Source organism: Pseudomonas brassicacearum (assembly GCF_003732225.1).
Lineage (GTDB): Bacteria > Pseudomonadota > Gammaproteobacteria > Pseudomonadales > Pseudomonadaceae > Aquipseudomonas > Aquipseudomonas brassicacearum_E.
In genome coordinates this window covers 267,408-325,078 of sequence record NZ_MOBJ01000007.1, presented here as the reverse complement: position 1 = coordinate 325,078, position 57,671 = coordinate 267,408, and the positions used below count along the sequence as shown (strand labels likewise).

The following is a 57,671-nucleotide window of genomic DNA, read 5'->3' as shown; positions in this document are numbered from 1 at the left end:
CCACCTCGTCACGCAGGGCCAGCGCCAACTGTTGCGCCTGCACTTTACGCGACACATCTTCACGCGGGAACGACCACATCAACATCGTCACCGGACCGGTCAGCATGCCCTTCATGACCTTGTCGGTCAGGCTCTGGGCGTAAGTGATCCAGTCGACGGTCATGGCCTTCGGACGGCTCAGGTCGCCGTAAATGATCGCCGGTTTCACACAACGCGAACCGTAGCTCTGAACCCAGCCGAAACGGGTGAACAGGTAGCCGTCGAGTTGCTCGGCAAAGTATTCGACCATGTCATTGCGCTCGGCTTCACCGTGCACCAGCACATCGAGACCCAGGCGCTCCTGAATTTGCACCGCGTGGCGGATTTCGCTGTGCATCGCGTCGGTGTAATCGTTGACCGAAAGCTTGCCCTGCTTGAACGACTGGCGCGCCAGACGGATCGATGCGGTCTGCGGGAATGAGCCGATGGTAGTGCTCGGGAAGGCCGGCAGTCGCAGACGTGCACGTTGCAGTTCGATACGTTTGGCAAACTCTGAGTGACGCTGGCTGTCGGTGTCGCGAATGGCCAGGATGCGCGCCTGCACCTCGGCTTTATGGATACGTGGCGATTGCACACGGCTGGCCTGCACGGCGCGGCTGTGTGCCAATGCGGCTTTAACCTTCAGCGACTGAGGATCGTTCAGCGCGTCACGCAGCACGGCGATTTCACCGCACTTTTGCACGGCGAACGCCAGCCAGCTCTTCAGCTCGGCGTCGAGTTTATCTTCGCGATCCAGGTCCACCGGGCTGTGCAACAACGAGCACGAGCTGCTGACCCACAGGTTGTCGCCGTAGCGCTCTTGCGCCGGTTTCAGCTGTGCCAGCGCCTGTTCCAGCTCGCAACGCCAGACGTTGCGACCGTTGACCAGGCCCACCGACAGCACTTTATAGGTTGGCAGACGATCGAGTACCTGGCCCAGTTGCTCCGGCGCTCGTACCGCGTCGATGTGCAAGCCGTCCACCGGCAGGCTCACGGCCAGCCCGAGATTGTCTTCCAGACCACTGAAGTAGGTGGCCACGAGCTTTTTCAATGGTGAATATTGAAGGATGTGGTAGGCGCGCTCGAAGGCGTTTTTCCAGGCTTGCGGCAGGTCGAGGGTCAGGATCGGTTCATCGATCTGCACCCATTCCACACCTTGAGCCTTGAGGCGATTGAGGATTTCGCCGTAGAGCGGCAGCAGGCGCTCGAGCAGGTCGAGTTTGTCGAAGTCGTTACCTTTTGCCTTGCCCAGCCACAAGTAAGTCAAAGGGCCGATGATCACCGGTTTGACGGTGTACCCGAGGGCGTGGGCTTCGTCGACTTCGTCGAACAGTTGCTCCCAGCTCAATTTGAACGGTTGGTCAGCGGTGAATTCCGGGACCAGGTAGTGGTAGTTGGTGTCGAACCACTTGGTCAGTTCCTGCGCATATTGCGCCTTGGCAGGCTCATCGCCGCAACACCCCGCGCTGGCGCCACGGGCCATGGCGAACAAGGTGTCGAGGGTCGGCAGGCCTCGGGCATCCCTGGCACTGTCGAAGCGCTCGGGGATCACGCCGAAAGTCAGCGAGTGCGTCAGCACCTGGTCATACCAGGCGAAGTCACCCACGGGCAGCAGGTCAATGCCGGCGTCTTTCTGCAATTGCCAGTGCCTGGCCCGCAACTGGCGGCCGACGGTTTGCAACCCGGCCTGATCGAGATCGCCCTTCCAATAGGATTCCAGGGCTTTTTTCAGTTCGCGGTCGGCGCCGATGCGTGGAAAACCGAGTGTGTGGGCCAAGGCCATGGCATATGTTCTCCGAAGTAAAAGATGGCCCTATTGTCGACAGCCAACCCAACATGAGACAAACTCAACCTTTTCGTGTTGATCACAAAATTCATTCATGGAGGCCCTGGTGCTCGAAATCCGTCACCTGAAGACCCTGCACGCCTTGCGCGAAGCCGACAGTCTGGTCGAAGCCGCCGAACGTCTGCACCTGACCCAATCCGCCCTGTCCCACCAGTTCAAAGAGCTGGAAGAGCGCATGGGCATGCCGCTGTTCGTGCGCAAAACCAAACCGGTGCGCTTCACCAGCGCCGGTCTGCGCCTGCTGCAACTGGCCGACGCCACCCTGCCGCTGCTGCGCGGAGCCGAACGTGACATCGCGCGCCTGGCCGGTGGCACCGCCGGACGGCTGCACATGGCGATCGAATGCCACAGCTGCTTTCAGTGGTTGATGCCGACTATCGACCAGTTCCGCGATGCCTGGCCGGAAGTCGAGCTGGACCTGGCGTCGGGCTTCTCCTTCGCCCCGCTGCCGGCCCTGGCCCGTGGCGACCTGGACCTGGTGGTAACGTCCGACCCATTGGAGCTGGCCGGGATCACCTACGTGCCCTTATTCACCTACGAAGCGATGCTCGCGGTGGCCAATCAGCATCGGTTGGCAAGCAAGCCCTACATCGTCCCGGAAGATCTGCTCAGCGAAACCCTGATCACCTACCCGGTGGAACGCGATCGACTGGACATTTTCACCCGTTTCCTGGAGCCGGCCGACATCGAACCGGCGCAGGTTCGTACTTCGGAACTGACGGTGATGATGATGCAATTGGTAGCCAGCGGCCGTGGCGTCTGCGGCATGCCGCATTGGGCGCTGCACGAGTACAGCTCACGGGGTTACGTGAAGGCCAAGCGGCTGGGAGAGAAAGGATTGTTTGCCACGCTGTACGCCGGGATCCGCGCCGACATGCTCGACGCGCCGTACATGCGCGACTTCCTGCTGACGGCCAAGGACACCTCGTTCTCGACCCTGGATGGTGTCAGCGCGGTGCGCTGAAACACATGGATCGAGCAACACCGATCAAACGTGGGAAGAGCCGGGCGACGTTCGCTTGCTCGCGATGGTGGCGGCACATCCAGCATTGATGCGACTGACACACCGCTATCGCGAGCAAGCTCGCTCCCACAGGTAATCGCATTGGTTTCAGAGCTCGCGCCACATGTGGATCTTGTCGAAATAATCTTCGCCAACCCGCACCGCCAATGGTTCGAGCCCGAATTGCACGAAACCACAGCGTTGATACAACTTGAACGCGGCGTCATTGCCGGCAGTGACGGTCAGTTGAATCAGCTTCAACCCCGGCCGTCCCCGCGCCTCCTCGAACAGCGCCTGAACCAGCTCATAACCCAGCCCGCGCTGTCTGACCGTGCCTGACACGTACATGCCAAACAACGTTGCCTTGTGCCGGGCTTTTTCCCGTGCCTCGAAGGCCAGGCCGACAATGCCCACCAGTTCGCCCTTCTCAAACGCACCGAGCAGCAGGTCCAGCGGGCTGCTCAATCGAGACTCCCACCAGCTCAACGGCATCACCGCGCGCTCGCGGACACTGGAGGTGAACGCCTGCGGATGGCGGTCATAGGCCTCAAGCATCAGCGCCCGGTAAGCGAGCGCATGGCTGGCATCGAGTCGTTGGATCGCCATGTTATTCAGGCCATACGCCGTGGTTCAGCCATCAGGCGCACCGCCAGGCCAACCAGCACGAAGCCCATGAAATAACGCTGAGCCGCCAGCCAGGTCGGGTTGTTGACGAACCACGAAGCAATTCCGGCAGCAAACAGTGCGATCAACAGATTGACGGTAAAACTCACGCTGATCTGAGTCAGGCCCAGGGCAATACTTTGGGTGAATATCGAACCGTGTTCCGGGCTGATGAACTGCGGGAACACCGAGAGATAGAACACTGCGATTTTCGGGTTCAGCGCGCTGGTGAGAAAACCCATCAGCATCAGTTTGCGAGACGAGTCCGGCGGCAGTTGCTGAGCTTCAAAGGGCGAGCGCGCGCCCGGTTTGACTGCCTGCCAGGCCATCCACAGCAAGTACAGGGCACCGGCCCACTTGAGTGCCTCGTAAGCCATCGGCACCGCCATGAAGACCGCGGTCAGACCTGCCGCCGCCGCAAACAGATGCACGAAAAAACCCGCGACCACCCCGAGCAACGAGGTCACGCCTGCCTTGCGTCCCTGGCAGATCGAACGGGAGATCAGGTAGATCATGTTCGGTCCCGGTGTCAGCACCAGCAGCAGCGAAGCAGCCGCAAAAATCAACAGATCGTGGGTTGGAATCATGACGCAATCCTTGTCGTTGAAAGGGTCAGGCCGGAGCCTTCAGGGAGGTTCGATAAAACGGCAGGATCAGGTCCCGTGTCAATGGCGCCAGCATCACATCAACCACATTGTGCGGGTCAATCCACAGCAGCTCTTCGATTTCCGCCGCCGCAGAGACTTGTTGCTGGATATCCAGCTGAAAAACCTCGGCCTCGACCACGAACCCCGGCTCATTGGCTGCCGGAGCAGAAAATTTGCCCAGATAGCTCGCTTGAGTGGTATCGATGAGCAAACCCAGTTCTTCTTCCAGTTCGCGGGCCAGCGCATCGACCGGTTGCTCGCAGGCTTCGATCTTGCCACCCGGCTGCATGAAGGCCTGGGTCCCGCGCTTGCGCACCAGCAGGGTTCGGCCGTCCGGGCCGATCAACAGGGCGGCGGCGATGCGGATAATGCGCGGTGAAGCAGAAGATGAAAGCGTCATGGATCAACGATGGCCCTGAACAAAAAAGCCAAGGATCACATGAGCGCAGGTGCCCAGTCACGTCGAAAAGACCACTGCGGTTTCCGGCTCCTTGGGCATACTGACAAATACACTGTACCTGGCGCCCTCCATCGCTTCGAAGGCGATGAGTTTTTCCACCAGCGGGCCGTTGAGCACCTTGCCGGCATTGAGCAACAGCATGCCGTTGTCGGCATTGAGGTTGCGCGCCAGCACCATGCCAGCCGCCAGGTCGCGAGTGGTCAGTACCTTGACCGTCGGATCGCCGAGCGTGACATCACGCAGGTAAGTGGCGCAGACCTGAACGAAATCCTCCACCAGTTCCGGGTCGTAGAAACGCCCGCTGTATTTGCGGATAAACAGCAGCGCTTCATCACTGTTCATTTGGCGCTCAAGGATCAGCCCGCGCTGCAATTCGATGAAATCCACGGCCAGCTTCAACAGGCGCGAACCCAAGGGGATCGCCTCCCCCTTGAGGCGGTCGGGAAACCCGCTGCCGTCCCAGCGTTCCTGGTGGTGCAGGATCAGGCGTGCGGCATCTTTCATCGGATCAAGGGTCATCAACAGCGATTCGCTCTGTTTCGGATAACCGCGATACAACTCCCGTTCGGTGTGATGCAGCAGGTCCGAAGGGGTCGTCATCATGCTGTCGGTCCAGCTCAACTTGCCGATGTTGTAAAGCGCCGCGGCCATGGTCAGGTCTCGGCTGCTGGCCTCGTCCAGCCCATGGGTCTGGCAGTAGATACGCACCAGATCGATGATTTGCCGGTTGGTTTGCTTGGCGGCGGGCAGACGCAGGTTGGCCAACAGCGAAAACACCTCGGTACCGGTGACATAGCTGTGCTTGAGCTCTTCGTAGGCCAGATCGAGCATGTCGGCGGTCTGTTGCAGTTCGGCGGTGCGCGCCATGACATGTTTTTCCAGGGTCGCGTTGAGTAGCTTCAACTCCTCGTTCCGATCCCACACCAACTGCACCAGTCGCAACCGCTCGCGCTCGGAGTGTTGATACTCCAGGGACTGACGCAACGTCAGTAGCATTTCCTCGTCGCTCCAGGGTTTGCTGATGTAACGGTGGATCTTCCCCTCATTGATTGCCTTGATGATCATCGACAGGTCGGCATACCCGGTCAGCAGGATGCGTACGGTGTCGGGATACCGCTCGTGGATACGCGCCAGCAGGGTCGCACCGTCCATGCCGGGCATGCGTGCATCGGTCATCACCAGATCAACCGGTTGCTTCTCCATGATCTCCAGCGCCTGGGCGCCGCTCGCGGCCAGCAGCACTTCATAGGGTTGGCCGCGCAACAGCCGACGCAGGCTATTGAGGATCGATTCCTCGTCATCAACCAGCAGCACTCGGGGTTTAAGCAGCTCATCCATGGCATTACCTCATCTGAAACAGCCCAATCGTTTCGTGAGCGCCCAAAGGAATTCCCCCTACTCCATGGGCCTGAACTACAGGCTAGACGGTTTTTCAGCACAGCTCGCAATAGATTTGCCACGCAGCGGGCGGCGAACTCAACAGCTGCAGACTATGCTGTGGGTACCTGGATCCAAGAACTGCACCTGTAACACTCCGTGATCAGGAAGGGATGCCGCATGAACACAACCCAGCGCAGGGTCATCTGCAACGGTGCATTGCAATGAAGGCACCGTATGTGCGGAACAACCGACGGATCCTGATCGTCGACGACACCGCCTCCATCCATCAGGACTTTGCCAAGATCCTCTGCCCCCACGCGCTCGATAACGATGCGTTGAGCAGCGCCGAAGAAGCCCTGTTCGGCACGCAAGTGGTGGTTTCAGACGTGGGTTTCGTGCTCGACAGCGCATTTCAGGGCCTGGAAGCCTTGGGCAAGGTCGAAGCCGCCCTGGCCAAAGACCTACCTTATGCGATGGCCTTTATCGACATGCGCATGCCGCCCGGTTGGGACGGTCTGGAAACCATCGAACGGCTCTGGCAGGTCGATCCAAAGCTGCAAGTCGCACTGTGTACCGCGTATTCCGACTATTCCTGGGACGATATCGCCGAAAGGCTGGAACTGGGCGATCGCCTGCTGATCCTGAAGAAACCCTTCGATGCCATCGAAATCCGTCAGATGGCCAGCGCCCTGACCGTCAAATGGCAAATGACCGAAGACGCTGCACTGAAAATGAACCTGCTGGAGCAGGCGGTCGAAGAGCGAACCCGAGAGCTGTCCGACGCCAATATCATCGTGCAGAACAGCCCGACCATTTTGTATCGGCTGCGCGGAGAACCCTCGTTCCCGCTGATGTACATCTCCCACAACATCACCAAGTTCGGTCACGTGGCTGCGCAACTGGTGGCGTCGGCCAACTGGGCCAAGGAGCTGATTCATCCCGAGGACCAAGGGAAAGTCGACGACGCCATGGCCCGCATCCTGGACCGTGACGCTGCCGGTGCGTCCATTGAATTCCGTCTGCGCACCGGCACAGGCGACTGGCGCTGGGTCGAAAACCGCTACGTGCCGGTGCGTGACCACGACGGACGCTTGCTGGAAGTCGAAGGCATCATCATCGACATCACTGAACGCAAGCTGGCCGAAGAGAAGATCGCCCTGCTGGCACGCACCGACGGGCTGACCGGGCTGGCCAACCGCGCGACGCTCCTCGAGCGTCTGCACCAGGCATTCGCTGCCGCACGTCGGGGAGCAGCGACATTCGCCGTGTTCTACCTGGACCTGGATCATTTCAAACGCATCAACGACACCCTGGGCCATCCCATCGGGGATTTGCTGTTGCAGGAGGTCGCCCGGCGCATCAAGGCCTGCATCCGCGAAAACGACGTGGTGGCGCGCTTGGGGGGCGACGAGTTTGCCATCGTGCAGCTCGACGCCGGCGACCCGACACAATCGGCGACCCTGGCGGGCAAGGTCCGCGATGAGCTGGTGCTGCCCTACACACTCGATGGCAACAACGTGCGGGTTTCGGTCAGCATCGGCATCAGCACTTACTCCAGTAGCAGCTTGAGTGCCGAGAGTCTGTTGGCTCAAGCCGACATGGCGCTGTACCGCTCCAAGGAAAAGGGCCGCAACCAGTACCATTTCCACTCCGAAGAGATCAATCAGGAAGTGCTCGACCGGATTTCGATTGCCAACGATTTGAAACAAGCCATCGACCGAAACGAGCTCGAACTGCATTACTTGCCGGAAGTCGACCTGAGTACCGGAAAAATCCTCGGCATGGAAGCCCAGGTTCGCTGGAGTCATCCAGAGCGAGGATTGCTGGAGCCCGACATGTTTCTTCCTGCGGCGGAAAAAACCGGTGTGATCATCGCGCTTGGGCACTGGTTACTGGATCGGGCCTGCCAGCAAATGCGTCAGTGGCGCGACAACGGCATGGCGCCACCGGTGATTGCGATCAAACTCTCGCTGGCCCAGCTCAAGAGCGGTCCGGACCTGATCTACGACGTGCTGCGCACCACAGCCCTCTGGAACCTCTGCCCCTGGGACCTGCGCTTCGACGTCACCGAAGCGACGCTGGCGCAAACCAAATGGACCCACAACGACGTGCTGCCACGCTTGCGTGAGCTGGGCGTGAAAATAGCCATCGACGACTTTGGCACCGAGTATTCCTCATTCGACTACCTCAAGACCTACCGGGTCAATCACCTCAAACTCGCCCAGGCCTTCATCGACACCGCAACCCGCGACCCCGCCAGCGCCACGACCCTGCGCGCGATCATCAATTTTGCCCGCGAAGTGGGGATCGGCATCATTGCCGAAGGCGTCGAGACCCAGGAACAGCGCAGCTCGCTGATCTCCACCGGCTCGCCAATGAACGCTCAGGGCTACTACTTCAGCAAAGCCGTCAGTAGCCAGCAGGCAGCGGCGTTGCTGATGGCCGGCAGCATCGTGCCACCGACCTTCCCCGGCGCAACAAACCCGATGTTCGAAGATGCGCCCCACCCACCGGAGGACCGGGGATGAAACTATCGCTCGCCCCCACTAACCGGCGCATCCTGATCATCGATGACATGCCTTCGATCCATCAGGACTTTCGCAAGATCCTCAGCCCCGACGCGCAAAACGAACAGACGCTGGCGGGTACCGAAGAGGCGTTGTTCGGCACGGAACAACCCTCTCGCCCGACGTTTCTCCTCGACTCGGCCTATCAGGGGGAAGAGGCGCTGGAACTGGTCAAACGAGCCCAGGCCGAAGGCCGCCCCTATGCTCTGGTATTTACCGATATGCGCATGCCGCCGGGTTGGGACGGTCTGGAAACAATCGAACGACTCTGGCAGGCCGACCCGCACCTGCAAATCGCCTTGTGTACCGCCTTCTCCGACTACACTTGGGAAGCGATGGCCGAGCGTCTGGCGTTCGGCGACCAGTTGCTGGTGCTGAAAAAGCCTTTCGACAGCCTGGAAATCCGTCAGATGGCCAGTGCCCTAACCTGGAAATGGCAGATGGCCCAGGACGCCGCGATAAAAATGCTCAGTCTGGAGCGAACCATCGAGGACCGCGTTCAGGAGCTGCTCAAAGTCTCCCATCTGCTGCAATACGACGTACTCACCGGCCTGCCCAACAGCACCTTGCTGGGTGACCGGCTGACTCAGTCCCTGGCCCTTTCGCGGCGACACGACAAACAACTGGCGGTGATATTTCTGGGGCTGGACCGCTTCAAGCGCATCAATAACGCACTGGGACATCCGGTTGGCGATGAAATGCTCAAACGGGTCAGCCAGAGCCTCGTGGCCACGGTGCGTGAGTCCGATTCGGTATTTCGCTACGGTTCCGACGAGTTCGTGGTGATCCTCGCGGACATCCACCATCCCCAGCAAACCAAAGGGGTTGCCGAAAAGCTGCTGAAGGCCGTCAGCGCCCAACAGCACATTGCCGGCCATGACCTGAGCGTGACCGCCAGCCTGGGCATCAGCATCTACCCTGACGACGGCTTCGATGCCGTGCCACTGATCAAAAAAGCCGAAACCGCGATGCACAACGTCAAGGAAAGCGGCCTCAACGATTTCAGTTTTTTCATCGACGACATGAATCAGCGCGCCCGCGAACAACAAAACACCGAATCCGGCATCCGCCTGGCGCTGGAGCGCGACGAGTTCGTCCTGCATTACCAACCCAAACTGGATCTGCGTACCGGCAAAGTGGTCGGCGCAGAAGCCTTGGTTCGCTGGTTAAAACCCGGTCACGGCTGGGTGTATCCAACAGACTTCATCGGGGTGGCCGAGGACAGTGGGCTGATCGTTCCGCTGAGCAAATGGGTGTTGACCCAAGCCTGCCAACAGGCCCGCGCCTGGCAGTTGGCCGGGTTGCCAGCGATCAGCATGTCCGTCAACGTTTCCGCCATCGACTTCCGTCAACGCGACTTTGTCGACGGTATCGTGAAGATCCTCGAACAGACCGGCTTCGACCCAACACTGCTGGAACTCGAAATCACTGAAAGCGTGCTGATGCAGAACGTCGAGGCCACCGTACTGACCTTGCACGCCATCAAGGCATTGGGCGTGCGCCTGGCCATTGATGACTTCGGTACCGGCTATTCCAGCCTGAGCTACCTGCGACGGTTCCCTGTCGATGTACTGAAAATCGACCAGTCATTCGTTCGCGGGCTGAGCAGCGAAAACAACGACGCCGCGCTGGTCAGCGCTATCATCAGCCTGGGCAAGAGCCTCAACCTCAATATCATCGCCGAAGGTGTGGAAACTCTTGAACAACTGGACTTCCTCAAAGCCCTTCAGTGTGAGGAAGGTCAGGGTTACTTCTTCAGCAAAGCCGTGCTCCCGGGAGAATTCGTGCAGTTTCTCACCGACAGCCAGCAGACGTCACCGCGCACGTAGACCAACGACCCGACGGCGCAGGCACTCAAGCCAAGGAATCATCAGATGTCGCCCTATGGATTCACGCTGCTCATCACACTGATGTTCGGACTCTGCCCGATGGCGAGCGCCGAGCCTCTGGACGAACCCCTTAAACCGCTACCGCCGGTGCCGGTGCAAGACCCTCAGCGTGTCGAGTTGGGTCGTCAGCTGTTCAACGAAACACGGTTGTCGGTCAACAACAGCCTGTCCTGTGCCAGCTGCCATCACCTGGAAAAAGGCGGGGGCGACAACAAGGCATTTTCCATCGGTTTCAACGGCCAGCCGCTGACCGTCAATACCCCCAGCGTGTTGAATGCCAGCTTGAACTTCAGGCAGTTCTGGAACGGTCGCGCCGCTACCCTGGAAGACCAGGCTCACGCAGTGGTGCAAAGCCCCACTGAAATGGGCAACAACTGGGAACATGTGGTGCAAACGCTGTCCACTGACCCGGCCTACCACTTGGCGTTCGGCAACGCTTATCCCGATGGGGTCACGGCCGCCAATGTGCAAAACGCCCTGGCCACCTACGAGCGCACCTTGCTCAGCGCCAATTCGCGATTCGACCAGTACCTGCTGGGCAACACCGACATTCTCAGCCTCGATGAAAAGTACGGTTACCAACGCTTCAAGGACTACGGCTGCATTGCCTGCCACCAAGGGGTCAACATTGGCGGCAACATGTACCAAAAGCTGGGGGTCATGGGTGACTACTTCCAGGCGCGGGGCAATCCGACCGAGTCGGACCTGGGGCGTTATCTGGTGACCAAGGACGAAGAAGACCGCAACGTGTTCAAGGTCCCCAGTCTGCGAAACGTCGCAGTGAACGCACCGTACTTTCATGACGGCGCGGCGAAAACCCTCGAAGAAGCCGTGGATGTGATGTTCAAGTTCCAGCTGGGACGCGTTCCCTCCGATGAAGACAAGGCGCTGATCATCAAATTCCTCGGAACCCTGACCGGCGAGTGGGGAGGCAAAGCACTATGAAAGTGTCCCGTCGACTCAGTTTGCTGCTGCTCAGTGGCATGACCGTGTTGCTCGCTTCCATGCTGGTGTTCCTGTACATCAAGTCCAGCACCGACCCGGCCTCAGGCTATTCCGACGCTCGAGACCTGATCGGCCGGATGAAGCAACTCAATGCGCAATGGGAAACCGAGATTCTCAAGGCCAGGATCGCCATCAGCCACGACTACGATCCACTGGTCGCGCCCCTGACCGAGATGACTCGCCTGTGGCAACAATTTGAGGCTATCGAACCCAGCCACGAGCGCAGTGACTCAGCAGTCTGGCAGGCGCGTTATGACGCCTACCTCACTTTAATCAAGGAAAAGACCCGCCTGGTAGAGCAGTTCAAATCGCACAATGCGGTATTGCGCAACTCCCTGGCCTTCTTGCCGACCGCCGAAGACGACATCCAGAACCAGTTCGCCCACCTCCAGGATCACGACAAACTGCAACTTCAGAACATCGCCACCGACACCTACGACCTGCTGCTCAGCAGCCTGGAGTTCGCCCAGGTCGCCTCCGACGACAAGGCCGCCGACATTCTGGTAGGCCAAAACAAACTGGTGGTGAACAAACTGCGCCTGCCCGATGAGTTGCATGAGCAGGTGGATATTCTGGGCAACCACATCGCGTTGATCCTGCGCGAACAACCGATCGTCAACAGCCTCCTGACGCGGATCGAAGCGATACCGGTAGCCTCGCGCCTGGACGATATCACCGACCTGTTCAATAAAGATGAGCAACAAATCGACACGAGCCAGCAGCGATATCACCTGTACATGCTGGTGTTTTCAGCGCTTCTTGTTCTGTTGTTGCTGTTTATGACCATCCGGCTGCTGCGCAGCTTCGCGGAAATCAACCGGGTCAACAGGGACCTGCAAACAGCCAATGAAGACCTGGAACAACGGGTCGAGGAGCGCACCCGCGAACTCAGGGACACCCAAAGCGAACTGCTCGACACCGCACGCCAGGCCGGGATGGCCGAGATCGCCACCAACGTGCTGCACAACGTCGGCAATGTGCTCAACAGCGTGAATATCTCCGCCGACCTGGTCACCCGAAAATTGCGCACCAGCAAGGCGCTGGGGCTGGGCAAGGCGATGCAGCTGATCAACGAGCACCTGGGCGACCTTGGCCACTTCATCACCGAAGACGAAAAAGGCAAATTGCTGCCCGGATACCTGAATCAACTGGTGGAAGCCATTGCCCTTGAGCAGCAGGGCATCACCGACGAACTGGCGCAATTGAGCAAAAGCGTCGACCACATCAAGGACATCGTTGCCACTCAACAGTCTTACGCCGGCGCCAACAGCCTGATGGAACCGCTGCAGGTCAGTGAGCTGCTCGAGGACGCCCTGCGGATGAATTCGGGCGCCCTGACCCGCCACCATGTAACGGTGGTCAAAGACTACGCCGAGGTGCCCAAAGTGATGGGCGATAAACACCGGATGTTACTGATTCTGATCAACCTGATCAGCAACGCCAAATATGCCATGTCCGACCTCAGCGACCGCCCCCGGGAAATGACCCTGGGGGTCAAGGTGGTCGACGACTCCATCCTTCAGGTCAGCGTCAAGGATGAAGGCGAAGGTATCTCTGCCGAAAACATGACCCGAATCTTTGCCCACGGTTTCACCACGCGCAAGGAAGGTCACGGTTTTGGTCTGCACAGCTGCGCCCTCGCCGCCATCGAGATGAATGGCCACCTGACGGCCCACAGCGACGGTCCGGGTAAAGGTGCGCTGTTCACCTTGAAAATCCCCTTGAAAATCGCCGAAGGTGAAACATGAGCGAGTCAGCGAACCGACGCATCCTGCTGATCGACGACACACCGTCGATCCATGACGACTTTCGCAAGATCCTTACACCTGAGCCGCCACAACACGGTGAACTGGACGAGATGGAGTCAGCGCTGTTCGGCACGCAAATCAAAGCAACGAGTGCCAGCTTCGAACTGGATTCGGCCTATGCAGGCCAGGAAGGCTTGAGCAAACTGGTCCAGGCCCAACAGGACAATCGCCCCTATGCACTGGCATTCGTCGACATGCGCATGCCCCAGGGCTGGGATGGCGCCGAAACCATCGAGCATTTATGGCAAGCCGATCCGCGTCTGCAGGTGGTGGTCTGTACCGCGTATTCCGACTACTCCTGGGATGAACTGCTCAATCGCTTGCAGGCCCACGACCGACTGCTGATCCTGAAAAAACCCTTCGACAACATCGAAGTCCAGCAAATGGCCAACACCTTGACCAGCAAGTGGGACATGACCGAGCGCGCCACCGTCCAGATGCATCATCTGGAGCACCTTGTGGTGCAACGCACCGCGGAACTGCAACAGGAAATCGACGAGCGCAAGCAACTCGAAAGCCAGTTGGTCCAGTCGGAAAAACTCGCTTCCCTGGGGCAACTGGCAGCCGGCGTCGCCCATGAGATCAACAACCCCATCGGCTTCATTTCGTCGAACCTTGGCAGCCTGGATGGCTACTTCAAGCAGTTGCAGGACATGCTCGACGCCTATCAGAGTGCCGAAGAAGCCATTGGCTCCGTTGAACTGCTCGGGCGCCTCAAGGCACTTCGTGAACAGGTGGAGCTGGACTTTCTGCGTGAAGACATTCCGCTGCTGATCAGGGAATCCAAGGACGGCATCAACCGGGTCGGGCAAATTGTCAGGGACCTGAAGGACTTCTCCCGCGTGGATACCAGCCAGGAGTGGCAGTGGGTCAACCTGCAAGTGGGCATTGATTCGACGCTGAACATTGTCGCCAACGAATTAAAGTACAAGGCCGACGTGATCAAGGAATATCAGCCGCTTCCCGAGATCGAGTGCCTGCCCTCCCAGATCAATCAGGTGGTCATGAACCTGATCGTCAACGCTGCACAGGCCATGGGGCCCGAACGCGGGACTATCACCCTGAGTAACGGGGTTGTCGGGGAAAGAGTCTGGGTCGAAGTCGCGGACACCGGCTCAGGCATCGCCCCCGAAAGCCTGCAGAAAATTTTTGACCCCTTCTTCACCACCAAACCGGTGGGCCAAGGGACGGGATTAGGCCTCTCATTGTCTTACGGCATTGTGAAAAAACACCGTGGGGACATTACAGTACGCAGCGAACTCGGGGTGGGCACCACCTTTCGGGTGGAGCTGCCGATCCGACAGTCAAAAACCGCAGCCTGAAAGATCGCAGCCTGCGGCAGCTCCTACAGGGGATCGGTGTAGGAGCTGCCGCAGGCTGCGATCTTTTGATCCTGGATATTTGCCCGGCCAGTCCCTGTACGCCAGTATGCACCGCAGCAATCGGCCCACCACAGTGACCGGCGTATCCGCCTCGAAGCCTTGGTGAAACAGCTCAAGGGTGCACAATTGACGTCCCGAGAGCTGGATGTCGGGCGCTTGATGCTCAGCGGTTGCACCAGTAAAGAAATCGCCCGTAAGCTGGACATCTCTGTTGAAACCGTGAAAGTCCATAAGAAACACATGTACAGCAAGCTGGGGATCAAATCCCAGTCCGAGCTGTTTTCGATATTTCTCCAGGCCCAAACCCCGTAGCAGCTGTCGAGCCTGCGAGGCTGCGTTCGAGGACGAAGTCCTCGCAAATCCTGCGTACGCAGTTTGCCGAAATTACGACCGCTTCGCGGCCGGACGCAGCCTCGCAGGCTCGACAGCTGCTACGGATCGATCCAGTAATCAATGAGTCCGAACCCAAGGAAACCGTATGAGCCTGTCACTCCTGAGCCGCTACGCCTTCTTTGCCGTCTGCGTGATGTTCACCCTCGCCAGCCTGCCCTTTCTTGAATACGACTGGCTCTGGCCAATCTCCATCGTCACCGGCCTGCTGAGCCTGCTGGGTATATTCGACCTGCTGCAAAGCCCCCACGCGGTACGCCGCAACTACCCGATCCTGGGCAATATCCGTTATCTGGTGGAAGGCATTCGCCCGGAAATCCGCCAATACCTGCTCGAATCCGACAGCGACGCCCTGCCCTTCTCCCGAGCCCAGCGTTCGTTGGTCTATTCGCGAGCCAAGAACGAAAGCGCCGACAAACCCTTTGGCACACTGATCGACGTGTACCAGTCGGGCTTCGAGTTCATCGGCCATTCGATGCGCCCGGCACCTGTGAGCGACCCGAGCGGTTTTCGAGTGATTGTCGGCGGCCCGCAATGTACAAAACCGTACTCGGCCTCAGTGTTCAACATCTCGGCGATGAGTTTTGGTTCGCTGAGCGCCAACGCAATCCGTGCCCTCAACCAGGGCGCCAAACTCGGCAACTTCGCCCATGACACGGGCGAAGGCAGCATCAGCCCCTACCACCGCGAACACGCTGGCGACCTGACCTGGGAACTGGGCAGCGGCTACTTCGGCTGCCGCACCGCCGACGGACGCTTCGACCCGGAACGCTTTGCCGCCCAGGCCCAGGATCCGCAAGTGCGGATGATCGAAATCAAAATGAGCCAGGGCGCCAAACCCGGCCATGGCGGCATCCTGCCCAAGCACAAAGTGACCCAGGAAATTGCCGACACGCGTGGCGTTCCGATGGGCCAGGACTGCGTGTCGCCTTCACGCCACAGCGCGTTTTCCACACCGATCGAAATGATGCACTTCATCAAGCAACTGCGTGAACTGTCCGGCGGCAAACCGGTGGGCTTCAAGTTCTGCCTCGGCCACCCGTGGGAGTTCATGGGCATTGCCAAGGCCATGCTGGAAACCGGCATCCTGCCGGACTTCATCGTGGTCGATGGCAAGGAAGGCGGCACCGGCGCTGCGCCAGTGGAGTTCACCGACCACATCGGCGTGCCAATGCGCGAAGGCCTGCTGTTCGTGCACAACACCCTCGTGGGCCTGAACCTGCGGGACAAGATCAAACTCGGCGCCAGCGGCAAAATCGTCAGTGCCTTCGACATCGCCAGCGTCCTGGCGATTGGTGCCGACTGGGCCAACTCGGCCCGTGGCTTCATGTTCGCCATCGGCTGCATCCAGTCGCAAAGCTGCCACACCAACAAGTGCCCGACCGGCGTCGCCACTCAGGACACCCTGCGCCAACGTGCGCTAGTGGTGCCGGACAAGGCTCAGCGCGTCTTCAACTTCCACCGCAGCACCCTCAAGGCCCTGGCCGAAATGCTCGCCGCTGCCGGCCTCGAACACCCATCGCAGCTGTCGGCCAAGCACCTGGTACGACGCATGTCGGCCACCGAGATCAAACTGTTTTCCCAACTGCATGTGTTCCTCAAACCCGGCGAATTGCTGACGGGTGACGTGAATGGCGAGTTCTATTCACGGATGTGGCAGATGGCGCGGGCGGATAGTTTTGAGGCGAATGAGGTGGCGGCCTGAAGATAGCTTTTACGCCAGCCTCATCGGGAGGTTGGCGGCCAGCTCAACGAAGAGCACCAGACTCTAAGTGTTTGCCAGGGCCTTCATCCAACCCGAATACATTCCCCATCCAAATCTTCATCGGGCTAGAGCGAGGCATTGCTGGTCATCTCGGGATACTACGTCGGGCTAGCAAGCAGTCACCTACGATCAAAGTCTTTCGCAGCAGTCCATCTTTTCATTACGACATACCCGTTTTCTTCCGAAGTATAAATATAATAGTACCTGCTACTTACAACCAACTTGCACGCACCACACCCTGAAAAATCACCTTGATAATTATCCATCCTTAGTACATTGGTTAATCCTGCCGTTCGCATGGTCTCGGGCAGAACTAAAAAATCGAGAGCAAGAATATAAGAGATGGCAGGAGACGCTTTTAATGTTCTACTCGCACCAGGAATCCAATCATAGGTGCTATCGACCACTAACCAGATTTTTTCAAGCCTCCGAAGTTCCTCACGTGAGACAACGTCATAGTTCAAACTATGCACAACTGTATATTCAAACTCCTTTTTCGCGATCATGACGCGACCGTAAGCATAAGAAAAAGTCAACATAAAAAACAAAGGGACCACAAGAAAAAGCCCCAAATGCCGATGTATCCTCACTAACAACTGAGCATTCAACAAAAGCATAAAAACCAATAGCGACGAAAACCCCAAAAGATTTCGAGCCCCCGAATAAGAAACACTCACAAAAAGATCAATACCATAAACTGCCAATATAGAGACAATCATCGTCAACAGAAAAATCACGAGGACCGTCGACTTTTCCAACATACCCTCTTTTCTCAAAACACGCTCATAACCTGTTAGTAAAAAACTAATAGATGCCATGACCGCGAGTATCAAAAAAAGCCAGGAATTACCCGAATTAAACAAAAGAAAAACATTTTCAGTCACCGTCGAAATTCGCTCGATGACTTCCATCATTCCGGCACTGTTCAGACTAATAAAGCCCTGCCGATCACCACTGATAAGCTGATAGGAGGTCATACAATAAATACTGAGCCCCCCCGTTAATTGAGCCACTCTCAATATACCAGCCCGCACAATGGCTCTTGAAGAGGCTCCCGAATTAATACATCTGTAAACATCAATACAGGATAGTCCCACGAAGACATTCAAACACACTTGATAAAAAGAAAGCGCCACTGCAATTAATACAGCAGGGAGTATGATCAGCCACCACCCTGATATATTTTTGTAGGTGATCGCATATATGACGGCAACAATCCCAAGCACCATTGTGGGTCCGTCATACTGATAAGAAAGATTTTGAAGAAAAAATGGGCTGTACCACAAGGGCAGCACAACCAAGCATCCCACCAGCCCTACGACTGAAAAATAATGCTCGGTCAGTTTTGTCAGCGCTAATGATATGGCTATTGTGGCAATTAGCAAAGGCAGCGGAAAAACATTAGTAACAGACAGAGAAAACGTCATAACGGTATAAAACAGTTCGACAAGCGGTCGACCGTCTTCAGTCCATCCCTTGAGCCCCAGTACCGCCCTCCAATGGTCATCAATGTACATATAGTCCGCATACACTATCGGAAAAACATACAAAAACGTCATCACTTGAAAAAAAACATAGACCTCCCCGCGAGCCCACGGCCGACTCAAAATACCCTCAAACATTTTTAATCCTACGATCCAAAAATTCTGAATGACTCACACTTTTAGCCACAACGTCTTTAACCACATACCTTGGCCGACGTTTGGCCTCAATATAAATCCGCCCTATATACTCCCCCAATATCCCGATACCGACCAGCTGCACCCCACCCAAAAACAAAATCGCGGTCATCAGCGACGGATAACCCGGCACTGCATTACCGAAAAAAATCTTCTCCAGCACCATGTACCCCGCATACAAAAGTGCCAGTAATGAAATGCCACCACCGATATAGGTCCACAATCGCAGCGGCACCGTGCTGAAAGACGTAATCCCCTCCAGCGCCAAATTCCACAACTTCCAGCCATTGAACTTACTCCTGCCAGCGACACGAGGAGCACGGTCGTATTCGATGATCACCGTGTTGAACCCTGCCCACGACAATACGCCTTTCATGAACAATTGCTGTTCGGGCAAGGCTTTGATCACGTCCACCACCTTGCGGTCCATCAGGCGGAAGTCGCCGACGTTTTCTTCAATGTGGGTGTAAGCGATGCGGTTGAGCAGGTGGTAGAACATCGACGCGCAGTTGCGTTTGAGGTAGCTGTCAGTCATACGGTCGTGTCGTTTTGCCAAGACCACGTCCGCACCGGTTTGCCACTCGTGGATCAACCGTGGAATGACTTCGATCGGATCTTGCAGGTCCACGTCCATGGGAATCACCGCATCGCCACTGGCGTATTCCAGCCCCGCGAACAACGCAGGTTCTTTACCGAAGTTGCGGGAGAAGTTGATCACTACAACGTTGCTATCGACCAACGCTATGGCCTGGGCGAGTTCTGCGGTTCTGTCGGTGCTGCCATCGTTGATAAAAACGATCTCGATCTGGTGCGCTCGCAGTACCACGCTGTGCCTGATGGCTTGATAAAACGGTCCTATGGCTTGTTCCTCATTGAAGACCGGAACCACCAGAGAGACTTTCATGATTCACACCCGCGAAACACCACGAATTTCGAATAGAAAAAGCCACACACCAGGCTCAACAGTGAGAACACCAATACCGTCACCAGACCGTGAATTCTCCATCGGTCTCCCACCATCCCCACACCTAGACTCAACACCCCCATGAAACCAATAAAGAGCAGATACCGTCTCACCGACACCTTGGCATCGAAGGTATAGAGCGCATTCACATAAAAGGAAAAGGATGCGGCGACACAGAAGGCCGAGAAATTGCTGATAGCCTGATTGAGTTCAGCAGCCGTCGTCAGCACGAAAAATATCTGCCAATGAATCAAGGCATTGGCCACCCCAACCACTGTGTAGCTTGAAAACCCCTTCCATAAAGTCTTCATGCCAGCTCCTTCCAATGTTGGCTTGTCAGACGTTGTTGAAGCTAGGCCCCCCATCCGGAATCCGTCTACTGTCAGAAATAACAGGTACCGACAGATATCAGACAGACGGTAGCCGACAGTCAGGTCATTTGACCTGGAAGGTTCATGCCCCCGGGTTGCGAAAGAATGTGCCGGAATACACGACAGCGCCGATCACCCCGCAGGTGCAACCGATGAGTAAAGATGCCCAACCTGATAGACCGCTGAAATCGGCAACAATACTTATGCTCAGGCTCACGCCCGCCAGGATACTGGTCACCAGCAAATAGAGAGCGTCACTGGAGCTGTCGCTGTCGCTGTCGCTGTGCTGCACATTGAGCCACTGGCAAAAAGTCATGACCACGCAGAAAGCAGCGAAATGACTCAAGGCTTGATTCAAACCCAAAAACCAGTACAACAGCGAAAAAGAGGCTCCGTAGATCAACACGAAAAAAAGTGCAGTGGTTAAACACTTGAAAAAGTCGCCGACTATTAACTTCATGCTCATGGGTGACGATTCCATTTTTTCGTTGAACGATGCAGTGGCGTTCTATTAACGAACATGGCCCCTGATATGAAGCCTGACACTAATCGGCCGTTTTCGACCTGTCTACTGTCAAGTCTGACAGTAGACAGGTCGAAAGAAATACGCGCCCATGTGTTCAAGAGCGCGTTGTAATGACTAATAGGCGTGACGTGAATGGCGAGTTCTATTCACGGATGTGGCAGATGGCGCGGGCTGACAGCTTTGAGGCCAATGCCGTGTAACGCGTACTCGTGACCATCCGGTGGCTGGGTAGAACAGCCGCCGGTGGTTTGGCCGGCAGAGGTGCTGGTCATATAGAGTCGAAGCTCCATGTCCCCCACGCCTTGCGCGAACACGCACTGCCAATTGCCTGGAAAATGGTTTTCATCATCCGCCAGGCGAGTCGATGTCACCCACCACACTCGCTTGGTGTCTGGCGATACGCTGACAAGGTTGTCGAGAAAGACTTTATCCCGATCCTGGTAAATCAACGTGGACGCGCCATAGCCGTTGGGTCGGTTATCCGTGCTGTTATCCCAGGGCGCCTGATACAACCTTGGTTGAATGTCGGAGCGATTGTAGTAAGCAACGCTGTAATACCAGTACGCGCCATCCACAATGATGTTATCGCCAGCGACAGAGCTCTCATTGATACGCGACACAATATTGTCAAGCGGGTACATGGATTCATTACGTGGATCATCCAGATCATCTTGTTGTTTATAGATAGTATTCAGCCCCATGAGTTGAACCCCGACCATCAACAGGACAGACACCCACGCCAAGGCACGCGTGCGACGGGCAATCCGGCTTATTGCCAATGCTGCAATCATCGGCAAGCCAAGCGCTGCAAATGCCATGTACCGTTCGACAAATATGGGAAAACCGAACGACACCATAAAAACAATCAACACTGGCAACAGCACATAGATCATCAGCAATAACTCAAGTTTCAACCTGCTTCTTGCCTTGAGCCCGACCCACACCACCGATGCCAGCACCAGCGCTGGAAGCATTACATAAAGCGGGCCTGCAAACTCCAACCCATTCCTCACCGTTAAAAATTTCCAGACCGCTGAAGGCAACGTGTAAATCGTCAATTCAGGTATCCAGAAAATATCCCCTCCGGTCTTTAACTTCTCTGTATTTAAAAACACCTCATTACCCAGGCTGATCAACCAAGGGATATACAGAACAACAATGACCACATTAGCGGCCCACCATATCGGCCGTGAGAGGTAATGAAGCGTTTCATCTCGCTGAAGGCGCAAGACAACGAGGTATAACCAATGAGACAGCAAACATAAAACAGCCAGGTAATGTGTGTATAAGGCGGCCGTCATGAGCACAACGTAGCCTGCCAGGTATCGGTTACGAGCGCTTTTGATCCAATAGACCAGGGCGATAGTTGCTCCCAGCAGCCACACCCCCTCCAGCGTATACATCCGGGCTTCCTGGCTGTAGCGAACAGAGATCGGCAGCAAGGCCAGAAACAGCCCGGCCAACAAGGCCACCCTTGGCGTGGTGATCAATCGCATCAACCACACACCGAGCGCAACTGTCGCGACACCCGCGAGCGCGCTCAGAGCCCGAATCGCAACCACACCCTCACCAAAAACAGACATCCAGGCATGGAGAATTAAAAAATACAGCGGCGGATGAACGTCATGCCCCAGGTGAAACCAGATACGCTCCGGCGACTGAACCCCTACCAGCGCCGAGAACGCTTCATCAGTCCAGAAATAGGGAAGGCTGATGTCGTAAAACCGCACAATGAGCGCAAGCATCATGACAAGCACCCACCCACCGCTGTCTACTGATGAGCGCTGGGATAGAAACCCTGTACCGTCACGATGCTGAAGACCCATATGTCCCCCCCGACAACGTAAACCTGATAGAAACAGGTGCCTGACCACGGACTGCTGACCTTCGTCGTGGATCCGTGTTTACGCTAAACGCACTCGATAAAACGGCCTGCTGTCATTGATAAAGGCTAGCTAACAGGGCTACTCAGGTCGGTTTTTTTTAGCGGCTTCACGGAATCCCGGGACGCACTGAAAATAACCGGACGTCTCCATCACCCGCGGTAAAGGTGTCGAGCAACTGCCAGTGTTCTGGGATAACCACCTTTTGCGCCCCGTCACCACGACCGTCCAGAACCCACGCCCGACCTGAGCTCGGCGTTAGCCATTCAAGGTTATCGAGGTAGACCTTATCGGCGTTTTGTTGAACCAGTGTCCATATTTGATACCCCTCAGGACGGCCGGAAGTACCGTCCTGATGCGGCGGGGTATAAAGCATCGGCGTCACGCCGGTCTTGTTGTAGTACGCAAAGGGATAGTAAAGAAACACACTGGCCACCACGATACCGTCGCCAGGGCTAGCCATTGCGTTGATGTGTTCTGCCAGGGCATCCACCTTGTTTACCTCGTCATACACAATATGCCCCTTGTGATACACGTTATATAACCCGACACTTTCAGTAGACACCATCAATACCAGCAGGATAAAAAACAACGTTTTTGTGCGCCCCCACAGTGCATCCAGTGCAACCGCCATGATCATTGGCAAGCCCAACGCAGCGAACACAAAATAACGTTCAACAAACAGTGGACGAATGAGTGAGACGATCGCGATCAAAACCAGCGGGAACCAGGTATACATGACGAGTAACATGCCGAACTTCTTCTCACTCCTGTCGCGCATGACAACCACTACCGAAATTGCCAAAAACAACAGCGGCACGCTATAGAACATCCAAACCGATTCTTTTGGCCCATCGCTATAGCTCACAAACTGCCAGAGTGCTGAAACCACAGTAGAAACGTCCAGCGGCACTATCCAGTTGAACCCGGAAAACCTGAACTGATTTATCAGACTGGGAATCCAGGGCACGAAAAGCAAAATGACGACCCCATTGGCCACCCACCACGCGGAGGCTGACAACGGCTTGTATTTTACTTCTGGCGAAAACCTCAACACCCACAGGTAGGCCCAATGCGACGCCATACACACCGCCGCAAAATAGTGGGTATAAAGTCCTGCCACCATCAGCAATACATAGACCGCAAGCGGCCAATGACCGCCCGAGCCTTTTACCCAGAAAACGAAAGCAATCGTCGCACCGACCATTAACAGCGCGAGCAACGCATACATGCGAACTTCCTGACTGTAGCGAACCGCTATTGGCAGTAACGCCAACATAATGCCGGCGAGTATCGCCGCTCGTCGTGTACTGACCAAACGAACCAGCCAGATACCCAGCGCGACAGTCGCGACATCCGCCAGCGCACTTAGACTTCTAGCAGCAAAAACGCCATTTCCGAACACACTCATCCATTCATGCAGTATCAGATAGTACAGCGGCGGGTGCACATCTCGAGCGGTATGAAAGAGGATTTGAGACGGAGAATATGAGCTCAGCAGCAAGGTAAAGCCTTCATCAGCCCAGATAGCCGGTTTGCTCAAGTCGTGAAAACGCACCCATGCCGCCAATAGAATAATCGACAGTGTCCAGCACGTACTCAGGAGAACGCGTTCACTTGACCTGTCGACTCCTCTTACCACTTATCCTCTCCGGAAGAGAGCACTTCCTTCATGACGATAAAGCCATAATCGCCAATCAGATACATGGAGTAAAACTTGCTGTCCACCAGAGGCGTGTACTTTCGATAACCCACCAGCGTCGCATTCCGCCGCTCCTTTTCCGGAGCGACATTAGTAATGCCTGCCCTGAGAAAACTCTCAGGCAGCATATAAAAATCAATATTGAGTATGTATTTCAGCACCGGAATCCGCTCAAAGCTTCCCCTGGCGCTTAGCAACCAACTATTTGAATAGTTGATTGCCATGTATATCCGCTTCGCTTCGCGCAAGCGCTGATGCGAAGCAATGTCATAGGCCATATTGAATTCAGCATTCAGTCCAAACTCTTTCTGCAGATTCAATACCCGCCCATACGCATAGGAAATCGAAAGCATGCTGAGCAACGGCACAACCAATAAAACACCGAGCCTGGCGTTAACCGTCACTAACAGCTGATGAGCCAGATAAAACAAAAACACCAGAAGCACACCAAAACCCAATAACGTTCTGGCGCCCTCGTTGAAAAACCTGAATAACAGGGCCGAACCTGACACCAGAAAAACCAGAAAAAATATTAGAAATAAATATAAAACAACCCGAAGCATCTTTTTTAATAACGACTCTTTTCCTTGAGTGATTTTTCGCCCAACCCACCCGCCTCCAACGACAGCAAACAACAACACCGCCCACGACAACCAACGATTTCCACTCTCAAAAAGCAAGCCGATTTTTTCGACTAATACGCCTGCATTACTCAGGACCAGCCACAGCCCGCTCACATTAAACGGAATCATCTCCACGCGCTCAGAGGTCATGAACGGATAGGCCAGCAAAAAATAAATGATCAACCCTGCTACCAACTGCGACGCTTTCAATCCTGCCATTGCCGCTAGACAAGCAAGGGACTCCTTATTATTAAGACCTCTAACTAACTCAATGCAGCACAGCCCCAAAAACACATTGATACTCAGTTGATACAAACCGAGCCCAACGGCAATAAATGCGCCGGACACCCCTACCTGAACGGCAGTAGTTTTGCTTTGAAATACAATTGCATAAATAACCGCCACCAGGCTCAACGCCGTTGCCGGCCCATCATATTGATAAGATAAATTCTGCAGAAAAAACGGGTTGTACCACAGTGGCAGGAGTACCAGACAGCATGAGAGATCGGGTATTTTGAAGTAATGCATCGTCAGTTTCGTCAAGGCAAAGGCCATGGCCAGCGTGGCGATCAACAGGGGTAACGGGAAAATATTGGGCGCGCCCGAAGTGAAGGTCAGGGCGTTGTAAAACAACTCGGTAAATAAACGCCCCTGCTCCGCCCAGGCAGTACCGGCAGCCAAGGAGCGCCAGCTATCGTCTATATAGTAATAATCAACCAGTATCAGCGGAAATACGTAAACAAACGTGGCCAGTAAAAAAAACACGAACACTTCACGATCAAGCAATTCCTTAGTCAAAAAATTCGCCACCTTCATTTCGGCGCTCCTTTCCCAGCCCGGACTTCACTGACATCGCTTACCGTTCGTGCTTTCCTTTGCCGACAATAATATCTTTCACCACATACCTCGGCCGATGTTTCGATTCAATATAAATTCGACCGACATACTCACCCAATATGCCAATGCCGATCAGTTGCACACCACCGAGAAATAGAATAGCGGTCATCAACGAAGGATATCCCGGCACGTTATTACCGAAGAAAATCTTGTCCAGCACCATATAAATCGCATAAAAAATTGCAAACAGGGAAATCGCACTACCGACATACGTCCACAACTGCAAGGGCACCGTACTAAACGACGTAATCCCTTCCAGCGCCAGGTTCCAGAGTTTCCAGATGTTGAACTTGGACGTGCCCGCCACGCGTTGGGCCCGTTCATATTCGACGACCACCGTATTGAAACCCGCCCACGACAGGATGCCCTTCATGAATAACCGGTGTTCCGGGAGCGTGCGGATCACGTTCACCACCTTGCGGTCCATCAACCGAAAATCACCGACGTTCTCTTCTATCCGGGTATAAGCGATCCGGTTCAACAGGTGATAGAACAGTGCCGCGCTCTGCCGTTTCATATAACCGTCGGCAGTGCGGTCGTGGCGCTTGGCAAGTACCACATCAGCCCCGTTCTGCCATTTCTGGATCAGTAGCGGGATCACGCTGATCGGGTCCTGCAAGTCGACATCCATCGGTATCACCGCATCGCCACTGGCGTACTCCAACCCGGCAAATAACGCGGGCTCCTTGCCGAAGTTGCGCGAGAAGTTGATGACCAGCACATGCTCGTCCGCCAACGCGAGGGCCTTGGCCTGCTCCGCAGTCTGGTCGGAACTGCCGTCATTGATGAACACGATCTCGACGTCACAATCAGCGATCGACAGCTCCTGACGAACAGCCTGATAAAACAGGTTAATCGCCTGCTCTTCATTGAACACCGGGACAATCAGCGAGATTTTCACTGCTCGCGCCCCCGAAAGATTAAATATTTCGAGTAAAAAAAACCGCAGACCAGACTGATACCGGAAAAGACCACCAACGTCATCAACCCCGGCAGCAGCAACTGATCCGCCACATACCCCACGCCATAACTCAACACGCCCATGAACCCGACAAACAGCAGATACCGTCGAACGCTGGTTTTTTGTTTGAAGGTGTATCGCGCATTGGCATAAAAGGAAAAAGAGACCGCCAAGCAAAAACCAACCAAGTTACTGGGTGCCTGACGAAAACTCATGACTGTGTGCAAAACAAAAAACGTTGACCAGTGGATCAACGTATTAAGCAGGCCAACCGACACGAATCTGGGGAAACCGTGAAATGCGGCTCTCATGTCCATTGCGTTTGTTTCCAATCTGAACGCGTGCCCCAGAGAAAGCTTGGCACCCCTACCCCACTTGTCTACTTTCCGGTCAACGATTAGACCAATGGCCAGAAATGCCGCTCTACCGACTCGCCTCAACTTCCAGTTATATGCCCAGCCCTGCCCGTCCTGCCGCTGATACATCCGGTAATAGCCGACCTTTGCAATTACCTCCAAATCACGCCACCCTGCGCGCCGCCGATGTGCGGCGCGCAACCTTTTACGCCGCTGACCACTCTTTACTCACCCCTGCTCAAGAGCCCGTTGTCATGACCCAAGGACGCGACCTTCGTATCGATTTCTTTCGCGGACTGGCGCTGATCTTCATTTTCTGGGATCACGTGCCACACAATCCCCTCGCCCATATCACGGTGCGCAATTTCGGTTTCAGTGATGCGGCGGAAATCTTCGTGTTTCTGGCGGGCTACGCGGCGGTGCTGGCCTACGGCAAGATTGCCCGGCGCGATGGTTTTTTGATCGCCACTGTGAAAATCCTGCGCCGCGCCTGGGTGCTGTACGTGGTGCATATCTTTCTGCTGGCGGTGCTGATGGGCATCGTGTTCTTTGCCAACAGTCACGTGGAAACCCGTGACCTGGTGCAGGAAATGGGCCTGCAATACTTCCTCAGCAACCCGCAACAAGCCTTGGTCGATGAGCTGCTGCTGCGCTTCAAGCCCAACCTGATGGACCCGTTGCCGCTGTACATTCTGTTGTTGCTTGGGTTGCCGCTGGTGTTGCCGATGTTGCTGCGCAAGGCCGAGTACGTGGTGGGGTTGTCGGTAGTGCTGTACATGCTGGCGCCGTGGTTTCAATGGAACCTGGCGGCAACCGACGGCGGTGTATGGTTCTTCAACCCGATGGCCTGGCAGTTGCTGTTTATCCTCGGTGGCGCTGCGGCGATTCACGGTCAGCGGCCCTCTATACCGGACACCCGCCCCTTGCCGCGTCAGCCGCTGTTTGTCGCGGCAGCGCTCTATCTGTTGATCGCCGGGTTGATCGCGCTGTCGTGGAAATGGCCGGCAATGCATGACGCGCTCATGCCCCGAATGCTTGGCGAATGGCTGTACCCGATCAGCAAGACCAATCTGTCACCGGCGCGACTGCTGCACTTTTTGGCGCTGGCCTACGTCATTGCCAAACTCTTGCCCAACAGTGGCTGGACGCAAAACTGGCTGGCGCGACAAAGCTGCCGTATGGGTCGTTACTCGCTGGAAGTGTTTTGTTTGGGTGTGCTGCTGGCACCTTTGGCGGACATGCTCAACTCGCTGGCAGAAGATGCGTTGGCGATACAGGTTTTCAGTGCCTTGCTGGGGGCGGGATTGATGGCGGTACTGGCCGCGTGGCTGGATTGGAACAAACGGCTGAATCGACCGATGCAAGCGGCAGCCGCTTAAGATCAAAAGATCGCAGCCTGCGGCAGCTCCTACAGGAAACACGATCAGCGTAGGAGCTGCCGCAGGCTGCGATCTTTTTACGTTTACAGCATCAGAAGGCTACTAAACCGAGCGCACCGCACCTTGCGAGACGTTGGTCGGTTGCAGCTTGAACACGTAAAACAGCACCGTCAGCAGCGCCAGAAACGCAGGCCCCACATAGAGCGCGACGCGGGTGTCCGGGAAGTAGGCCATCAGGCCAACCACCAACACCAGGAACGCCAGCGCCAGGTACGAGCTCACCGGGTACAGCCACATGCGGTACTTGAGGCCGGCACGTTCAGCCGGGGTCAGGCCTTTGCGGAACTTGAGCTGCGCCAGCAGAATCATCACCCAGGTCCAGATCGCACCGAAGGTCGCGATGGCGGTGACCCAGACGAAGACTTTTTCCGGCACCAGGTAGTTGAGCAACACGCCCAGCAACAGCGCGCCAATCGACAGCAACAAGGCGCGACGCGGCACACCGTTCGAGGTTTTGGCGAAACCGGCCGGAGCCTGACCGTTCTGCGCCAGGCTGTAGAGCATGCGTCCGGTACTGAAGATGCCGCCGTTGCAGGACGACAGCGCGGCGGTGATCACCACGAAGTTGATGATGCCGGCAGCGGTCTTGATACCCAGACGCTCGAAGGTCATCACAAACGGACTGCCCTGAGTGCCGATTTCATTCCACGGATAGATCGACAGAATCACGAACAGTGCGCCGACGTAGAACAGCAGAATGCGCCAGAACACCGAGCCGATCGCATTCGGAATAGTCTTCTGCGGGTTCTTCGCTTCACCGGCGGTCAGGCCGATCATCTCGACACCGAGGTAGGCGAACATCACCATTTGCAGGGACATCAACACGCCCTGCACGCCATTAGGCATGAAGCCGCCATGGCTCCACAGGTTGGAAATCCCCAACGCAACGCCGTCGTTGCCGAAGCCGAATGCGATCACGCCGATACCGCCTATCACCATCGCGATGATGGTGACGATCTTGATCAGGGCGAACCAGAATTCGAATTCACCGAAGGCCTTGACCGCGATCAGGTTGATCGAGCCCATGCTCACCAATGCCGCCAGCGCCCAGATCCAGCGCGGCACATCGGGGAACCAGATGCCCATGTACACCGCCACCGCGGTAATTTCCGCGACACAGGTCACCAACCACAGGAACCAGTAGTTCCAGCCAGTGAGGAAGCCCGCCAACGGACCGAGATAATCTTGTGCGTAGCGGCTGAAGGAGCCGGCGACCGGGTTGTGCACGGCCATTTCACCGAGGGCGCGCATGATCACCAGAATCGCCAGACCGCCGATGATGTAAGACAGCATGATTGCCGGTCCGGCCATTTCGATGGCCTTGGCCGAACCCAGGAACAGGCCGACACCGATACAGGCACCGAGCGCCATCAGGCGAATATGCCGTTCGCCGAGTTCGCGTTTGAGCGGGCCGCCCTGAGCAGTCTCGCCGTGAGGCAGGTGATTGCCGACTGGCATAGGGGTACAACCTCCATATTGTTATTGGATATGACCACCGAGTGTCGAAGCGCAGACCGATAAGCCTGGACTTCCTGATACCGGATCCACTTTGTGGGTCGATCCGTCTTGTAGGACAAAACCTGCAAGATCAGCGGGGCGTGCAGTATAAAAAGCTCACGGCAGGGCTTTTCACTCTATAAACGACAAGATTCAGCGAAAACTCTCGGCAAAACCCGCATTTGCGGAGGTGCATTACCTGGGATTCGGGCCTCAACTCGCCAGCGAAGCGGCGCCGAGTATTGCACAGCAATGGTGCAGCGTCATGCCCCTACCTAGGCAGTATTTACCTGTTCGATGGCTCTAGCCCAGCCATTTCAGACTACACCCGACCTCTCGTTATGCAGAACGACACCCGTAGCAGCTGCCGAGCCCGCGAGGCTGCGTTCGAGGACGAAGTCCTCGCAAAACCTGTGTACACGGTTTGCCTGAAGGAACGCGTTGTCTTATTCAGCGACCGCTTTGCGGCCGAACGCAGCCTCGCGGGCTCGGCAGCTGCTACGGGAACCGTCCTGCATGGCATTTCAATGTTGTGATGCCCAACGGGGGCAAGCCCCCTCGACACAGGATCACGATCAGACGATCGTTAGAAATTCTGCATTCACAAATTTTTCACCAGTTCCAACCAGCGTCTAAGCTTCAGACAAGTCCGATAAATCTGCGTGAATGGATCAATCGACTATGGGCGCTTTATGGCAATCCGATTCGAGTAAAACTGTGGAACCAACTGATCGCGTGGAAGAAGCGCCTTTACCGAAAAAACCTCGCCGTCCCCGTTATGCCTGGCGGATGTTCTGGTTGTTGCTGGTGATCATTCTGGTCGCGCTCGGGTTTGCCGCCTCCAAGGAAATGCGTACCTCGAAACTGCAGGCACGCGAATTCAGCCAATTTGCCGCATCGCTGAAGTATTCAATGCAACCTGGCCCCAGCGATTCGATTTTCTATCCGGGAGACGGGCCTTTCGACAAGCGCCTGGGCTACAGTTCTCTGGGTGAATTTTTGCCGCGCTTGCTCAAGCGTGACTACATGATCACCGCGCAAACCCGCTTCTCGTCGAAACTGTTCGACTACAGCGAAAAGGGCTTCTTCGTGCCCTACACAGAAAAGATCCAGGCCGGTTTGTCCATCACCGATTGCCGCGCAGCACCGTTGTATCAGTACAACTATCCGCAGCAACTGTATTCGAGCTTTGCTGCGATCCCGCCGCTGGTGGTGCACAGCCTGCTGTTTATCGAGAACCGCGACCTGCTCGATCCCCAACAACCCTTTGCCAACCCCGCCGTGGACTGGCCACGTTTTGGCAAGGCCGCCTGGTCGCAAGTCGCCAAACTGGTGCACCTACCGGGTCAAACGGCCGGTGGCAGCACCCTCGCCACTCAGCTGGAAAAATACCGCCACTCACCCGATGGCCTCACGGTATCGGGCAGCGAGAAAATCCGTCAGATGGTTTCCGCCAGCGTACGCGCCTATCAGGATGGCCCGCAGACCCTGACAGCCCGGAAAAACATCGTCCGTGACTACCTCAACAGCGTGCCGCTGTCGGCGGTGCCCGGCCACGGCGAAGTGCATGGCATGGCCGAAGGTCTGCGTGTCTGGTATGGCGCCGACTTCGCTCAGGTCAACGAAACCCTGACCAGCGTTGCCAGTGATCCGCTGAGCCTGTCCAAACGCGGCCTGGCCCTGCGTCAGGTGCTGTCACTGATGATCGCCCAGCGCCGGCCTTCCCACTATTTGGCCAAGGGCCGTGACGAACTCGCAGACCTCACCGACAGCCACATCCGCCTGCTCGCCCAGAACTCGGTGATTGACGCGCCTCTGGCCGCCGCCGCACTGGCCAGCAAAGTGACCTACCGCGACTGGCAGCAACAACCGACTATCCAGCCGATCGAATCCAACAAAGGCATCAGCGTCGCTCGCAGTCGCTTGGGCGCCCTGCTCAATCGCCCTTTGTATGACCTCGATCGCCTCGACCTGTCAGCCACCAGCACCTTGCAGTACGACCTGCAAACCAAGGCCACCGAGTACCTCAAGCATCTGGCCGACCCGACCTACGCGGCGCAACTGGGTCTGCTTGGCGAACACTTGCTGACGCCTACCAGCACGACGCAGGTGCGCTACAGCTTCACCCTGTTCGAGCGCACGCCTGATGGCTCGCGCGTGCGCGTGCAAACCGACAGCACCGATCAGCCCTTTGACATCAACGAGGGCAGCAAGCTGGAACTGGGCTCTACTGCCAAACTGCGGGTGCTCACCACTTACCTGCAAATCATCTCCGAACTGCACGACCGTTATGGCGCCAAGACACCGGCCGAGTTGAAGAAAACCGACGTCCCCGAACAGGACCGGATATCCCGCTGGGCCGTCGATTACCTGATCCAGAACAGCGACCGCAGCCTGCCAAAAATGCTCGATGCGGCCCTCAACCGTACCTACTCGGCCAACCCCGGCGAATCGTTCTTCACGGGTGGCGGCCTGCACACCTTTCACAACTTCCGCAAAGAAGACAACGGCCGCAGCCCGACCCTGCGCGATGCCCTGCGTGAATCGATCAACCTGCCGTTCATTCGCTTGATGCGCGACCTGGTGCGCTACACCACCTACTCGGAGCCCAACAGCAGCGGCCAATTGCTCAATGATGATGACAACCCACGGCGCCAGGAGTATCTGGCGCAATTTGCCGACCACGAGGGCACCGCGTTTTTACTGCGCTTCTGGAAGAAGTACCAGAAGAAGGACACCCAGGCTCGCCTCGAGACTTTCCTCGACGGCATGCACCCGACGGCGATTCGTCTCGCTGCGGTGCACCGCTACCTGCTGCCCGAGGCCAGCCAGGAAAGCTTCAACAGCTTTGTGCGTGCGCATTTGAAAACGGCCAAGAAAACCGATAAAAATATTGAAAAATTCACCGGAAAACCCAACGAAAAACTCACTGACGAGCGCCTGGAAAAACTCTATAAAACCTACGGGCCGGGTGCCTTTGACCTGCCCGACCAGGGCTTTATCGCCAAGGTCCACCCACTGGACCTGTGGCTCATGGGTTACCTGCTGAACAACCCCGACGCCAAGTTCAGCCAGATCGTCAAAGCCAGTGAATTCGAGCGTCAGGAAGTCTACAGCTGGCTGTTCAAGAGCCGTCACCGGAGCGCCCGCGACAGTCGTATCCGGACCATGCTGGAGATCGAAGCCTTCCTCGATATTCACCAGCGCTGGCAGAAAGTCGGCTACCCGTTCGATCACCTGGTGCCGTCACTGGCCACGGCCATCGGCAGTTCCGGAGATCGGCCAGCGGCGCTGGCAGAGCTGATCGGCACCATCCTCAATGATGGCGTGCGGATGCCGACCCTGCGCATCGACAGCCTGCACTTCGCCGCCGGCACGCCTTATGAAACAACGCTGATCAACGACCCGAGCAAAGGCAAACGCGTGATGCCTTCCGAAGTGGCGACGGCGATGCGTGAAGCGTTGTCGCAAGTGGTGGATGCCGGGACCGCCAAACGGGTCGCCGGTACGTTCAAACTGCCGGACGGCACTCCCCTGGCCATGGGCGGCAAGACCGGCACGGGTGATAACCGCATCGAAGCCTTCGGCTCCGGCGGGCGGGTTCTGAGTTCGAAATCGATCAACCGTACCGCGACCTTCGTGTTCTATATCGGTAACAACCACTTTGGCACCCTGACCGCGTTCGTCCCCGGTGCCTCGGCGCAAGCCTACAAATTCACCTCGGCGTTGCCGGTGCAAGTACTCAAGGGCATGGCGCCGATTCTCACGCCGTACCTGCAACCCGGCACCCACACTCTGTGCCAGGCAACCATGGCCGATCGCTGACCATCACGATAACTATGTAACTCATTCACGCTGCTCGTCTGGGTAGGCTGGGTTTTCCCACCTGACTCAAGGAGACGAGCAGTGTTTGAATTTCCAGGAAACCCTCGCGAGTTGTCCGCTCTCAAAGAACCGGGCGCACATTTTCACATCATCAAAAATGCCATTTCGCAGCAGCATTTCCAGGCGGCTGCCGATCGACGCGCGGCACTCAAGCAGACCCGGCCGATCACCCCGCCGTGGTACGACAACGCGTCACAAGCACAGAAGAGCCAGCTTAAAATCTTCAACGATGCACTCTTGAAATCCCAGAACGAGCAAGACCGGATTTTCAAGAAAAACCTGAAAAACATTCATGACTTCGCCAGGGAGCTGCTGCTGCCGGAACTGAAAAAGCTGGACGCCAATCTCGACCCCGACACGACCTGGCTGAGGCTCTACGCCCCCAAAAGCCTGGGTATATTCGGCATCAAGAGCGGTGGCTTTGCCGTCAAGACGTTTTCATTGCTACAGGCGGCGTTGCACAACTTCGAAGCAGACGAAGTTCAGCCCGGATTCTTTGACAGCAGTTCTGGCTTCATCAGCCAACCCGATAAACGAGGACACTTTGATCGCGTCCGGACGTCGCTTGGCATCGAGACGTTCACGCGTTTCTGTCGATCCCTGGACATTGGCGGAAAGTACCAGGCTTACCTCAAGGATTTTCTGCGCCCTGAAGATCCGTTCGCCAAATCGCTTCTGCAGAACAAGGTCACAACCCATCAGAAGAACGCCCTGAAAGCAGCGGCGTACATGGCACTGGTCAAAAAAGACATTGAACAACGCGATTACGACCTGCTGCTGAAGGTGGTCGCCGGCCAACAAAAAATCATCGAGGGCGACAAACAGGTTTTCTTCATGAGTTTGAGTGTCATGGGTCTGAGGCTGTCCGACTGCATGGTCTTCATGCCCACCGTTCCACATCGCTATCACCACGGCTACGTGCTTGCCTACATTCCCGATGACCCTGAACATCCGGTCAAGCGCTATGCCTCGTTTTCCGGGTTCGAGCAGGAGTTGACCCGACAATTCATGGCCCGCCCGCAAGGGAGTTCCAGTGGGCAAACGGCTCTGGAGCCAACCGACTACCAGGTTTTTTTCAGCCGATTCGTGGCAGAGCGAGACAAATCCTATTACTTCAGTCGCTTTACCGAGAAAGCCAGCGACGGACCGCCGGAGTCATTCGCCATCACCTGGCGGCGTCATGAACTGGTACGAATAACCGAACAAGCGCTGCTCCACACCGCGCTTCCCGGACCGGGGGATCGGAGCACGCGCCGCGACCCGATAGAGAACCCCTACTTTTATGTCCGGGGCGTCACCATGAGAGGCAAAGGCTTGTGGGAATCTTTCGACCCCTGGTCATTGCTTCACGACATCAAGCTGGATCGCTTGTTTGAGGATGCCCGAATCATGGCGATCCCCACCGAGGATCAAGATGCCAAGGCTCGATCAGCGCGCTGGGCCAACTACCTGAACATCGGCTTCACCGCTGTCGGCGTATTTGCGATGTTCGTACCCGGTCTCGGCGAGGCCATGCTGGTGGTCATGGCTGGCCAGTTGCTTTCAGAAGTCCTCGAAGGTGCTATAGAACTCAGCGAAGGCGACCGCGAGGCCGGTTGGGCGCACATCACCGACGTCATCGAAAACGTCGCCACCGCTATTGTCCTCGCACCCGTGTTCCACTACACGGTTTCACCTTTTATCGAAAGCTTGAAGCCGATCAAATTGCCCGATGGCAACACCCGCCTGTGGAAACCCGACCTTGAACCTTACCGCTTCAAGGGCCAACTGCCGGAAAATCTCACCCCGATTGAACCGGGCGTGTACCGACATGCCGGTAAAACCTTCGTGCAACTCGATACACACTTTTATGAGGTCAAGGACAACTCCCGAACCGGCCTGCAACGCCTCCAGCACCCCGCGCGCATCGACGCCTACCAACCGGCACTCAGCCATAACGGCGCCGGCGCTTACGTGCTCGACTTCGAGCAACCACGGGCATGGGACACCTCGACACTGCTACGCCGGATGGGGCGTTCGGTGAACGACCTGAGCGAAGCCCAACGTGAAGAGGCCCTGCGGGCCAGCGGCACACAGCCCGACGAACTGCGCCGGATGTATGCCGAGAACACCACGCCCCCACTGTTGTTCGACGACACCCTCAGCCGGTTGACCATCGACAACGACGTGCAAACCTTCATCGATCAAATGAACAGCGACAACCCCGCGATCTACGCCCAGGCCAGCCCAATCACTCAATTGCACCTCATGACACGCTACGGCCTCTGGCCCGACGGTGTCTCGATGCAAATCATCGACAACCAGTTCAGTACCGTCTGGGAGTACACCCGTTCAAACGCTGCGCATGGCCGCAAACTGGTCGTGCAACTGACTGAACGAGAGTTGCTCAAAGGCAAACTACTGGACAACGTGATGGAAACACTCGATGCCAATGCGACGCCGGTCATGCTCGATCAGCCGCTGGATACCCCACGCGCCTCACTCAAGGTTCGCACCCGACAGCTACGCCAGAAACTGGCAGCACTGGCGCAGCAAAACCGGGCAGCGCTGTTCAATGATGACTACACCAACCGCGGGCAGACCGGCGACAAGCCTGCCGAGGTGATCAAACGCCAGTTCCCTGAACTTCCCATCACGCTGATCGAACGCCTGTTGACCAACGCCAATCCGCTGGAAGGCGCCGCCATCAACGACGAAGAGCGCATTCCCCTGCGCTTGAAAAACATCGCCCGGGAGCTGCAATCCGAGGTACAGGCCACCCGGGCCAGTGAAGGCTTGATTCGCGACTCGCTGTTTACCGAGAACACCGAACGGCTGGTACTCGGGGCCCTGCGCCAGAACACCGATACATTCGGTGACCTGCGAATCGAGGTCCGCGTGGGCAGTGTCGACGGCCCACTGAGTAGCAACGCAGGCGCAGCGGACGCCTCGACCGTCAGGTTGCTGATCAACAAGGAGCCGCAGCGGTACGAGGTCCGTGATGCAGAACACAATCTGCTGCACGAGGCCGATGACTTCTACGAATCACTCCTCCATGCGCTGCCCGCTAAACAACGCAGCGCCCTGGGTTACCGCGTTGGCCAGGGCGAGTTCTTCAAACAATGGGTCATGGCCAAAACCGAACCGCCAAATGTGCGTCGCACACTGTTGGCCGAGCCGCCAGTGCGGGGGGCTCCACGTCGCGAAACACTGCTGTTGCTTCGTGGTGGTGCCCAGAGCAGAGAGGGCACCACCCTGACCGAAAGAGTCCAGGACCTCTACCCGAACATGAGTTCCCGTGATGTGGCCTCGTTCGTTGAATCCTTGAACCGTCACCCCGAGCCACTCGCAGCCGTTACGCAGCTTGAGCAAGAGCTCGACGAACTGCGCGTCATCCTGAATCAATGGCGCTATCAACAGCCCGATATCTGGGAGCCCGTTGGCCTGAATTTTGTCGACGACGGAGGACGACACATTGCCAGGCAACTGATCAAGTGCTTCGAAAGACAAACCAGAGCAGTCGATGCGCCGGGGCCGCAGCTGGACAGCGGTTACACCCTGGATCTGTCGAGCGCTTTTCAGCAAGACATTAATCTGGAGTACTGGTGGAAAATGCTGCCAGATCTGGGCAAGTATCTGGATAAAGTCACGACGTTAAACCTGGACAGCACCCCGTTTTCAATGCAAGCCAACGGCCTGCTGAAAGACTTTCGACACCTGCGCAATTTGTCGGCGCGTCGATGCCGATTGACTGCGTTGCCTGAACACATCGGCCAGATGCACTTTCTCAAGACGCTGCGGCTGAGCGACAACTTCATTCCGTTGACGGCCGAGAATGTTCAGCAACTCAAAGACCTGACCCGCCTGGAAGTCCTGCGGCTCGATAACAATCCGTTGGGGCGTCTTCCCGACGTCGGACGCATGCCGGCGCTGCGCGAATTGACGCTGTTCAACACCAACATCAACACCTGGCCAGAAGGGCTCTGGGCCAAACGCCGACCCCGTGGTTTTTTCCTCGACATGAGGTTTAACCCCATTGCAACGATCCCCGAGGTCGTTCCGGGCTCCGACGATGCCTTCATCGTGGCGCGCACGATGCTCAACGCAAAGGACCTGTCGGAGCCAAACCGACTGCGCTATGAAGACTATCGAACCTCGGTGGGAATACCTCGCCGTCACACCTACAACGCACTCGCCGAAAAGGCCAAGGAAAAATGGCCAAGACCCAACGACAGGGGCTGGTGGGGATTTCTCGATGGGCAAGGCGTTGCCAGGCCCGAAGCCTGGTCTGACCTGGGTGCTGAACCCGGCTCAACGGACTTCTTCACCGTCATCGATAGCCTGACGCAGTCCGCGGACTACCGCACCGGCCGCGACGCACGCCAGCAATTATCTGCACGGGTGTGGCGAACCATCGATGCCATGGACCTGAACCCCCGATTGCGCGAAAAACTCTTCGCCATGGCGTCCACCCCCGCCACCTGCGCCGACGCGGGCGCTCAACTCTTCAACAACATGGGCGTGCAAGTGCTGGCCGCCGAGGCGCACGCGTTTTCGACCTCGAATGCCGTGCTGCAAAACAAACTGGTGACCTTGGCCAGGGGAGCTGCGCGCCTGGAGCGGGTCAACGAGATTGCCCGTGCCGATATCCAGGCTCGAGGGGGCAACCCGGATGACGTCGAAGTCTATCTGGCCTACCAGACCTCCCTGGCCCAGCGCCTGGATCTGCCGTGGCAGTCGCAACGCATGCTCTTCCGGCGCGTTGCCGGTGTCAGCGACGCCAACATCGAGCAAGCCTTTGAAACGGTAACCGCACTCGAGGAAGGTGACGGCCTGGTGGACTCGATGAATGAGCGAGACTTCTGGATCAACTATCTGAATGACCGCTACCCAAGCGAATTCAGAGCAAATGAAGCGCTGTATCAGACAAGGTCGGGCCTGTTGACCGACCTGATTACGGCACAACGGGAGTGGGCGGCCGCCAAAGAGTTGTCCACCGAGCAACGCATCGGGTTGCAGGACCGTTTGAAAGTCCTGGCAGACAGACTATCGATGCCTCACGAGGAGGTCTTTACCGATCAGCCGATGTCCCTGCAAACAGAGGATCGCCTGAATAATGAAATGTACGATCAGGAAAAGAACCTGAGCAGACGCCTGACACACGAAGCACTGAAAAAAGCCGGCCTGTGACAGGCTGATCCCGCCCTCACAGCGATGTGCTCGACAGGTGAAAGTTCACTTTCATCTGTCGAGCCTCGACGCGTCAAACAGGATTAAACCTCTGAATCCCAGATCACCGTCACGCGTCCCGAGTACTGCCGTTGTTGTCCTGGGTGAATCATCTCCGGCACTTCGTCCGCCGGGATTTCGAAGTGCAACGTCCCGGGTTTTCGGTCTACGTAAAGATCAGGCTGAAACAGTTCGGTGCCGCTGCCGTCAAGCAGTAACTGTCGTCGACTGACCGGCTGCCCACTCGCATCGTTCAAACCCGGGGGAAGACTGACCCTGATAACGAGTGGCACGAAGTGACCAGAGGCAGGTTCGTGCAACGAGCAGGTATTCCTATCCTGGGTGTACTCACACTCCAGTCGCATTTTGAAACGCGAACTCGCTGAAATATTGAATGTTTGATCCCTGAATAATCGCGTCGGTTTGCGACCTTGTTGCAGCCAGCTTTGCCAGCCGCCGGCCGGCACCAACTGAATACGGTTGCCGCCCGGTGGAATATCGACTTTGAGGGTGTGTTGCACCTCCAGGTCGAAGTTGAAGGTCAACGTATCGTCATTGGGAATCATGATGTCGCCGAAGTCGAAATCCTTGTTCGGACCCACTGAGTAGGAAATCGACCCACTGTAGTGCCCCGTCGACATGCCCAAGGGACTGGGCGTTCTCAATTCGTAGCCGTATTCGAAGGTGGAGGCGTAATGAAGGGCGGGTATCTCATTCACGGCGTTCAGGGAGCAAGCACCCGCCCCCTCAGGCACAATCCAGAACCACAAACCGTAAGAACTGGTCGCCGTAAAAAAACCGGAGCTCACACAGGGGGCCGGCGCATACAGCCAGGTTCTGGGGCCCCACGAGCTAGTGGTTGCAGGCCTTGTGACATCAACGCGATTGCCAATTCCGGCAATCCGCATCTCAACCGTCTTTCGTTCGCCCCTGTCTGACACCACCTCGAAACTGCGCCACTCGGACGGCACCTTGAACATCACACCTTTGCGCTCATCCACGGGGCCAGGCCCGACATGATTGAGCAATATCGGGCCATTGGAGCTGAAGGTGATGTCGTAGCTGCGGATGCTGAAAATATTGAGGGCCTTGCATCGTGCGGGCATGTGCCAGGGGCAGACGCCGCTTTCCGGTGTCGTATTGGTGAATTTGTTAACCATCGGGTTTTGCGGATCAGGCCTGAAAACCGCCGTCACGTTTTGCGTTGCCGCACTGGCAGAAAACGCAACGCACCACAATAGAATCCCCTGGAGCAACATCGGTCGGGTCATTTTCATCATGGGTCAGCTCCCTGCTTCGGACATGAAAGTGGAGTCGGCCAAGGTGGCCGACGTACAGCGCAAATCCCTGCTTACGCGTCAATACCGGTCAATCGCTAATGATTGAACACAGCCCAATCGGGCCACTGTGAATCGGGGGGCTTAAACTTCCGAATCCCAGATCACCGTGACGTTGCCGGAGTATTTTTTTGCAACGCCCGTCAACATCTCTTCGACCTGATCCCTGGCAACCTCGAAGTGCAGGGTTCCCGGTTTGCGTTCGACATAAAAACCGGGCTGAAACAGTTCGGTACCACTGCCGTCGCGCAACAACTGACGCCGGTTGACCGGTTGACCGGTGGCGTCCGTCAGGCCATTGGGCAGGCTGACGCTGATGTTCAGCGGCACGAAGTGCCCGGAGAGCGGCTCATGCAACGAACAGGTATTGCCGTCCTGGCTGTACTGGCATTCGAGCCGCATCTTGAAACGTGACGAGGCCGAGATGTTGAAGGTCTGGTCACGGAACAGCCGCGCAGGTTTACGCCCCTGATTCAACCAGGCTTGCCAGCCGCCCTGGGGGACAAGTTCCACCCGGTTACCACCGGGGGGCACTTCAACTTTCAGTGCATGTTGCACATCCAGGGTGAAGTTCAGGGTCAGCGTGTTGTCACTGGGCAACATTATGTCGCCCATATCAAAGTCGCCAGCAGGTCCAATCGTGTAAGTCACACTCCCGGCATAAATCCCTTGGGACAGTTTTAGCGGCTCAGGCGTTTCAAGCTCGTAAGCAAAATCGAAAGCAATATAATCGACAGCAGGAATTGTATAGGCGGCTGTCTTGGAACAAACACCCTCAACCGGCGCCAGCCAGAACGACCTGAATTCTGTTGGAGTAAAGGTACTGGTACTAGTGCGTCTACACGGAGAAGAAGGTTCGGCCCAACTCTGCCCAGACCACAACAAACGATGATCACTGTCCGGACGTCCTACCAGATTCGATGCCGTATCACTGAGTCGATATCGAGTACCTATACCCGCAATACGCACTTTCATTTCCACAGTCTCACTCCCCCCTGAATGCTCACCTTCCATTTTGGTCACGGTGAGCGTTTTCCATTGGGCAGGAACCTTGAACATCGCCCCTTGTCGAGGGTCCGTGTGCCGACCAATAATCGGCCCCGTGGAGCTAAAAGTAACAGGGGTCTGGAGACTGAATATTTTCTCGAATCTACAGGCCTCCGGAAGCTGGGCGCAGTACCCCGTAGAAGGTGTCACATTGACAAACCTATTGACCATGGGGTTCGCGGAGTCCGGACTGAACTCAGCCCGGATATTCATAGTGGCGGCCTCGACTAACAATGGAGTTCCCCCCAGAGCCACGCCAAGCAAACAAGAACCTAGCAGTTTTTTCACGGAGTAAATGGTATTCACCTTAATAAATCCTGTTTCTTCGGCATGATCTAGACGGCCAATCAGCCAAAGGTCAAAGCCCTATATGTCGCATCTGCCAGGGTATCGGGCGTGCAGCACAAACCACCGATCATCAGCACATTAATTCCGATCACTCCACTCAGGGGGTGAGCGCTTCAAACATCATGTTTACATTGCCGTTAAACTTCCGAATCCCAGATCACCGTGACATCACCCGTGTATTTACGCCCATCAAACGCTAACATTTGTTCTACCGATTCCTTTCTGATTTCAAAGTGTAAGGTGCCAGGTTTACGATCGACATAAACATTGGGTTCAAATTTTTCCGTCCCAATACCATCGAGCTGTAACGGTCGTTTGTTAACTGGAGAGTGGGTTACGTCCGCCAGACCGTGAGGCAAACTGACGGCAACCTGTACGGGGACTTCTTTACCTTCTTCGTTACGCAGGCCGCAGGTATTGCCGATTTCAATGGCGCACTTCAATTGCATCTTGAAGGGCGTAGAGGTCCAGATATTGAAGGTTTGATCTCGAAATAATCGTGCCGGTTTTCGACCTTGCTGCAACCACGCCTGCCAGCCACCTTGCGGAATCAGTTCCACTTTATGACCACCCGGTGGTAGTTCGATATTGAATACATGGTCGACCGTCAGGGTGAAGGCGAGCTGAATAGTGCCGTCCGTGGGCTGCATGATATTCCCCATGTCGAAGTCCGCCCCCGGGCCGACGGTATAAAGTGTCGTTGCCGTATAGACGCCCGGAGCCATTTTCAGCGGGTTGGGGGTCTGCAGTTGGTACGCGAAGTCGACACTCTTATAGGAGAATCCCGGGATGTCATAGGCCGCCTGCATCGAGCACACGCCTTCAACCGGAGTGGTCCAGAAAAATTCAACAGTATAGTCTTCAGAGCGGGTCACTCCCCCCATGCCGCACGGGGGCGGGGGGTCCAGCCAACTTCCTTCCCTCCAAAGCAAACTGTGAGCATAAACAGGGTCGAGTTCTCTACCAATCAGCTGCTGAACCCTCTCACTCAACTGGTATTGCCCGCCAATGCCGGCGATTCGTACCTGCACCACGCCTGACGCCTTACCGTGCGTGTCAAAGATGGGAACATCTTTCCAACCGGCCGGTACATTAAACATCGCGCCCTGACGGGGATCGGTATGCCTGGCAGGAATTGCGCGATCAGCATGCAGTTCGATCAGGGTGCCGATGCTGAAGATCTGCCATCGCTTGCATTGGGCTTCATGCCTCGTGCAATGCCCACTATTCGGTGTCGTGTTCTTGAATTCATTAACATTAGGCCTTGACGGGTCCGGCTTGAACTCAGCAGTAATTTGCACAACTTCAGCGCCGACAGGGCGAATAAATAATCCCAACGCCAAACCTATCAACGCCGAGCGGATCAGCGCTCTTTTGAACATCCCGCACCTGCTCACTTTATAAATACTCAATTCGCCACCTCGGTCTTATAGGTTGCATCCGCCAAGGTATCCGGGATGCAACACACATCACCGATCATCAGCACATTAATGCCGGTCAAACCACTCAGGGGGCGATTGCTTCAAACATCATGTTTACATTGCCGTAGTACTCACCGGCCTTGTAACCGTCATCCGGTTTAACCGCCGCGATTTCCAGGCCCACGCGTTTACCGGTTTTGCCATCGGTTTCCGAAATCACTTCTTCAGCATTGACGGTGAGTCGTTGTTTGTTGAACGTGACGATCAATGGAATATTGTCGGTGTCCCTGCCGTTGCTCAGGTACGGCTCGGCATTCAGCCGGGCAGAGATCCCGCCGTTGGTGTTTTTGACGTCGAAGTTTTTACGCAAAGGGCTTAATTCAGAAGTGACCAGATTCCACACCAGACGTTGCTCCCGGTGAATCCAGTCCGATTCCGACGGCAAAACATAGAACTCCGCGGTGGGAATAGTCACCGACACTTCAAAGGTTTCGCTCTCTCGAATAGCCAACGCATAGGTACTGGCCAGCGTCAGGAGCGTCATTGAAGTTAATGTCGTTAATATTTTAAACATGCTGATCACCTGTTGCTTACGCTTCGATGCCGGTAAAAAGATAACAACTTACCCCTTTATCTCCAGTTTTTTGGTACTTGCACCTTCAATCATCGTGAACCGGTATTCACGACCGGCCTGCTTTTCGAACTGGAAGGTGCGCCCGGCCAGAATGTGATGTTTGGTCGTCGGTTGGCAGTCGCTCTCGCTCTTGATCGAGCAATCCTTGAACTCGTCGATCACCACCACGCTGTTGCCGTTATTGCGAACTTGGTACTTACCCGGGCCGTCATTGATCACGCTATCGAAGCGTGTCTCTTTGGGACGCACGAAAAACACCGTGCCATAACCGGCCAATACGTTAACCCCGGCCGACAAGCCTTTTTTATAGTCTTCTCGTTCTTCGGCAGACACCACGAATTCGTCCTCCTTTTCCGGGACCACCGGCACGAAACGAACCCGGAAGTAGCGCTCTTTTTCCCGCTCGCCCATGTACAGCAAGCGCGAACCCTGCATGCCGTTGGCCGGCACGATCAGCCGTGCCGGGCTGGCCATCAGACCGTCGCGGGACGCGCCATCGGTTTGGTTCTGCAACGGGATTTCGCGAGCAGTGCCGTCAGCGTCGTAGATGATCTCGAGGATGTTGATCTTGACGAAAGCGGTGCTGTCACCGCCATTGAACACGCGCTTCAAATAAGTACTTTTATCGCCGTCCAGATAATCGTATACAACACCGACATTTATTTGCGGCCCGGCAAGGACCGTGTGAGAAAACAGATAAAAACCAAAGAGTGCCAACAGGCGTTTCATAACATTTCACCTTAATGATTAAACACAGCCGAATCGGGCCAATGTGAATACGGCTTAAACTTCCGAATCCCAGATCACCGTGACGGTGCCGGAGTATTTTTTAGCGACGCCCGTCAACATCTCTTCGACCTTTTCCCTGGCAATCTCGAAGTGCAGGGTTCCCGGTTTGCGTTCGACATAAAAACCGGGTTGAAACAGTTCAGTGCCGCTGCCGTCGAGCAACAATGGACGCCGGTTGACCGGTTGACCGGTGGCGTCCGTCAGGCCATTGGGCAGGCTGACGCTGATGTTCAGCGGCACGAAGTGCCCGGAGAGCGGCTCATGCAACGAGCAGGTTTTGCCGTCCTGGCTGTACTGGCATTCGAGCTGCATCTTGAAGCGCGACGAGGCCGAGATGTTGAAGGTCTGGTCACGGAACAGCCGCGCAGGTTTACGCCCCTGATTCAACCAGGCTTGCCAGCCGCCCTGGGGGACCAGTTCCACCCGGTTACCACCGGGGGGCACTTCGACTTTCAGTGCGTGTTGCACCTCGAGGGTGAAGTTGAAGGTCAATGTGTCTTCGTCAGAGATTACAACATCGCCGAAATCGAAATCCCTCCCCGGCCCCATCGTATAGTTGAGGGTGCCGGTGTATTCCCCGGAGGACATACTCAACGGATTGGGAGTCTTCAGCGCGTAAGAGTAATCCATGCTAGCGAATGCAAAACGTGTAGCGTCCCGAATAGGCTTCACACCGCAAGCACCCGCACCTTCAGGGACTAGCCAGAAGAAGCGTAAATTGACCCCCCCGCCCGAGGAGAGCCCGGAGGCAACACACGGGGCGGACACATTCGTAAAACCTCTCCATGGCCAAACGTCGATACCTGGACGCGTCACTGTCGCTTGACCAATCCCTGATATACGCATCTGCACGGTTTCCACTTCACCCGTGCGGGTATGGGTGACTGGCACATCCCGCCATTCGGAGGGTACCTTGAACATTGCCCCGTCCCGAGGGTTTGCATGATTAGCGTAAATCACCGGAACACCCGGCCCCAGGTCCGGTGACGACCCGCCGATAGGCGCTTGAATGGAAAAATATCCGTGATTTTGACAAATAGTATGGCCAAAGCCGGCACAAAACCCGCTGACCGGTGTGGTATTGACGAACTCGTTCTTGAGCACGTTCGCCGGATCAGGTGTAAACACCGCCGTGATGTGCTGGGTCAGCGCATGGGCCGACGGTGCGAACACCGCACACAACAATCCGGCCAAGTAATTTTTTACATCACTATTCATCATCAACCTGCCGATCCGGCGGTGAGGGTGGTATCTGCCAAAGTGTCCGGCGCGCAACGCAAATCACCGATCATCAGCACATTGTTTTCATTACGCGCATTGGCCGTATCGAGTCGGAACTGGCACAGCAATTGATCGCCACGCCGCACTTCAAGCGTCGGCGAGCCGGCGTTCATTTCCATGGAGAAGAAGCCATCCACTTCACTCACGCCACGGCTGGCGTGGTTGATGAGGTGATGGCCCTTGAGTGGCTTACCCTGAGGATCGACCAGGCGACCGAGCACGGTCAGGGTTTTGCTGACGGTGATCTTGCGGTAGTCCACGCCGCCCTTGTTCAGGTGATAGCCGGTGCGTGCCGGTTGAATGGTCGCCGCCGGCGGGTGGTTGCCCTCGAAGTCGAAACTCACCGAACTGCTTTTGTAAGCGGTGATCGGGATGAAGTTGCGCCCCGGCCGCAAGCTCGTGCTGCCACCACTCAAGTCGTCGGCGCGCAGGGCGATTTCATCGAGGTCGGATTCGACGTCGATGATCATCCCGGCACCACTGCCTTGATGCTGGCTGGTCATGACGATTTTCTGGCCACCCACGGCAACGGTACTGTCCAGGTTCAAGCCGCCGGTGAGGTTGCCGTTGAAGGAGGAACGCTGGACAAAGGCGTCGCCATTGATCGCCTCGGTCTGGAAGTTGCTCATACCGGACAGCCCGACGCCGTAGGTGTCGGTGATCGCGGTGGCCGAGACGCTTTGCAGTAAATGGCCTTGCAGGTCTTTGCGGTAGGTGACCGAAGCATTGTTATCGCGACCGCCGTCACGGGAGGTGCGTGTACCGATGCTGCCGGATATCTGCTCACCCGGCCCGCCGAGGGCCAGGCTGACGTTCAGGTCGACCCCGCGATTGCGCGCGTCGCCACTGCTGAAGGAGCCGGGTCGATCGAACACCGAGAAGCGCCAGTTGGCATCGCTGCCGAACAGGTTGCCGCGCTGGGTCCAGCCCAGATCCAGGCCCACGCCTTCGGTGTTGCCATCGCTGTGGGAGACCCGTGCATTGACCGAGCTTTTACTGCTGACCCGGTGATTCACCGATAACGACGAATTGCTGGTCTGGCCGATAAACACATTGCGCTGGCGCACGCGTGTACCGTCGGGCAGGGTTTCGAAAGTATTGGTGGTGTCCAGCCAACTGCGGTTATGGGTCGCGAACACGCTGCCGGCGCCATAGTTGTACATGGCTTGCAGATCGAGGCCGGTGCCGTGATTTTCGGTTTTATAAAGGTTGGCGTAGAGGCTGGTGTTGTCGGCCAGCGTCCAGTCGACCGACGAGCCGTATTGCAGCGCATCCCGCACCTGGCGGCCCGAAAGCCCGAGGATGACCCGTGGATGCAGCAGGTAGTTGACGGCAGCACCGGCCGTCATTTCGCCGTAAGCCTGATCATCCCAGTTACTCAACAGCTTGCTTTCCTGCCCGGCGAACAGGTTGTAACGCCAGCGCTCATCGTGGTTGCGCCAGTTGCTGGGCTTGTACACCAGCTCCTGGGTCGTGGAGGTGATTTGACCGTCTTCGATCAACCGCACTTCCACTTCGTAGATACCACCGGGCAAGGGCCGGGTATCCAGGGTTTGCAAACCGGCATCGACCGGTTGGGTATTGATCAGCACGCCATTGCGGAAAATCTCCACCGAGGCCTGACGGTTGGCGGTGACATAGATCGGGTAGACGCTGGGCTTGGCGCTGTTGATCGCCAGGCTGTCGGAACTGCCGTACATGGCGCCCACCGCCGTGTCCGGGCTGGCACCGAACGAGCGCAACTGACGGCTCAGACCTTCGGAGTTGGGGGTGAAATAGCCCAGGCGCAGAAAGCTGCCCTCCAGCTCACGTTGGCTGTAGAGCTCGTGCACAGCATGATAGAGCTTGTCATCCGGCCCGCCGAGGCGAGCCAGTTGCATGTTCAGGCTCTGGGTCCAGTTGCCCAGGCTGCCACTGGCCTCCAAACCATAACGCCCGCCCAGGTCCTGATCCTGGCCGCCGTTGAGGTTCAATTGGTTACGCACGATCAAGCCGCTGCTGCCGTCTTCGGGCAACGCGTAATAACGCTTGGTTTCAGTGTCGCGCTCGGCGTTTTCAGTGACGATCGATACCAGGGAATTGGCGAGGTTGTAATGCACGGCCAGCATCTGCTCCGGACAACTGCCTTTGCAGGCGCCAAGGGCCACGCTTTTTTGTAAGTAAGCGCTCCAGATTTCACGCTCGCTGGCCTTGAAGTTACTGTCACTGGTATCGGTAAAGTCGAGCAGGGTGATGCGATCATCGCGGGTTAATACGATCATCGCCTCCCCGAGAAACTGTTGATCAAGTTCCACCCGAACGGCCAACGGCACATCGAAGAAATGCTCTTCGAAGTCCGCCGGCAAACCTTTGGCCTGGGCGAGCAAACTTCGGGGGGTTGTGCCGTTATTAGTGGGCGCAGCCAAGGCATTGGCACAAATAAAAAGTGCGAGCGCAGCCGCGATGGGAGTCATCGGGAACATGAACGAAATACTCTAAGTATGTACGGTCGACACAGTAAAAGTCCGGTCGACAGGAGGTTATTGGCCTGCCGACCGGCGAGGGATGCCTGATGAGATTTGCGCTCACCGGGCATCAAGGAACATCAAGGTGTTGTAAGTACTGCATCGAAGCGCATGGCGACCTTACCGGTATAATCACCCGGCTTATAGCCACCGGTGGCTGGCTTAGTAGGAGCAACGACCAGTTCGACACGCTTGCCTGGAGTGGACTCGGACTCGCCGACTACTTCCACTGCCGTAGAAGTGTTCAGTACCTTGCCGTTGAATGTCACTGTCAAAGGGATCTTATCGGCCGCTACACCGTTGCCCAGGTAGGCTTCCTCTTCAAGCATGGCCGCAATCGAGCCAGCGGCGTGTTTGGTGTCGAATTGTGCACGCAAAGTGCTTAACTCATCGGTGACCTGGTTGTGGACCAGCCGTTGATCGTCGACGATCAAGCTTGGCTCCACTGGCTTCACATGGAATTGCACGGTTGGAATCGATGCAATCATATTAATGGAGTGACGCTCTTCACCTTCTGCAAAAGCCATGGAAGAACTCAGCGCCAGAACAGTCAGAGGAGCAGCGATTGCGATTTTCTTGAACATCATTTGATACCTGTCTTTTTAATAAGGTTTGGCTCATCGAAAGTTAAAACAAACCGAAGGTCCCTAACGCTCCCTGATAGCGTTTTGTCTTAACTTTCAACGCCGGCAAATGATCGGGGAATCCCTATGGAAAGTAAGCAGGAAAAATCCTGCGACTCTGTAGGTTAGATCGCCGCAAGCATAGAGAGATAAAATACGAAATATCAAAAAAACCGTTAGCAACTGTAAGATCCAGACCACAGACAGAAAAGCTTAGAAAAACAATACAGGACACCAGACAATGCGTTGTCCGTAATACCAATGCCTAATAACCAGCAAATAAAGGCCCGAACCAAACTATTAGAGAGTTAACACTAATTTTTTAAGGCTTGACTGGATTAAAACCATCATTTTTTCGATATTGAATTGTCCGACAATTGTACGAATAAATTTCTTGCCTTCTCCCACGCCTGCGCCTGACCGTTGTCTTTTGTAAAGATATATCTTAAGTTGTATCTAAACACGACGAGAGAACGCAGAAATGAGAGACCATCATTCCCACCGTGACCACAGCGAAGGCCGCGACGGCTTCGAAAAACGCCCAGGCCCCAGCCGCGAACGCGGTGGTCGTGGCCCGCGGGTGTTCGCCCCCGGCGACTTGAAATTGCTGTTGCTGGCGCTGATCGCCGAACAGCCGTGCCACGGCTACGACCTGATCCGCCAGATCGAAAGCATGTTCGACGGCGCCTACTGCCCCAGCCCCGGCGTGATCTACCCGACGCTGACCTTTCTTGAAGAAAGCGAAATGATCCTCGGCGACGCCGAGGGCGGGAAAAAACGCTACAGCATCACCGACGCCGGACGTCTGTCACTAAGCGAACAGGCGATCGCCCTGGATGGCGTGCGCATGCGTATCGAAGTCAGCAAGCGCTCGTTGCGCGGCCAGGATCGACCCGCCGAAATTCACGAAGCGGTGCACAACCTCCGTCATGCCCTGCAAATGCATCACGGACGCTGGAGCCCGGAAGAAATCCTGCGGGTGCGCGACTTGCTCAACAACACCGCCAAAGCCATCGTCGATGGCCCTGTCGTTCAACCTGTTCAGGAGAAGGCCGAATGACTGAAGTCATCGTGCAAACCATTCACCGTGTCAGCCACGAGCTCAAGCGCCGTCGTCTGGAAGTGCTGCGGGTGCTCGACCTGACCCCGCGCATGCGCCGGATCACCCTCGGCGGAGCGGAGCTGGCCGGTTTTGTCAGCCTCGGAACCGACGACCACGTAAAGCTGTTTTTCCCGCAAACCGCAGCGGAACACGCAACACTGGAAACCCTGGTGCTGGGCGCCGGCAAAGACCACGGGCCGCTGCCTGCGATGCGCGACTACACGCCACGCCGTTACAACCTGGACACGCTGGAGCTGGACATCGACTTCGTCCTGCACGGCGATGGCCCTGCCGCCACCTGGGCGGCGCAGGCCACACCCGGCCAGTTCCTGCACATCGGCGGGCCACGGGGATCGATGATCGTGCCGGACGTCTTCGACAGTTATCTGCTGATCGGCGACGAAACCGCCCTGCCCGCCATCGCCCGCCGCCTCGAAGGCCTGGCGGCCAACCGGCGCGCACTGGTGGTGGTGGAAATCGAGAACGGCGCTGAACAGCAAGTCCTCGAAAGCCAGGCAGAGGTCAAGGTGATCTGGGTCTTGCGCGAAGCGGGTCAGAACCACCTGCTGACCACCGTGCAACAGCTGCCAATGCCGAGCGGCGATTTGTATGCGTGGATCGCGACGGAATCCAAAGTCTCACGGCAGATCCGCCGCGTGCTGCTGGACGAGAAGGGTTTGAGTCAAGATCAGGTGAAGGCCGTGGGTTATTGGAAATTGGACGAAAGCGACGAAGACTGATCACCTGCCGGTGTTCGACACCCCGTAGCAGCTGTCGAGCCCGCGAGGCTGCGTTCGAGGACGAAGTCCTCGCAAATCCTGGGTATGCGGTTTACCTGAAAAAACACGGTGCCTGATTTTACGACCGCTCTGCGGCCGAACGCAGCCTCGCGGGCTCGACAGCTGCTACGGGAGTCAGAACGCAAAGATGTGTCGTTACTTATGTCCGCGCCACCGATCCAGCCCAACCACCACCAGCGCAATCAGCACAAACCCCAGCAATATCCCGCAGGCATTGATGAACACCTGTGGATAACCGAGCTTTTCGACATCGATGAAAGGATAGGGATAGAGCCCCAGCGAGTGCCCGCGCAGCAAGGCATAAGCGAAATACACCACCGGGTAAATCGCCCACAAGCCGATGTGGCTCAGGCGCAAGGTGCCCTTGGGCACGCACCGCCACCAATACAGCAGAAACAGCAACGGCATGACGTCATGCAGCAGCTCGTCGGCGATGAACTGCCAGCCCTGCGGGTGCCATAAATGCCGCAACAACAGGCTGTACGCCAGGCCGACCAGCGTAATACTCACGGCGATCCCACTGCTGACCCACGGCTGTAAAAAAAACGTACGGCCCTTCGACTCGCGTGAAGTCACGGCGCAGGTCAGCACCGTCGCCACCAGCGTATTGGTCAGGACCGTAAAGTAACTGAAATAACTCATCAGCCCACCCAGCTGGCTGGCGCTGACACTCCAGCGGCCGTAAAACACCAGGTACAACTGAATGCTCAATCCCAGCCAGCCAAGCACGGCGGCCGAGTGGGCAAAACGTCTCATGACGGGCGACAGTCGAGTCGGCTCGGCGGGCATCTATATTCCTTAGAGCGGACGTTTGGTACGCATCAACTTTACATAGAGCTTTTCGACTTTCTCGCGGGCCCACGGGGTTTTGCGCAGAAAGGTCAGACTCGACTTGATACTCGGATCACTCTTGAAGCAACGAATGTCGATGCGCTCGGCCAGCCCCGACCATTCGTAGTGTTCAACCAGCGCGTTGAGGATCTGTTCCAGGGTCACGCCGTGCAGCGGGTTGGTGTTCTGTTCGGTCATGCCAGGCCTTTGAACGAAGAAAGTAAAGGAAGCCGCGCACCATAGCCGAGGGTGCTGTCCGGTGGAAGGACCTTCGGCAAAGGTGTTTGTCGGATACCGGGTTAACTGTAGGTCCCCCGTAGCAGCTGTCGAGCCTGCGAGGTTGCGTTCGGCTGCGAAGCAGTCGTTGAATCAGACAGCGCGTTCTTCCAGATAAAACGTGGACCCAGGATTTGCGAGGACTTCGTCCTCGAACGCAGCCTCGCAGGCTCGACAGCTGCTACGGGCGTAGGACAGCAAGATGCTTATGCGTTATTCACACTGTTACCAAATCCGAAATGATCCATGTCAAGAAAAGCCCTTTCTCTCTGTGTAACAGATCATTATCCTTGCGCCCCTAAAGCTGAAACGCTTCACCTGCCCGACTCACCCTCGCAGCGTTCAGCGCTCTCCCCCCTAAAAGACCAAGAATTCCTTCTCTATGCCCGACATTCAGACTTTGCGAGACAGCGCTGTCCGCCCTACTGTTGCTGCCCGAAAAGCCATAACCCTGATCGGTGGACTCAGCGCACTGAGTCTTGCCGCCTGCGCTCAGGCTGCCCCTGCGTTCGATAGCGACTCACCGTGGATGCTCGGCGACTGGAACGGCACACGCACCCAACTCGCGGAAAAAGGCTACGACTTCAAGCTCGACTACACCGGCGAGATGGGCAGCAACCTGCACGGCGGCTACGACCACGATCGCACCGCGCGCTACAGCGACCAGTTCGGCCTCGGTACGCACCTGGACCTGCAAAAGATCCTCGGCTGGCACGACGCTGAATTTCAGCTGACCATCACCGAACGCAGCGGCAACAACATCAGCAACGACCGGATCAACGATCCGCGTGTCGGCGGTTTCACTTCGGCCCAGGAAGTCTGGGGCCGTGGCCAGACCACCCGGCTGACGCAGATGTGGTATCAGCAGAAATTCTTCGATCAGAAACTCGACATCAAAGCCGGCCGCTTTGGTGAAGGCGAAGACTTCAACAGCTTTCCCTGCGACTTCCAGAACCTGGCGTTCTGCGGCTCTCAGGTTGGTAACTGGGCCGGTGGCATCTGGTACAACTGGCCGGTCAGCCAATGGGCGCTGCGGGTCAAATATCACCTGACGCCTGAGCTCTACGCCCAAATCGGCGCCTATGAACAGAACCCGTCGAACCTGGATCGCGACAACGGCTTCAAGCTCAGCGGCAGCGGCACCCAAGGCACGGTGCTGCCGGTGGAGTTGGTCTGGACGCCAAAACTCAATGGTCTGCCGGGCGAATACCGCGCCGGTTACTACTACAGCAGCGCCAAGGCCACCGACGTCTACAAGGACAGCAACGGTCAGCCGGCGGCCCTGAGTGGCGAGGCGTATCGCAGCGCATCGAGCAAGCACGGCGTCTGGCTGGGCGTGCAGCAACAACTGACCAGCCGCGCCAGCGATAACTCGCGGGGCTTGAGTGTGTTTGCCAACGGCACGATGCACGACAAAAAGACCAACGCCGTCGACAACTATGTCCAGGCCGGCGTCGTCTACAAAGGCCTGTTCGATGCCCGCAGCCAGGACGATATCGGCTTCGCCCTGGCCCGGGTTCACGTCAACCCGGCCTACCGCAAGAACGCCGAGGCGACCAACCAGGCGCACGCGGTCTTCGACTTCAACGACCCGTCCTTTTTGCCGCCGCAAGACACCGAATACAGCGCCGAACTCTATTACGGCGTGCATGTGACCAACTGGCTGACCGTGCGCCCGAACCTGCAATACATCCGCCATCCGGGGGGTGTAAATGAGGTCGATGACGCGCTGATCGGCGGGATCAAAATCCAGTCGTCGTTCTAACTAACGCTACAAAACCTGTGGGAGCGAGCTTGCTCGCGATGGCTGCGTAACATTCAGCATGGATGTCGACTGACATACCGCTATCGCGAGCAAGCTCGCTCCCACATGGATTGCATCTACCGAATCCTTATTAACTGAAACCTGCCCATGCCTGATCGTCATCTACAGTGAACAGGCGCGGGACTACTTAAAACGTCACGGAGAACCACACTATGAGCACTGATGGTGCTTTGAGTCGAAGCCGTCTGCTACCGAGCCTGCTCGGTATCGTGCTTCTGCTAATGGGCCTGGCCTTGCTGGCCGGGGGGATCAAGCTGAGCATGCTCGGCGGCTCGCTGTACTACCTGCTGGCCGGTATCGGCCTGGCGCTGACCGGGATTTTGCTGCTGGCCACGCGCCGTGCGGCGCTCGGCCTGTACGCAATGGTACTGTTCGCCAGTACGGTATGGTCGCTGTGGGAAGTCGGCCTCGACTGGTGGCAACTGGTGCCACGTCTGTCGTTGTGGTTCGCCCTTGGCGTGGTCCTGCTGTTGCCGTGGTTCCGCCGTCCGTTGCTGCGTGACGGCGCCGCTCCACTGGGTACCGCTGCGCTGAGCGTGGCCGTGGTCCTGGCCGGCGCCACCGCCGTTGCCAGCCAGTTCACCCACCCGGGTGAGATCATGGGCGAGTTGGGCCGCGACACTGCCGACATGACCAGCACCGCGCCAGCCATGCCCGAAGGCGAATGGCAGTCCTATGGCCGCACCGAATTCGGCGACCGCTACTCGCCGCTGAAGCAGATCACCCCGGCCAACGTCGGCAAGCTGCAGGAAGCCTGGCGCATCCGCACCGGCGACCTGCCGACCGCCGACGATCCGGTGGAGCTGACCAACGAGAACACTCCGCTGAAGGTCAACGGCATGCTCTATGCCTGCACCGCCCACAGCAAGGTGCTGGCGCTGGACCCGGACACCGGCAAGGAACTCTGGCGCTTCGACCCGCAGATCAAGAGCCCGGTGGGCTTCAAGGGCTTTGCCCACATGACCTGCCGTGGCGTTTCTTACTACGACGAGAACGCCTACGCCAAGGCTGACAACGCTTCGGCCGCAGTCATCTCCGAGGCTGGCAAAGCCGTTGCCCAAGCCTGCCCGCGTCGTCTCTACCTGCCCACCGCCGATGCTCGCCTGATCGCACTGAACGCCGACACCGGCAAGGTCTGCGAAAGCTTCGGCGATCACGGCGTGGTTGACCTGACCCAAGGTATCGGCCCGTTCACCCCCGGTGGCTACTACGCCACCTCGCCGGCGGCGATCACCCGTGATCTGGTGATCATGGGCGGTCACGTCACCGACAACGAGTCGACCAACGAGCCGTCCGGCGTGATCCGCGCCTTCGACATCCGCGACGGTCACCTGGTGTGGAACTGGGACAGCGGCAACCCTGAGGCGACCGAGCCTTTGGCACCGGGCAAGGTCTATACCCGCAACTCGCCGAACATGTGGTCGCTGGCCAGCGTCGACGAGAAACTCGGCATGGTTTACCTGCCGCTGGGCAACCAGATGCCTGACCAGTGGGGTGCCGACCGCACACCGGGCGCAGAAAAATTCAGCGCCGGCATGGTTGCCCTGGACCTGGCCACCGGCAAGGTCCGCTGGAACTTCCAGTTCACCCACCACGACCTGTGGGACATGGACGTCGGCAGCCAGCCGACCCTGCTCGACCTGAAAACCGCCGACGGTATCAAGCCGGCGCTGATCGCACCGACCAAACAGGGCAGCCTGTATGTGCTCGACCGTCGCGACGGTAAGCCGATCGTGCCGATTCGTGAAGTTCCGGCACCACAAGGTGCGGTCACCGGCGACCATACCGCACCGACCCAGGCGCGCTCGGACCTCAACCTGCTCGGCCCGGATCTGACCGAAAAAGCCATGTGGGGCGCCAGCCCGTTCGACCAGATGCTCTGCCGCATCCAGTTCAAACAACTGCGCTACGAAGGCCAGTACACCCCGCCATCGTTGCAGGGCAGCCTGATCTATCCGGGTAACGTCGGTGTGTTCAACTGGGGCAGCGTGTCGCTCGACCCGGTTCGCCAGATGCTGTTCACCAGCCCGAACTACATGGCGTTCGTCTCCAAACTGATCCCGCAGGCTGAAGTGGCTGCCGGGAGCAAGCGCGAGAGCGAGACCTCGGGCATCCAACCCAACACCGGCGCACCGTACGCGGTGACCATGCACCCGTTCATGTCGCCATTCGGCGTACCGTGCCAGGCTCCAGCCTGGGGCTATGTCGCCGGTATCGACCTGACCACCAACAAAGTGGTGTGGAAGCGCAAAAACGGCACCAGCCGCGACAGCTCGCCGCTGCCTATCGGCCTGCCAATCGGCGTGCCAAGCATGGGCGGCTCGATCGTCACTGCCGGCGGCGTCGGCTTCCTCAGCGGCACCCTGGACCAGTACCTGCGCGCCTATGACGTCAACAACGGCAAGGAACTGTGGAAGTCGCGCCTACCGGCCGGCGGCCAAGCCACACCGATGACCTACACCGGCAAGGACGGCAAACAGTACGTGCTGCTGGTGGTTGGCGGTCATGGTTCGCTGGGGACCAAGATGGGCGACTATGTGATCGCTTACAAACTGTCGGAATAAGCGTTAACCGCAGTTAAAAAGAAGGCGACTACTGTGAGGTAGTCGCCTTTTTTGTGGGCCACAGATGACAGATGCAACACCGTTCCGTTGTGAGGGGGCTTGCCCTAATGCCTGTCAGTTAAGCGAACACAAGGTTCGAAACAGCAAAGATTAAATGTGGGAGCGAGCTTGCTCGCGATAGCGGTGTAACAGTAAACATTGATGCCGAATGTAAAACCGTCATCGCGAGCAAGCTCGCTCCCACAGGTTGTGTGTTTATCCCATGAGTAGGACTCAGAGAAGCGTCCGACATGGTTTTCAGGTTGTCGGTGGGAAGCCGCATCACTAGTCTTGGGTGGTCGCTGCCCATTCAGCGACCGGGTTTGACCGTCCGAGCACACTCTAGGCGCACTTAGGAGCGTCACCATGGACAAAGTCACCCCCGATTCCCCTGAAACCCCAAGCACTTCCCCGTACGCTTCCACCGACTCCAGAAAACTCCACGACGCCGCCGAGCGCGCACTGGATCATCACCTCAAACCGCCCTTCCCCCAAGCCAACCTGCCCGATAAACGTCCCTCCAACATCTTCACGGTGCTCCCCGACCTGGACAACGAAACCCTGCTGGCTCACGCCTCGGAAACACTCGCCTCGGTCAATGTACTGGCCAGCGACCTGGCGTTCGAACTCGAAGGCACACGCCGACATGTAGCGCTGGCAATTCAGCAAATGATCTCGTTGGGGGAACTGTTGGTGAATCGAGCGCTGGATAGTTTCGATCAGCCAGAGGCGCCGTAACACCGCACGGTGGGCGGGTCGCCCGTCCCGTCCCACCGTTTTAATTGATGTACATCAGCCTCCAAAGCCGCACACGCCCCCAACCACTCAGGCCGGCTGTCAGGCCGCCAAGATCAAAAGATCGCAGCCTTCGGCAGCTCCTACGGGGATTCCCACCCACAATGCAGTGACGCGCGCCCAGCACTCAGGCCGGCTGTCAGGCCGCCAGGGTCAAAAGATCGCAGCCTTCGGCAGCTCCGGGTATCACCCACCATCAATGAAGTGACACGCCCCAACCACTCAGGCCGGCCGGTAGGCCGCCGTGCTGTTGCTGTTGATCTTGATCCACCCGCCCCTTTGGGAGGCCGAGTGGAGGTGTTCATCAGGGGGGTGGCGCGCAGCGCCGTACGGCGCAGCCGGACACATCGAGAGGAGGTCGTCGCGAAGCAGACCGTAGGCGATGCCCCCTGATGGACACCGGAGCGAGGGAACGCCGAGCCTAGGCGAGGTGCCGGACACTTGGGGCGAAGCCTTTTGCTTACTTTTCGGCGTCTGGAAAAGTGAGGCGCCGTAAGGGCGAAACCCTAAGTGGCCGTTACCGCAGGAATGGATATGTACACCTGCAAGAGATGGGTCGGTTGCCAGGCCGCCATCGCGAGCAGGCTCGCTCCCACAGTTTTGATTGGTGTACATCTGCGAAAGATAGGCCGGCTGTCAGG

General features: G+C 56.9%; 39 protein-coding genes and 2 pseudogenes (1 of these 41 only partly in view). 16 read left to right on the top strand and 25 right to left on the bottom strand.

Going from position 1 to position 57,671, the window contains the following annotated elements; genetic code table 11:
- Nucleotides 1-1,801 carry the 5' portion of a 5-methyltetrahydropteroyltriglutamate--homocysteine S-methyltransferase gene (gene metE / locus BK659_RS11415; protein ID WP_123425159.1) on the bottom strand. The gene continues 512 nt to the left of window position 1, outside the view, so only the first 1,801 of its 2,313 coding nucleotides appear in the window; the start codon lies at nucleotides 1,799-1,801; its stop codon lies beyond the left edge, outside the window.
- Nucleotides 1,802-1,910: 109 nt separating this feature from the next.
- Here metE and metR point away from each other — a divergent pair, with 109 nt between their 5' ends.
- A complete protein-coding gene (metR, locus tag BK659_RS11410) occupies nucleotides 1,911-2,828 on the top strand; it encodes a transcriptional regulator MetR (RefSeq protein ID WP_103400858.1) in 918 nt (305 codons plus the stop codon).
- 147 nt (nucleotides 2,829-2,975) lie between these two features.
- Here metR and BK659_RS11405 read toward each other — a convergent pair whose 3' ends face one another.
- From BK659_RS11405 to nosR, 4 genes are read right to left on the bottom strand one after another with little or no spacing between them, the layout of a single operon-like run.
- The gene (locus BK659_RS11405; RefSeq protein WP_123425158.1) at nucleotides 2,976-3,473 is read right to left on the bottom strand and encodes a GNAT family N-acetyltransferase; all 498 of its coding nucleotides are present in this window, start codon (nucleotides 3,471-3,473) and stop codon (nucleotides 2,976-2,978) included.
- Nucleotides 3,474-3,478: 5 nt separating this feature from the next.
- Nucleotides 3,479-4,117, bottom strand: a complete 639-nt coding sequence (locus tag BK659_RS11400; RefSeq protein ID WP_123425157.1) for a LysE family translocator — start codon at nucleotides 4,115-4,117, stop codon at nucleotides 3,479-3,481.
- Nucleotides 4,118-4,142: 25 nt separating this feature from the next.
- The gene (locus tag BK659_RS11395) at nucleotides 4,143-4,577 is read right to left on the bottom strand and encodes an NUDIX hydrolase (protein WP_123425156.1); all 435 of its coding nucleotides are present in this window, start codon (nucleotides 4,575-4,577) and stop codon (nucleotides 4,143-4,145) included.
- A gap of 57 nt (nucleotides 4,578-4,634) precedes the next feature.
- On the bottom strand, nucleotides 4,635-5,975 hold the full coding sequence (gene nosR, locus BK659_RS11390) for a response regulator c-di-GMP phosphodiesterase, NosR family (RefSeq protein ID WP_123425155.1): 1,341 nt from the start codon (nucleotides 5,973-5,975) through the stop codon (nucleotides 4,635-4,637).
- Nucleotides 5,976-6,238: 263 nt separating this feature from the next.
- Between nosR and BK659_RS11385 the strand changes: the two genes are divergently transcribed.
- From BK659_RS11385 to BK659_RS11355, 7 genes and pseudogenes are all read left to right on the top strand, one after another.
- Nucleotides 6,239-8,545 carry a GGDEF/EAL domain-containing response regulator gene (locus BK659_RS11385; RefSeq protein ID WP_123425299.1) on the top strand — a complete coding sequence of 769 codons (2,307 nt, stop codon included), beginning with the start codon at nucleotides 6,239-6,241 and terminating at the stop codon, nucleotides 8,543-8,545.
- Nucleotides 8,542-10,413, top strand: a complete 1,872-nt coding sequence (locus tag BK659_RS11380; RefSeq protein WP_123425154.1) for an EAL domain-containing response regulator — start codon at nucleotides 8,542-8,544, stop codon at nucleotides 10,411-10,413. The genes BK659_RS11385 and BK659_RS11380 overlap by 4 nt, the downstream gene beginning before the upstream one ends.
- Nucleotides 10,414-10,494: 81 nt before the next feature.
- A complete protein-coding gene (locus tag BK659_RS11375) occupies nucleotides 10,495-11,418 on the top strand; it encodes a cytochrome-c peroxidase (RefSeq protein ID WP_404942529.1) in 924 nt (307 codons plus the stop codon).
- A complete protein-coding gene (locus tag BK659_RS11370; protein WP_123425152.1) occupies nucleotides 11,415-13,226 on the top strand; it encodes a DAHL domain-containing protein in 1,812 nt (603 codons plus the stop codon). Before BK659_RS11375 ends, BK659_RS11370 begins: the two co-directional genes overlap by 4 nt.
- The gene (locus BK659_RS11365) at nucleotides 13,223-14,608 is read left to right on the top strand and encodes an ATP-binding protein (protein WP_123425151.1); all 1,386 of its coding nucleotides are present in this window, start codon (nucleotides 13,223-13,225) and stop codon (nucleotides 14,606-14,608) included. The genes BK659_RS11370 and BK659_RS11365 overlap by 4 nt, the downstream gene beginning before the upstream one ends.
- Before the next feature lie 177 nt (nucleotides 14,609-14,785).
- Nucleotides 14,786-14,980, top strand: a pseudogene (locus tag BK659_RS11360) (response regulator transcription factor); the annotation flags it as partial.
- A gap of 166 nt (nucleotides 14,981-15,146) precedes the next feature.
- On the top strand, nucleotides 15,147-16,763 hold the full coding sequence (locus BK659_RS11355; RefSeq protein WP_123425150.1) for an FMN-binding glutamate synthase family protein: 1,617 nt from the start codon (nucleotides 15,147-15,149) through the stop codon (nucleotides 16,761-16,763).
- Nucleotides 16,764-16,942: 179 nt separating this feature from the next.
- Here the strand turns inward: BK659_RS11355 and BK659_RS11350 are convergent, their stop codons facing one another.
- The 9 genes and pseudogenes from BK659_RS11350 to BK659_RS11310 all read right to left on the bottom strand — a co-directional run bounded on the left by BK659_RS11350 (nucleotide 16,943) and on the right by BK659_RS11310 (nucleotide 26,947).
- Entirely contained in the window at nucleotides 16,943-18,445 is a 1,503-nt protein-coding gene (locus BK659_RS11350) for a glucosyltransferase domain-containing protein (protein WP_123425149.1), read from the bottom strand.
- A complete protein-coding gene (locus BK659_RS11345; protein ID WP_123425148.1) occupies nucleotides 18,438-19,406 on the bottom strand; it encodes a glycosyltransferase family 2 protein in 969 nt (322 codons plus the stop codon). The genes BK659_RS11350 and BK659_RS11345 overlap by 8 nt, the downstream gene beginning before the upstream one ends.
- Entirely contained in the window at nucleotides 19,403-19,777 is a 375-nt protein-coding gene (locus tag BK659_RS11340) for a GtrA family protein (RefSeq protein WP_123425147.1), read from the bottom strand. The genes BK659_RS11345 and BK659_RS11340 overlap by 4 nt, the downstream gene beginning before the upstream one ends.
- Before the next feature lie 142 nt (nucleotides 19,778-19,919).
- Entirely contained in the window at nucleotides 19,920-20,303 is a 384-nt protein-coding gene (locus BK659_RS11335) for a hypothetical protein (RefSeq protein WP_123425146.1), read from the bottom strand.
- Nucleotides 20,304-21,505: 1,202 nt separating this feature from the next.
- Nucleotides 21,506-22,108 (bottom strand): annotated as a pseudogene (locus BK659_RS28310) (glycosyltransferase family 39 protein); the annotation flags it as partial.
- Between the two features lie 247 nt (nucleotides 22,109-22,355).
- On the bottom strand, nucleotides 22,356-23,804 hold the full coding sequence (locus BK659_RS11325) for a glycosyltransferase family 39 protein (protein ID WP_148050432.1): 1,449 nt from the start codon (nucleotides 23,802-23,804) through the stop codon (nucleotides 22,356-22,358).
- Nucleotides 23,805-23,881: 77 nt separating this feature from the next.
- Nucleotides 23,882-25,387: a glucosyltransferase domain-containing protein gene (locus tag BK659_RS11320; RefSeq protein ID WP_123425143.1), complete on the bottom strand. Its 1,506-nt coding sequence runs from the start codon at nucleotides 25,385-25,387 to the stop codon at nucleotides 23,882-23,884.
- Nucleotides 25,388-25,427: 40 nt separating this feature from the next.
- On the bottom strand, nucleotides 25,428-26,369 hold the full coding sequence (locus tag BK659_RS11315) for a glycosyltransferase family 2 protein (RefSeq protein WP_123425142.1): 942 nt from the start codon (nucleotides 26,367-26,369) through the stop codon (nucleotides 25,428-25,430).
- Nucleotides 26,366-26,947 carry a GtrA family protein gene (locus BK659_RS11310; protein ID WP_404942526.1) on the bottom strand — a complete coding sequence of 194 codons (582 nt, stop codon included), beginning with the start codon at nucleotides 26,945-26,947 and terminating at the stop codon, nucleotides 26,366-26,368. Before BK659_RS11310 ends, BK659_RS11315 begins: the two co-directional genes overlap by 4 nt.
- 92 nt (nucleotides 26,948-27,039) lie before the next feature.
- On the opposite strand from BK659_RS11310, the gene BK659_RS11305 reads away from it, so the two are divergent.
- Entirely contained in the window at nucleotides 27,040-28,164 is a 1,125-nt protein-coding gene (locus BK659_RS11305; RefSeq protein ID WP_123425141.1) for an OpgC domain-containing protein, read from the top strand.
- A gap of 102 nt (nucleotides 28,165-28,266) precedes the next feature.
- On the opposite strand, the gene BK659_RS11300 is transcribed toward BK659_RS11305, so the two are convergent.
- Nucleotides 28,267-29,682 carry an amino acid permease gene (locus tag BK659_RS11300; protein WP_123425140.1) on the bottom strand — a complete coding sequence of 472 codons (1,416 nt, stop codon included), beginning with the start codon at nucleotides 29,680-29,682 and terminating at the stop codon, nucleotides 28,267-28,269.
- 720 nt (nucleotides 29,683-30,402) lie between these two features.
- On the opposite strand from BK659_RS11300, the gene BK659_RS11290 reads away from it, so the two are divergent.
- Nucleotides 30,403-33,546 (top strand): transglycosylase domain-containing protein, encoded by a 3,144-nt coding sequence (locus BK659_RS11290; protein ID WP_123425138.1) that lies wholly within the window; start codon nucleotides 30,403-30,405, stop codon nucleotides 33,544-33,546.
- Nucleotides 33,547-33,627: 81 nt separating this feature from the next.
- Nucleotides 33,628-38,775, top strand: coding sequence for an NEL-type E3 ubiquitin ligase domain-containing protein (locus BK659_RS11285; protein WP_123425137.1), 5,148 nt, complete (start codon nucleotides 33,628-33,630; stop codon nucleotides 38,773-38,775).
- An 83-nt stretch (nucleotides 38,776-38,858) separates the two neighbouring features.
- Here BK659_RS11285 and BK659_RS11280 read toward each other — a convergent pair whose 3' ends face one another.
- The 8 genes from BK659_RS11280 to BK659_RS11245 all read right to left on the bottom strand — a co-directional run bounded on the left by BK659_RS11280 (nucleotide 38,859) and on the right by BK659_RS11245 (nucleotide 48,759).
- Nucleotides 38,859-40,091 (bottom strand): hypothetical protein, encoded by a 1,233-nt coding sequence (locus BK659_RS11280; protein ID WP_475847593.1) that lies wholly within the window; start codon nucleotides 40,089-40,091, stop codon nucleotides 38,859-38,861.
- Nucleotides 40,092-40,235: 144 nt separating this feature from the next.
- A complete protein-coding gene (locus BK659_RS11275; protein ID WP_404942528.1) occupies nucleotides 40,236-41,411 on the bottom strand; it encodes a hypothetical protein in 1,176 nt (391 codons plus the stop codon).
- Between the two features lie 272 nt (nucleotides 41,412-41,683).
- Nucleotides 41,684-42,958 (bottom strand): hypothetical protein, encoded by a 1,275-nt coding sequence (locus tag BK659_RS11270; protein WP_259740245.1) that lies wholly within the window; start codon nucleotides 42,956-42,958, stop codon nucleotides 41,684-41,686.
- 94 nt (nucleotides 42,959-43,052) lie between these two features.
- Nucleotides 43,053-43,511 carry a fimbrial protein gene (locus tag BK659_RS11265; protein WP_259740244.1) on the bottom strand — a complete coding sequence of 153 codons (459 nt, stop codon included), beginning with the start codon at nucleotides 43,509-43,511 and terminating at the stop codon, nucleotides 43,053-43,055.
- Between the two features lie 78 nt (nucleotides 43,512-43,589).
- Nucleotides 43,590-44,330, bottom strand: coding sequence for a molecular chaperone (locus BK659_RS11260; RefSeq protein WP_123425134.1), 741 nt, complete (start codon nucleotides 44,328-44,330; stop codon nucleotides 43,590-43,592).
- Nucleotides 44,331-44,384: 54 nt separating this feature from the next.
- Nucleotides 44,385-45,020 carry a hypothetical protein gene (locus tag BK659_RS27980; RefSeq protein ID WP_259740243.1) on the bottom strand — a complete coding sequence of 212 codons (636 nt, stop codon included), beginning with the start codon at nucleotides 45,018-45,020 and terminating at the stop codon, nucleotides 44,385-44,387.
- Nucleotides 45,021-45,610: 590 nt separating this feature from the next.
- Nucleotides 45,611-48,133, bottom strand: coding sequence for a TcfC E-set like domain-containing protein (locus tag BK659_RS11250; RefSeq protein WP_123425133.1), 2,523 nt, complete (start codon nucleotides 48,131-48,133; stop codon nucleotides 45,611-45,613).
- Nucleotides 48,134-48,255: 122 nt separating this feature from the next.
- Nucleotides 48,256-48,759, bottom strand: coding sequence for a CS1 type fimbrial major subunit (locus BK659_RS11245; RefSeq protein WP_259740242.1), 504 nt, complete (start codon nucleotides 48,757-48,759; stop codon nucleotides 48,256-48,258).
- A 520-nt stretch (nucleotides 48,760-49,279) separates the two neighbouring features.
- Between BK659_RS11245 and BK659_RS11240 the strand changes: the two genes are divergently transcribed.
- Nucleotides 49,280-49,858, top strand: coding sequence for a PadR family transcriptional regulator (locus tag BK659_RS11240; protein WP_123425131.1), 579 nt, complete (start codon nucleotides 49,280-49,282; stop codon nucleotides 49,856-49,858).
- On the top strand, nucleotides 49,855-50,640 hold the full coding sequence (locus tag BK659_RS11235) for a siderophore-interacting protein (RefSeq protein ID WP_123425130.1): 786 nt from the start codon (nucleotides 49,855-49,857) through the stop codon (nucleotides 50,638-50,640). The genes BK659_RS11240 and BK659_RS11235 overlap by 4 nt, the downstream gene beginning before the upstream one ends.
- Before the next feature lie 195 nt (nucleotides 50,641-50,835).
- On the opposite strand, the gene BK659_RS11230 is transcribed toward BK659_RS11235, so the two are convergent.
- Both BK659_RS11230 and BK659_RS11225 read right to left on the bottom strand, forming a co-directional pair.
- Nucleotides 50,836-51,489, bottom strand: coding sequence for a Pr6Pr family membrane protein (locus BK659_RS11230; protein ID WP_123425129.1), 654 nt, complete (start codon nucleotides 51,487-51,489; stop codon nucleotides 50,836-50,838).
- 9 nt (nucleotides 51,490-51,498) lie between these two features.
- Nucleotides 51,499-51,729 carry a VF530 family protein gene (locus BK659_RS11225; protein ID WP_123425128.1) on the bottom strand — a complete coding sequence of 77 codons (231 nt, stop codon included), beginning with the start codon at nucleotides 51,727-51,729 and terminating at the stop codon, nucleotides 51,499-51,501.
- Between the two features lie 460 nt (nucleotides 51,730-52,189).
- On the opposite strand from BK659_RS11225, the gene BK659_RS11220 reads away from it, so the two are divergent.
- From BK659_RS11220 to BK659_RS11210, 3 genes are all read left to right on the top strand, one after another.
- Complete coding sequence (locus tag BK659_RS11220; protein ID WP_123425127.1) at nucleotides 52,190-53,572, top strand: carbohydrate porin; 1,383 nt, start codon at nucleotides 52,190-52,192, stop codon at nucleotides 53,570-53,572.
- 212 nt (nucleotides 53,573-53,784) lie between these two features.
- Nucleotides 53,785-56,196 carry a glucose/quinate/shikimate family membrane-bound PQQ-dependent dehydrogenase gene (locus BK659_RS11215; RefSeq protein WP_123425126.1) on the top strand — a complete coding sequence of 804 codons (2,412 nt, stop codon included), beginning with the start codon at nucleotides 53,785-53,787 and terminating at the stop codon, nucleotides 56,194-56,196.
- Nucleotides 56,197-56,601: 405 nt separating this feature from the next.
- Nucleotides 56,602-56,973 carry a DUF6124 family protein gene (locus BK659_RS11210; protein ID WP_123425125.1) on the top strand — a complete coding sequence of 124 codons (372 nt, stop codon included), beginning with the start codon at nucleotides 56,602-56,604 and terminating at the stop codon, nucleotides 56,971-56,973.
- The last annotated feature ends 698 nt before the right edge of the window (nucleotides 56,974-57,671 follow it).

Coding starts and splice junctions, on each gene's coding strand:
- BK659_RS11405 (WP_123425158.1), bottom strand. CDS start 3,473: ATGGCGATCCAACGACTCGATGCCAGCCATGCGCTCGCTTACCGGGCG.
- BK659_RS11400 (WP_123425157.1), bottom strand. CDS start 4,117: ATGATTCCAACCCACGATCTGTTGATTTTTGCGGCTGCTTCGCTGCTG.
- BK659_RS11395 (WP_123425156.1), bottom strand. CDS start 4,577: ATGACGCTTTCATCTTCTGCTTCACCGCGCATTATCCGCATCGCCGCC.
- nosR (WP_123425155.1), bottom strand. CDS start 5,975: ATGGATGAGCTGCTTAAACCCCGAGTGCTGCTGGTTGATGACGAGGAA.
- BK659_RS11385 (WP_123425299.1), top strand. CDS start 6,239: ATGAAGGCACCGTATGTGCGGAACAACCGACGGATCCTGATCGTCGAC.
- BK659_RS11380 (WP_123425154.1), top strand. CDS start 8,542: ATGAAACTATCGCTCGCCCCCACTAACCGGCGCATCCTGATCATCGAT.
- BK659_RS11375 (WP_404942529.1), top strand. CDS start 10,495: ATGTTCGGACTCTGCCCGATGGCGAGCGCCGAGCCTCTGGACGAACCC.
- BK659_RS11370 (WP_123425152.1), top strand. CDS start 11,415: ATGAAAGTGTCCCGTCGACTCAGTTTGCTGCTGCTCAGTGGCATGACC.
- BK659_RS11365 (WP_123425151.1), top strand. CDS start 13,223: ATGAGCGAGTCAGCGAACCGACGCATCCTGCTGATCGACGACACACCG.
- BK659_RS11355 (WP_123425150.1), top strand. CDS start 15,147: ATGAGCCTGTCACTCCTGAGCCGCTACGCCTTCTTTGCCGTCTGCGTG.
- BK659_RS11350 (WP_123425149.1), bottom strand. CDS start 18,445: ATGTTTGAGGGTATTTTGAGTCGGCCGTGGGCTCGCGGGGAGGTCTAT.
- BK659_RS11345 (WP_123425148.1), bottom strand. CDS start 19,406: ATGAAAGTCTCTCTGGTGGTTCCGGTCTTCAATGAGGAACAAGCCATA.
- BK659_RS11340 (WP_123425147.1), bottom strand. CDS start 19,777: ATGAAGACTTTATGGAAGGGGTTTTCAAGCTACACAGTGGTTGGGGTG.
- BK659_RS11335 (WP_123425146.1), bottom strand. CDS start 20,303: ATGAGCATGAAGTTAATAGTCGGCGACTTTTTCAAGTGTTTAACCACT.
- BK659_RS11320 (WP_123425143.1), bottom strand. CDS start 25,387: ATGAAGGTGGCGAATTTTTTGACTAAGGAATTGCTTGATCGTGAAGTG.
- BK659_RS11305 (WP_123425141.1), top strand. CDS start 27,040: ATGACCCAAGGACGCGACCTTCGTATCGATTTCTTTCGCGGACTGGCG.
- BK659_RS11300 (WP_123425140.1), bottom strand. CDS start 29,682: ATGCCAGTCGGCAATCACCTGCCTCACGGCGAGACTGCTCAGGGCGGC.
- BK659_RS11290 (WP_123425138.1), top strand. CDS start 30,403: ATGGGCGCTTTATGGCAATCCGATTCGAGTAAAACTGTGGAACCAACT.
- BK659_RS11280 (WP_475847593.1), bottom strand. CDS start 40,091: ATGAAAATGACCCGACCGATGTTGCTCCAGGGGATTCTATTGTGGTGC.
- BK659_RS11275 (WP_404942528.1), bottom strand. CDS start 41,411: ATGAATATCCGGGCTGAGTTCAGTCCGGACTCCGCGAACCCCATGGTC.
- BK659_RS11265 (WP_259740244.1), bottom strand. CDS start 43,511: ATGACGCTCCTGACGCTGGCCAGTACCTATGCGTTGGCTATTCGAGAG.
- BK659_RS11260 (WP_123425134.1), bottom strand. CDS start 44,330: ATGAAACGCCTGTTGGCACTCTTTGGTTTTTATCTGTTTTCTCACACG.
- BK659_RS27980 (WP_259740243.1), bottom strand. CDS start 45,020: ATGGATTACTCTTACGCGCTGAAGACTCCCAATCCGTTGAGTATGTCC.
- BK659_RS11250 (WP_123425133.1), bottom strand. CDS start 48,133: ATGTTCCCGATGACTCCCATCGCGGCTGCGCTCGCACTTTTTATTTGT.
- BK659_RS11245 (WP_259740242.1), bottom strand. CDS start 48,759: ATGTTCAAGAAAATCGCAATCGCTGCTCCTCTGACTGTTCTGGCGCTG.
- BK659_RS11240 (WP_123425131.1), top strand. CDS start 49,280: ATGAGAGACCATCATTCCCACCGTGACCACAGCGAAGGCCGCGACGGC.
- BK659_RS11235 (WP_123425130.1), top strand. CDS start 49,855: ATGACTGAAGTCATCGTGCAAACCATTCACCGTGTCAGCCACGAGCTC.
- BK659_RS11230 (WP_123425129.1), bottom strand. CDS start 51,489: ATGCCCGCCGAGCCGACTCGACTGTCGCCCGTCATGAGACGTTTTGCC.
- BK659_RS11225 (WP_123425128.1), bottom strand. CDS start 51,729: ATGACCGAACAGAACACCAACCCGCTGCACGGCGTGACCCTGGAACAG.
- BK659_RS11220 (WP_123425127.1), top strand. CDS start 52,190: ATGCCCGACATTCAGACTTTGCGAGACAGCGCTGTCCGCCCTACTGTT.
- BK659_RS11215 (WP_123425126.1), top strand. CDS start 53,785: ATGAGCACTGATGGTGCTTTGAGTCGAAGCCGTCTGCTACCGAGCCTG.
- BK659_RS11210 (WP_123425125.1), top strand. CDS start 56,602: ATGGACAAAGTCACCCCCGATTCCCCTGAAACCCCAAGCACTTCCCCG.